The organism is Microbacterium oryzae, assembly GCF_030406385.1.
Taxonomy (GTDB): Bacteria; Actinomycetota; Actinomycetes; order Actinomycetales; family Microbacteriaceae; genus Microbacterium; species Microbacterium oryzae_A.
Map to the genome: position 1 here is coordinate 55,407 of NZ_JAUEPM010000001.1, position 54,511 is coordinate 109,917.

Consider the following 54,511-nt stretch of genomic DNA (forward strand, 5'->3'; position numbering starts at 1 on the left):
CGCTCGCTCGAGCTGCTGTGGCGGCGACTCGAGGCGAAGGACCCGTGGATCGCCGACGAGGAGGTCTTCGCAGCCGCCGTGGCCCGGGTGACGGACGAGGTCATCGACGGTCTCCTCGCGGTGCCGTTCGACGGCTCCATGCTCACCGAGCGCACGCTGTCGCAGTTCACCGCCGCCTGGATCACCCGGCTGCAGCACTCCGTGACCGTCAGCGAGACCCCGCCCATCCGCTCCGGGCACGTCAGCCTCGACCGCGACGCGTGGCACGAGGTCGCGGTGCTGAAGTTCCTGCACCAGCGCTTCATCCTCGAGCGCCCCGACCTCGCCCTGTACCAGCGCGGCCAGGCGAGCGTGCTCGAGCGCCTCGTCGACGGCTTCGCCGCCTGGCTCGACGACCCGCACGACGTGCGGCGGGCGCCGCGGCGCCTCCTCGACCTCGTCGACCTCGCCGCCGAGGACTACGCCCGACTGCGCCGCGACGAGCCCGAGCTCGCCGACGCGTCAGACGGCGTCGAGCTGCGGCGGCGCGCGACGGGCCGCGGCATCATCGACTACGTCGCCTCGCTCACCGACGCGCAGGCCATGCACATCGACGCGCTCATCAACGGCTCGCCCGAGCGTCTCTGGGACGCCGGCCAGGGCCTCTGACAGGTCCGAGCACGGCGTCCGTCGCGGGCGATGCCGGCAGCGCGATGTGCACGGCCGGCCCCGCGGCCGCCGTGCCCGCCGTGCCCGCCGCCGAGACGGCGAGCACGGCGCGGCGGGTCATGCCGCGATCGCCTCGGTGATCGGCGTGCTGCCGTTGCCGAACGGGATCGAGCGCCCGACCGTGCTCGCATCGGCCAGCACGGCGGCGGCCACGGCCGCGACATCGCCACGCGAGACGCGCCCGTCGCCCGGGTCGGCGGTCTCGATGAGACCGGTCGGCTCGTCGAGGGTCAGCCCGCCCGGCTGCAGGATGGTGTACTCCAGGCCGCTGCCGCGCAGGTGCTCGTCGGCGGCCGCCTTCGACTCCGCGTAGGCGTAGAAGGCGTCGTCCTCGGGGACGCCGTGGTTCGGCCCCGCGCCGAGATACGACACCATGACGTACCGCGAGACGCCCGCCGCGCGCGCGGCGTCGATCGAGCGGATGGCCGCATCGCGGTCGACGGCCCAGGTGCGTGCGGGGTTCCCGCCTCCCGCGCCAGCCGACCAGACGATGGCGTCGTGACCGCGGACGAGGTCGGCCAGGCCGTCGACGTCCAGCGTCTCGATGTCGGCGATGACCGGCTCGGCGCCGGCCGCACGGACGTCGGCCTCGTGATCGGAATTGCGGATGACGCCGGTGACGGCGTCGCCGCGCTCGGCGAGCAGCGGCGCGAGGCGCAGCGCCACCTTTCCGTGTCCTCCGAAGATCAGGATGCGTGCCATGGGTATCCCCTTCCGGTTGCGTCCGTCCACCCTATGCGTGCGGCAAACCGCCCAGGCCGTGGGGCCCGGGCGACGCCGTCACGCGCCGCACACCTCGGTCAGCTCGCTCTGTGCGTCGGTGAGCTCGGTCGACGACGTGGTCATCGCCTCGCTCGCCTCCGTGACGGCGTCGACGTCGGTCATGTCGAGACCGGTCATCGCGTCGATCTGTTCGGCGAGGTCGCCGAACGCGCCCGCGAAGCGGTCGAACGCGGGCTTCACCTCGTCGTTCGTGACCTTCTCGCCCAGGGCGCTGATCTCGTCGTTCACGCTGCCGACCTGCTCGGCCAGCGAGCTCGAATCGCCGCTCGTCATCGACGTCGAGATCTCGCTGAGGCTCGCGCTGAGGTCCTCGTTCCCGCTCTGGATGACCTCGCAGGCCTCCTCGACGGTCTGACCGCCCCCGCTGCAGGCCGCGAGGCCGGGAAGCAGCGCGAGTGTGGCGGTCGCTGCGAGTGCGGTCCTGGTGATGCGGCGGATGGCCATCAGTCTCTCCTGTCGTCGGCGGTGGGTGGGCCGCGCACGCGACACCACGCCGACACGATGCCGACGACCCCCTTCTCGACCCTAGCCGGTCAAGACATCTGAACCGAGGCGTCGGGGTTGTTGAGCACGACGACGGGGGTGATGGTGGGATGACCCGCCGCACGCAGGCGGTCGAGGTCGATCCGCAGCAGCGGCGTCCCGGCCGTCACCTCCTGACCGGCGGACACCAGCGTCTCGAACCCCTCTCCCGCCATGTCCACGGTGTCGATCCCGACGTGGATGAGCAGTTCGGTGCCGTCCGCGAGCACCATCGCGACCGCGTGCGCGGTCGGGAAGACGTGTTCGACCCGCCCCTCGGCCGGTGCGACGACGGTGTCGCCGGTCGGCTCGATCGCGACGCCCGGCCCCATGATCCCCTCGGCGAAGGTGGGATCGGGCACCGTCGACAGCGGCACGACCCGCCCCTCGATCGGCTGACGGAGCCGGACGACGGCGGGCGCCGTCGTGAGCACCGGAGTCGGCGCCGCCGCGTCGTCTCGTCGCTCGGCCACGGGGGCGCGACCCGCCATCAGATCCTCCATCGCGTCCTTCACGAACTGGACGTTCAGGCCGTAGACGACCTGCACGGCCCTGCCGCCCGGGCGCATGACCCCAGCCGCTCCCGCACGTCGCAGCGTCGCGTCGTCCACCTTCGCGACGTCGGCCACGACCATCCGCAGCCGCGTCGCGCAGTTGTCGAGCTCGACGATGTTCTCCTGCCCGCCGAGCGCCTCGAGGAATCGCGCGGCGGTGCCCCGGAAGCGATCGTCGCCGTCGACCGGCCGGACGCCGTCGGTCTCGACCTCGTCGTCCTCGCGTCCGGGCGTCTTCAGATCGAACCGCACGATGACGAAGCGGAAGACGAGGAAGTAGACGGCGAACCAGAACACGCCCATGACCGGAATGAGCCACGGGTTCTGCGCCATCGGGTTCGTCCATCCCAGCAGCAGGTCGATCGCGCCGCCGGAGAAGCCGAAGCCCATCCGCACCGGCAGGATGGCGCTGATCGCCAGGGAGATCCCCATGAAGACCGCGTGGATCAGGTAGAGCACCGGGGCGAGGAACATGAAGGCGAATTCCAGCGGCTCGGTCACGCCGACGACGAACGACGACACCGCGCCCGAGAGGAGGAGGCCCGCCGCGACCTTCTTCCGCGTCGTCTTCGCCGTCACGTACATCGCCAGCGCCGCGCCCGGCAGGCCGAACATCATGACCGGGAAGAAGCCCGTCATGTACTGGCCGGTCACGCCGTACTCGCCCTCGCCGCCGAGGAAGTTCACGAGGTCGTTGATGCCCGCCACATCGAACCAGAACACGGAGTTCAGCGCGTGGTGGAGGCCCAGCGGGATGAGGATGCGGTTCATGAAGCCGTAGATGCCCGCGCCGAGCGGACCGAGCGCGGCGATGAACTCGCCGAAGGCCACGAGCGCGCCGTACACGACCGGCCAGGCGAGGAAGAGGATGAGCGCCACGACCAGCGACATCCCCGCCGCGACGATCGCGACCGACCGCTTGCCGGAGAAGAACGCGAGGGCATCGGGCAGGCGCGTGTCCTTGAAGCGGTCGTAGCTGAACGCGCCGATGAGCCCGGCGATGATGCCGACGAACACGTTGTCGATCACGCCGAACGCCGGATCGACGGCGCCCTCCTCGACCCCCTGGAAGAGCGCGACGTTGGCCGGCGACAGCAGCGTCGTGATCGTCAACCACGACACGAGGCCCGCCAGCGCGGACGTGCCGTCGGATTTCGACGCCATGCCCAGCGAGATCCCGATCGCGAACAGGATCGGCATGTTGTCGAGCAGCGCGCCGCCGGCGCCGTTGAGGAACGTGACCGCGACGTTCTCCCCCGCGACGTTGCGGATGAAGAAGGCGACGCCGACGAGGATGGCCGCGATCGGCAGCACCGCGACGGGCAGCATGAACGATCGGCCAAGCCGCTGGAAGAACTTCATCCTGACCTCCGGAGACGAGCGATGCGGCCGACGGTACACGCTGCCGCGGACACCGCCAAGGAGATCGGCGGGCGCCGTCCTATGCTGTGGGGTGGTGGCAGATGCGCGCGGTTACGAGAGCGGCGATGACGAGGTGGACCTCATCATCGACGCCTGGTCGGCGATCCTGCCCGACGTCGACCTCTCGCCGCTCGATGTGATGTCGCGCCTGCGCCGCGTCGCCCGCGACCTGCAGCGCGTGCGCGAGTCGGCGTTCTCGGCCGCAGGACTGCGCGCGTGGGAGTTCGACATCCTGTCGCTGCTGCGCCGCTCGCCCGAGCAGGCGATGACGCCGTCGCAGCTGGCCACGTGGACCACCGCCACCAGCGGCACCATCACCTACCGCATCGAGCGGCTGGAGGAGCGCGGCTATCTCGCGCGCACCGACAACCCCGCCGACCAGCGCAGCCGCATCGTGACGCTGCTGCCGGCGGGCCGCGATCGGGTCGAGTCCGCCATGCGCACGCTCGTCGCGCAGGAGTCGGCCCTGCTCGAGGGCCTCAGCTGGGCGCAGGTGGCCTCGCTCATCGACGCGCTGCGCACGATCGGCGCCACCACGCGTCGAGGCGCGCGCCCGGGGACGGGACCGGAGACCGCGTCGTGACCCTGCGGTACACCCTCATCGCCGAGCTCCTGCGCGGTCGGCGTCACGAGCTGCAGCCCGAGGACGTGGGTCTCGCCCGTGACCACGGCAGGCGCGTGCCCGGTCTGCGCCGCGAGGAGGTGGCCGAGCTCGCCGGCATCAACCGCGACTACTACATCCGCCTCGAGCAGGCCCACGGGCATCTCCCCTCCCCGCAGGTGGTGGCGTCGCTGTCGCGCGCGCTGCGGCTCGACGCGGACACGACGGAGTACTTCCAGCAGCTCGCGCAGACGAGCGCGACACGCGCCATCTCGCGCCGCGACGGACTGCCGAAGGGCGCGTTCGCCATTCTCCGCCTCGTGGAGCCGCACCCGGCCTACATCACCAACGGCATCCACGACGTGCTGGTCGTCAACCGCGCGTGCGCCCAGGTCGCGAACGGCTTCCTCGACGTCGGGCGGAACCTCCTCGTGGAGGTGTTCGAGCACGAGGACGAGGCGCCCTCACCCGGCGAGTGGCGGGAGACCGCCATCCGCCTCGTCGACTCCCTGCGCTTCCAGGCCGCACCCGACGAGGAGCGCTTCCAGGAGCTCGTCGCGACGCTCCACCGGCGCTACCCGTCCTTCCGGGCGCTGTGGGAGCGCCAGCGCGCACGCAAGCTGACGTTCGGGACCAGCCTGTTCTACGACGTCGAGCACGGATGGCAGCGGTCGACCTGGCAGACGCTCGTCGTGCCCGACCATCCGGATTCGCTGCTGACGGTCATCCACCCGTGAGGGCGGCGTCCTCTCCCGCCGCCCGGGAGCGGAGCGTCGTCAGCACCACGTGCATCACGCTGCGGCGCAGCCCGTCCGCGAGCTCGTCGCGGACGACCTCGGGGAGGTTCTCGAGCCGGTAGTAGAGCGTCGTGCGATGGATGTGGAGCCGCCGGCACGCTTCGGAGACCCGGCCGCCCGCGTCGAGATACGCCTCGACGGTCGCGAGCTGCGCGTCGTCGTCCGACCGCCAGAGGGCGAAGGCGCCGGGCGAGGCGCGGCGCAGCAGATCGACGGGGACCTCCACGTCCTCGAGGAGCAGCCGCACTCCCGGAGGCAGCCGCAGGCCGTCGTCCATCGCGGTGCGCGCGTGCAAGGCCTCCCGCACGGCGGGAAGCAGGTCGTCCTCGTCCGGGTGGAGGGTCGCGTCGTGCAGACGCGCGTGCGGATGGCCGTGGCGGCGCACCTCGCGCTCCAGCGCCTGCCGCGCGGGCTCGGGCACGCGCGAGCACGACGTGACGAGCACGGGCAGCCCGAAGGCGTCGCCGATGTGCCACGTCGCTCCGCGCCCGTCCGCCTGCAGCGCCATCGCCAGTCGTCGCAGATCATCGGCGGACGTCGCCGAGTCGACGAGCGCGACCAGAAGCGGGGAGGCCGCGTCGAACCACCGACGCTCGCGCGCCTGCGCGAGCGCGCGCACTCGAACGGCCCGCTCCGCGTCGAGCAGCCGCCGGAAGACGCGGAGACGTCCTCCGGCCGACGCCTGCGCCTCATCGACGGGCGTCTCGGCTCGCCCCCTGAGATCGTCGTCCTGCCATGGCCGCTGCGCGCCGGGCACCGCACTCGTCTCCGACATGTCCTGCTCCACACTCGCGCCGCGCACCACGCACGGAGACACCATCACATCAAGAAAGTAGGGCGATCTCAGGGTGCCGAGGGTGCTCTTTCCACACCCACCCGGCCACATCGCGGCGCGTCCTGGTGCTTTTCCGACGTTCGTCGGAAAAGCGCCACGTTCCGCCACGCCCAGGGAGCAGCACGCGGACGTCGCACATCCCGGCCGTCTAGCGTTGTGCGCATGGGAGTGCTCTACTACGGCGCGAATGCCTCCGCCATCCACATCGACGATCGTGCCCTCGCGCACCTCAAGGTCGTCATCATCAGCAAGCTGCGCCGCGACGAGAGCTTCTCGGTCTCCTGGCGCCATCCGGAAGAGCAGGACGACGGCCGCAGCACCATCTGGGTGCACCCGGCCATCCCGCTGCGCTTCGAGTTCGACGAGCCTCAGGCTCCGCCGCTCAACCGCGAGTGGGTCGAGGAGCTGGCCGTCTCCGCGAACGCCCTCGGCGGCATCCAGCTCGTCGAGGAGCACATCAACAACGCGCCCCGACCCCTCTGACCCTCACGCCGGCGCGTCGCGGACTCCCAGCCAGGACGCGACGCCGCCGGCGGCGAACAGCACCGCGGTCACGACGGCCGCGGAATGGAACCCCGCGAGGTCCAGGCGCCCGCCGACGATCGTCGCCAGCAGCGCGATGACGAGGAGCCCGGCCACCCGCGAGACCGCGTTGTTCACGGCCGAGGCGATGCCCGATCGCTCCGTGTCGATGGCGCCGAGCACCGTCGCGGTGAGCGGCGAGACGGTCAGCGCGAGTCCCGCGCCCAGCACGATCATCGACGGCAGCACCTGCCGGACATAGTCGAAGTCGTGCTTCACGGTCAGGAGCAGGGCGGCGCCGACGGCCATCACCAGTGGCCCCGCCGTCATGAAGCCGCGGGTCCCCCAGCGGCCGGCGAGCGTGCCAGCCCTGGCGCTGAGGAGGATCATGAGGATGGTCACCGGCAGGCTCGCAAGTCCGGCGAGTGTGGCCGGAAGCCCCGCGCCCTGCTGCAGGTAGACGCCCACGACGAAGCCGTTGAGGGCCAGGGCGGCGTAGATGAACAGTGTCGCGAGGTTGCCCGCCGAGAAGTTCCGCACGGTGAAGAGCTCCAGCGGCAGGATCGGATCTCGCACCCGGCGCTGACGGAGGAGGAACGCCGCGAAGAGCACCGCGCCGATGACGAGCGGCACGGCGATCGCGGGAGACGACCAGCCGAGCCTCGGCTGCTCGATGAGCGCGAACACGGCCGCGCCGAGCCCGAGCGCGCAGAGCGCTCCGCCGGCGAGGTCGATCCGCACTCCGGGCCTGCGCGCATTGCGCGCCTCCAGCCGGGTGAGGAGCCACAGCGTGACACCGATCGGCAGGACGTTGATGAGGAAGACCAGGCGCCACGACAGCAGATCGACGAACAGCCCGCCGATCAGCGGGCCCGCGATCATCGCGGCGGTGGTCCACGCCGTCCAGACGCCGATCGCCCGCGCCTGCAGGGGCGGGCGGATGGCCGCGGTGATGAGGGCGAGGGAGCTCGGCACGAGGAAGGCCCCCGCCGCACCCTGCACGGCGCGCGCGGCGACGAGCAGGGCGGGGTCGGGGGCCGCCGCGATGACGAGCGAGGAGAAGCCGAAGCCGACGAGCCCCCACCGCATCACGAGGATGCGGCCGAAGGCGTCGGAGACCGATCCGGCCAGGAGCATCAGCGCGCTCAGGGTGACGAGATAGGCATCCACCACCCACTGCTGCGTCGTGAGGCCCCCGCCGAGCTCCCGGCTGATCGCCGGGAGCGCGACGTTGACGACGCTGCCGTCGAGGAAGCTCACGAACGACGCGAGGATCGCGATCACGACGACGAGTCGCTGCTGCGCCGTCAGGCGCTCTCCGGTCGCGTCGGCCACCGGCCCCTCCTCGGCGTCAGGAGATGTCGCCGCGCCAGGCGCCGGTCTCAGCGCCGCGCGACTCGATGAACTCCTTGAAGTGCGCGAGGTCCTTCTTCACAGCACGATCGTCGAAGCCGAGGACCGCACCCACGTTCTCCGTGAGGCTGGTCGGCTCCCAGTCGAGCTGCACGGTCACGCGGCAGCTCGTGTCCGACAGGCGGTGGAACGTCACGACTCCGGCGTGGTCGGCGTCACCCGAGATGCTGTTCCACGCGACGCGCTCGTCGGGGTGCTGCTCGGTGATCTTCGCCGTGAACTCGCGCTGGACGCCCCCGATCTCGACCTTCCAGGCGGTGGTCTCGTCGTCGATCTGACGGATCGACTCGACGAAGCTGAGGAACTGCGGGAACGTCTCGAACTGCGTCCACTGGTCATACGCCGTGGTCACGTCGACGTCGACATCGATGCTCTCTGTGATGCGAGCCATGAGGTGTCCTTTCCGATCGATTGCGTGGATCTCCATCGTGCGGGGACTGCGGCGGGCAGTGAAGGGGTTGCGGCATGCGCACGCCTCGGGTATCGCGAGCACGGGACAGATCGCGCGCCCGCTCGTAAGCTGGAGTTCGGGACACCACGCGGCGGAAGGCAGACGGCATGACGCATCAGCATCACGCGGACCGGGCGCTCCCCTCGGGCAGCCCCGTGTTCGCGTTCGACCAGGCGGTCGACGGGCTCGCCGAGGAAGGCGCCTTCCTCGCGCTCGGGCCCGACCGTCAGGCGGCCCGTTATCTCGCGGAGGCGCACCGGGTGCTCGACGACGTGCGGACAGCCATGCACCGTCTCGAGGTGCGCGCCGCCGACACGACCTTGCGCAAGCGCGCTCGCAAGCGCCTGCACGGCATGGCCGCCGAGCTCGCCGAAGTCGGCCTGCGCGACGTCGAGCGGGTGCGGGCGACGGCCGAGCGGCTGCGCATGCGCCCGATCGACCCGGCCGCGGGCTGGGGCAGGAACCTCAAGGTGCAGACCACCCGGGGCCTCGCCTGGGGCGTCGAGAAGTGGACCGGTTCGCCACTGGCGGCCGTCGAGCTGCGCAGCACCCGCACCGCGGCGACGGTCGAGCGGAGCGCCGATCTCGTCGTCCAGCGCGGACGGGCGCCGCGCTCGCGGCTGCGCACCGGACTCATCGTCGGCGGCGGTGCCGTGGGCGCGGCGGTGGTCGGCGGCGCCTCGCTCGCCGCCTACGGGGCGTGGAGCCTGATCGGCCTCATCCTCGGCGTCGGCTGAGGCCGGACAGTCCGATGGGCGGGACCCGTCGGGTCCCGCCCATCGACGTGCGCGTGCGGGTCAGCTGCCCTGCACGTTCTCGCGCGCATCCTTGGCGCGGTCGGTGACGTTCTCCGCCGACGACTGGGCCTCGGAGCGCACGGTGCCCGCGGCGTCGGTCGCGGCGTCCTTGACGGATGCGGCGGCCTCCTGCGCGGGCTCCTTGAGGTTGGAGCCGACCTCCTGGGCGACGCTCTTCGCCTCGTCCAGCAGCGGCTGCGCCTGCTCCTTCACGTCCTCGGCCATCCGCTTCTCCTTCTCGGAGGCGGGGATGAGCGAGGAGATGAGCAGACCCGCTCCGAAGGCGATGAGGCCCACGGCCATCGGGTTGCCCTCGGCCTTGGCGGCGGCGCGGTGCGTGGCGTCGGAGACGGCCGAGCCGGCTCCCGAGACGGAGCCGGAGACCGAGCCGCCGACGTTCGAGCCCGCGCGGTGCATGCTCGAGCCGGCGTCGTCGACCGCGCCCATGACGCGCTCGCGGACGGAGCCGAACGCGCCCTTGAGCTTGCTGGTCTGCCGGTCCATGATCTTCGAGGGCGTGACCTTGTCGACGAGGGCGTCGGCGTCGCGGCCGAGCTCGCGGCGGGTGCGCTCGATGTCGGCGCGGATGGCCTCAGGTGAATCAGTCATCGGTTCTCCTCATTTCTCTTCAGAGCGTCGGGGATCTTCTTCAGCGACTCCACGGTCTGCGGAGCGCCCTTCACGGTCTTCATGTCCTTGCGGCCCTTGGCGAACAGGACGGCGGCGATGATGCCCCAGATCACGGCCACGATGACGGCCGACCATCCGAGCCCCGTGAGGAGCCCGATCGCCCACCACAGCGCGACGGACAGGAAGAACACCGCCATGAGGCCGGCGTATGCGGCGCCGCCCATCATCCCCGCACCCTTGCCGGCGCGCGTGGCCGACTGGCGCAGCTCCGCCTTGGCGAGTTCGAGCTCCTGGCGAATGAGCAGCGAGATGTCGCTGGTCACCTCCGACAGGAGATCGCCGAGCGAGGTGGCCGCGGCCTTCTCCTCGGACGGGGTGTTCTCAGATTCCATGCTGGCTCCCCTCATCGCCCGTGAGGTTCTGCGCACGGGACCGGTCGTAGACGGGCGTGCCCTCGTTGCGCGTCGGCGGAACCACCGGCGGCGTCACGGGGGCGCCGGTGGCGGAGCTGCCGACGACGGGGGCCGTGCCCGTGCCGCCGATCGTGCCCGCGCCGCCCACGGTGCCGCCCGGGACCGCCGGCGGCGTCGATGCCGGCGTGGTCGTCACGGGCGGGACAGGCGGGGTCGTGACGGGACGGGGCGCTGCGCCCGCACCGGCGACACCCGATGCGTCGCTCTCGTCGTGCGCGCTCTCGGCGAGAGCGCGGGTGAGGCGGCCGGCGGCGAGACCCGCCACCAGCGCACCGGCGATGAACACCCCGGGCTTGCGGCGGGCGAAGTTCTTCACCTCGTGCAGCAGGTCGCCGGGCTCGCGATCCTCGAGCCACGACGACGCGTCGGTGAGGCGCGTCGACGCCTGGCGCACCAGGTCGCTCGCGATGCCGGGGTTCGACGGCGCCTCGCCCACCGCGAGCGACTGCAGCTCGTGGCCGATCGTGCGGAGGCCGTCGGCCACGCGGCGCTGCTGGCCCGCGGCCTGGTCCTTCAGCTCGCTCTGGGTCTGCGAGTACACGCTCTTGAGCTGCGACTTGGCCTCGTGTGCGACGTGCGAGGCCTCCTCCTTGGCGGTGCCGAGAACGTGCCCGGCCTCCGCCTGGGTCGTGTCCTTGAGACCGGAGGCCTCCTGCCGGGCCGACTCGACCGCGCCGTTGGGGCGGCTGTCCGCCTCGCTCGGCACCTGACCGGGAATCTGAGACATGTGTGACTTCCTTTCCGTTACCGCTCGGATGGACTGATTGAGATGCAACACGGTCTCGCGCCGTTCCGCGCGAGGGTTGACGTGCGACCGGATTCTGTGGCAGAACGCGCCTGCGGTCGTGTTCGAGGCCCTTCTGCACGATCGTGCGCGGCGTCAAGCCCGAGACAGCGAGCGGCCCGGCCCGGAAGACTGCGGGGATGCCGACAGAGCGACTCGTGCAGGTGCGCGACATGACCTTCCGCGTCCACACGACCATCCGACCCGGCGCCGAGCGCGTGTTCGTGCTCGTGCACGGCATCGGCATCTCACACCGCGCGTTCGCGCGGCTCCACGATGTCCTCGCCGCCGAGCACACCGTGCACTCCCTCGACATGCCGGGCTTCGATGACCTTCCGGAGCCCGAGCGCTCTCCCGACGTCGTCGAGATGGCGAGCCTCCTGGGCGAGGTCGTGGCGGGCCTCGCCGAGCAGCCGGTCGTGGTCATCGGCAACTCCATGGGCACGCAGTGGGCGGTGGAGCTCGCTGTGCAGCGCCCGGACCTCGTCTCGCACGTCGTGACGGTCGGCCCCGTCGCCGACGAGCGGCATCGCAGCGCGCTGCGCCAGGGCATGTCCCTCGGGCTGGACTGTCTGCGCGAGACGCCCGCGACCGACCTCATGGTGCTCACGGACTACGCGCGCTGCGGACCGCGCTGGTACGCGCGCCAGCTCCCGCACATGCTGAGCTACCGCATCGAGGAGCGGGTCCGGGTGCTCGAGCGCCCGCTGCTCGTCGTGCGCGGCGGCCGCGACCCCATCGCAGGGCGCCGCTGGTGCCGCCGCCTGCGCGACGCGGCGCCGCGCGCGCGGCTCGTGGAGATGCCGGGCCATCCGCACCTCGTGCAGCACACCGCTCCGCGCGCGGTCGCCGCCGCACTGCAGGACTTCCTCGCGACGGAGACCGCGTGGCTTCCCGCGGCGTGAGCGAGCTGCTGCGGCGGGCTGTGTGGTGGGCGGCCGACTACGCCTACGCGGGGCTCGGGCAGGTACGCGCGATCACCCGACGTCGCTCGGCCCGGGAGTTCCGCGGCGGGCGACTCGCTCCCATCGTCGTGATCCCCGGCGTCTATGAGTCCTGGCGGTTCCTCACGCCGCTCGTGGTCGCGCTGCACGATCGCGGACATCCCGTGCACGTCGTGGAGCCGCTGCGTCACAATCGCCGCCCATTCGACGAGGGCGCGGAGATCGTCGCGCGACTTCTCGACGAGCGCGACCTGCACGACGTCGTCCTCGTCGCGCACAGCAAGGGCGGGTTGATCGGCAAGCGGATGATGTCGGCCACGGCCGCCGCCTGGCGCGTGCGCGGGATGGTGGCGATCGCGGCGCCGTTCGGCGGCTCGCGATACGCGAGATTCCTCGCCCTCCCGACCCTGCACGCGTTCTCCCCGCGCAATGCCGCCATCCTCGCCCTCGCGCGGGAGACGGAGGTCAACCGCCGGATCGTCTCGGTCTACGCCCGCTTCGATCCGCACATCCCGGAGGGCAGCGAGCTCGCCGGAGCGCGGAACGTCGTGATCGAGACGGGCGGCCACTTCCGCGTCCTCGCGCATCCGCGCGTGATCGCCGAAGTGGCCGCCTTCTCGGAGCCCTCGCCGGGCTGACCCGGTCCTACTCCTTGTGGAACATGTCCTGCGCCGCGCCGGCGATCTTCTCGATCCGGTTCGGCACCTCGGTCGTGCCGTAGAAGCGCGCATCGGGGTGCGTCGGGCCCGGGTACGGAGCCGTCGTCGTGGGCCCGTCGTGGTACGTGAACTCGCCCTTGCCGTCGGGCGTCGGGCCCGAAGCCCACGAGCCCTCGCTCGCGGCCGCGCCGTCGCTGAAGTTCAGGTACTGGTACGACACGTCGCGCTCCTCCTTCGAGAGCGGGAAGTTGCTCGGCACCGGCAGCTCCTCGATCTTCTCGGCCTTCAGCTCCTCCGCCGCGGCGAGCCACTGGTTCTGATGCATGGTGTCCCGAGCCAGGAGGAAGCCGAGCAGATCGCGCACACCGTGGTCGTCGGTCATGTGGTAGAGCCGCGCCACCTGGAGGCGGCCCTGCATCTCCGCATTCGCGTTCGCCGTGAAGTCGGCGAGCAGGTTGCCGCTGGCCGTGATGTACGAGCCCGACCACGGGTTGCCCATGCTGTCGGCCGGACGCGCACCGGCACCGGCCACGATCCCCTGCTGGATGTCGGTGCCTCCGACGACGGCCGCGACGGTGGGGTCCTTCTGCACCGCCTCGTCCGTGATGCCGAGGGGCGACTTCTCGAGCAGCTGGGCGATCATGACCGCCAGCATCTCGACGTGGCCCATCTCCTCCGCCCCGATGCCGAACACCAGGTCGCGGTACTTGCCGGGCATGTGCATGTTCCAGCCCTGGAACTGGTACTGCAGAGCGACGGTGATCTCTCCGTACTGACCGCCGAGCACCTCCTGGAGCTTGCGCGCGTAGACCGCGTCGGGGGCGTCGGGCTTGGCCTTGTGCTGGAGTTCCTGTCGATGGAAGAACATGAATCGCCTTTCGAGTCGGATCCTGCGGTGATGCCGTAAGTCTGTGCTCGATATGCCGGTGGGCGCAGGGGGTTCCGGTGCACGGGGGGCACGTGGCACAATCCGCTCTCCGGGCCGGGACTTCTTCTACAACTCCTTCTCCTTCTCCGCAAGCCACTTCCCCCGGGCGCGGGGATGCGGTTCTCTAGGAGCAGTTCCCTCCGGAGCGCAGCTTCGGAGTCACCACGACCGCAGATGCCGCGGGCGACACGCGTGCTGACGCGGCGCTCGTGACCACCTGCGCGACGCTTCGAAAGAGGTGCCCATGCCCGTCACGACCCTCGCTTCCCTCGGAAGCCCCACGCGCCGGGCTGCGGCAGCGGCCCGCCGCGCCGAGCAGGATGATCGGAACGCGCGCTCGGTTGCACTGCTGACCGAGGCGCTCGGCGCTCCCGAGGCCGAACGGCGGCGGATCCAGCAGCGGGTCGTGGTCGACTACCTCGACGTGGCGGACGCGGTGGCGAGCCGCTACCTCGCGCGCTCCCAGGACGCGGGCGACCTGCGGCAGGTGGCGTACCTCGGGCTCACGAAGGCCATCCAGCGCTTCGAGCCGACTCGCGGCGGGGACATCGTCTCCTTCGCCGTGCCGACGATCGCCGGCGAGATCAAGCGCTACCTGCGCGACACGAGCTGGCTGGTGCGCCCGCCCCGGCACCTGCAGGAGCTCCACTCGGAGCTGCGGACCGCCATCCCCCGCATCGCCCAGCGGCTGGGTCATGAGCCGAGCACGGCGGAGATCGCCCAGGAGACCGGCTTCGGCGTCGACGACATCGTGCAGGCGCTGGACTGCGGACAGAGCAGGCAGCCGGCCTCGCTCGACGCGCCGCACGGCATCGCGGCCGACGGCCTGGGCACGCTCACCCTCGGCGACACGCTGCGCGCGACGGGCGGCGAGTTCGCGCGCGCCGAGGTGGCCGCGGCCCTCGCCGACGCCTGCCGCACCCTCAGCCCGCGCGAGCGCCGCATCCTCTATCTCCGCTTCGTGCACGAGCAGACGCAGGCCGAGATCGCGCGCGAGTGCGGCGTCACGCAGATGCAGATCTCGCGACTGCTGACGAAGATCCTCGCCACCCTGCGCGGCCGCCTGACCCCCGACCTCCTGGCGGCATGAGGGCGGCCGGGGTCGGAGCGCCGACGGGATCAGGCCGCGCGGCGCACCCGACGGGCGGCTGCCAGCACGTCGTCCGCTGTGACCGCCAGCAGGGCGGGGTCGGGGGCGTCGGCGAACGCGTCGCCGCGGCGCAGGCTCGCGTCGGTCAGGGCGATGTGCGGACCGGCCGGCGGGCCCCACTCCTCCACGGGCGCCGGGCCGAACACGATGACCGACGGCGTGCCGTACGCGGACGCCACGTGCGCCGCGCCGGTGTCGGCTGTGACGACGACCGCCGCCGCCGCGATCAGCGCGGCCAGCGCGGTGAGGTCGGTGCGCCCGGCCAGCACGTCCTCGTCGGCGATCCCGACTGCCGCCGCGACGGCCTCTGCGCGCTCGCGATCGGCGGCCCCGCCGGTGAGCATCACGCGCATCCCGTCCTCGCGCAGCGCGGCGGCCACGGCGGCGAACCGCTCGACGGGCCACTGGCGGGAGCCGTAGAAGGCGCCGACGTGGATCACCGCCGCCCCGCGCGCGAGCGGCTCCTCGTCGGGCACCGAGATGGCGACGTCGTCCTCGTCGGCCGGCGCGCCGAAGGCCGACACCAGTCGCGCCCAGCGGCGGCGCTCGAGGATGCCGTCGAGCCACGGCAGCGCCTCGGGGTCGGACGGCGAGCGGTGGACGATCTTCACCCGGGGCTCGAGCGCGTCGATGACCGCGCGGCTCTCGGGGCCGTTCCCATGCAGGTTCACTGCGACGTCGACGACGCCCGGCGCCAGCGGCAGCAGATCGTCGAGGCCCGGGGTCGGCAGCAGCGCGTCGATGTCGCCGACGAGCGCGGCCACGGGCGCCAGCCACCCCGGGCCCGCGAAGACGAGCTCGTGGTCCGGGTACGCGCGTCGCAGCCCGTGCAGGGCCGGGACAGCCACCAGGAGGTCGCCGAGCTTCAGCGCGCGCAGCGCCAGGAGGATCGGCCGGTCGGAGGGTTCGGTGAAGATGCGCACCCGTCCATCCTGGGGTCTCCGGGGAAGGCGGCGGTAACCGACCCCCGGTCGAGCACGCGGATGGCGGGGCCGCGCCACGCCCGGAGGGGAAGTTCTCGCGGAGGAGTTTGCTTCCGCGCCGAGGAGGGAAGTGCTTCTTCTATGACCGCCGACGACGCCCTGCGCGCGATCCTCTTCGATCGCGACGACACTCTCATCGTCGACGTGCCCTACAACGGGGATCCGGAGCAGGTGACGCCCATGCCGACGGCGGTCTCGGCGCTGCAGCGCGTCCGCGCGGCGGGCCTCGCCACGGGCGTCGTCAGCAACCAGTCCGGCATCGCGCGCGGCATCCTCACCCACGAGCAGGCGCGCGCGGTGAACGCCCGCGTGGACCAGCTGCTCGGTCCCTTCGACGTCTGGCGGTACTGCCCGCACGGGCCCGAGGACGGCTGCGCATGCCGCAAGCCCCTGCCCGGCATGGTGCTCTCGGCGGCCGCGGCCCTCGGCCTCGCGCCGTCGCAGGTCGCCGTCATCGGCGACATCGGCGCCGACATGGGCGCGGCGGCTGCAGCCGGCGCGCGGGCCGTGCTCGTGCCGACCGCGCGCACCCTTCCGGAGGAGGTCGCCGCCGCACCCGCCGCGGCCACCGACCTCCGCGCGGCCGTCGAGATGCTGCTCGCGCCCGTGGGAGCAGCCTCGTGACCCGGCGCGTGCTCGTCGCGCGCCTGGACAGCATGGGCGACGTGCTGATCACGGGCCCCGCCGTGCGGGCCGTCGCGCGCGAGGCCGAGGTGGTCATGCTGTGCGGTCCGCGCGGTGCGGCCGCGGCGGCCCTCCTCCCTGGCGTCGCCGAGGTGCTGGTTTGGGACGCGCCCTGGATCGCCGACCCTGCGCCGGCCGCCACCGATGAGCACATCGGGCGCCTTCGCGAGCTCATCGCCGCGGCCGACGTGTCCGAGGCGGTCATCCTCACGTCGTTCCACCAGTCGCCGCTCCCCCTCGCGCTCATCCTGCGTCTGGCGGGCGTGCCGCGGATCGCCGGCGCCTCCGTCGACTACGCCGGCCCGCTCCTGGATGTGCGACTGCGGCCCGGCGAGGACCTCCCCGAGGACATCCCCGAGGTCGAGCGCGCGCTCGCCATCGCGGCGGCCGCCGGGTTCGCTCCCGAAGAGGATCGGCGCATGCGCGTGGCGACGCCGCCGGACATGAGCGAGCTCACCGGCGCGGACCCCTACATCGTCCTGCACCCGGGCGCGGCCGTCGACGCGCGCCGTTGGCCGCCCGAGCACTTCGCCCGCACGGCGGCGCTGCTCGTCGAGGTCGGACGCCGCGTCGTGGTGACCGGCTCCGCGGGCGAGCAGGACCTCGTCGACCTCGTCGTCGCCGCGGCACCGGGGGCCGTCGACCTCGCCGGCGACCTCGAGCTGTCGCAGCTGGCCGGGGTGCTCGCCGGCGCGGACGTCGTGATCGTCGGCAACACCGGGCCCGCGCACCTGGCCGCCGCCGTGGGAACACCCGTCGTGAGCCTCTTCTCCCCCGTGGTCCCGGCCATCCGCTGGGCGCCCTACGGGGTGCCCGTCGCGCTCCTCGGCGACCAGGAGGCGGCCTGCCGCGGCTCGCGCGCGCGGAACTGCCCGGTGCCGGGACACCCGTGTCTCGCGGGCGTCGCTCCCGAAGAGGCGGCGGCCGCGGCCATCCGCCTCGCCGACGAGCATGCTCGCATCCCCTCACCCCTCTCCTCGAAGGACGGAGTCACCGCATGAGGATCTTGGCCTGGCACGTGCACGGCGGATGGATGAACGCCTTCCTCTCCGGATCGCACGACTACCTCATCCCGCTCGCGGCGGGCGCGCCCGCCCCGCCGCTCCCGCCCGCCGCGCGCGCGGTCGACGAGACGGCGCTCCGCGACGAGGAGATCGACCTCGTCGTGCTGCAGCGCCTCGAGGAGATCGATCTCGTGGAGCGACTCCTCGGTCGCGTGCCGGGGCGCGACGTGCCGGCGGTCTTCGTCGAGCACAACACGCCCAAGCAGCACCCGATCGATCAGCGGCACCCGCTGGGCGACCAGACGGACATCCCCATCGTCCACGTGACGCACTTCAACCGGCTCGTGTGGGACAGCGGCCAGGCTCCCACGGTGGTCATCGAGCACGGCATCCCCGATCCGGGCCCGCTGTACACCGGCGAGATCCCCGCGCTCGGCGTCGTCGTGAACGAGCCGGTCCGGCGCGCGCGCGTGACGGGTACCGACCTGCTGCCGCGCTTCGCGGAGGCCGCTCCCCTCCACACCTTCGGGATCGACAACCACCTGCTGCCGGCCGCTCTGGGTCTCGGCGAGGATCGCCTGCAGGTGGTCGGCGACCTGCCCACCGGGCGCCTGCACTCGGAGCTGGCGCGACGCCGCGCGTACCTGCACCCGCTGCGGTGGACGTCGCTCGGGCTCTCGCTGCTGGAGGCCATGCACCTCGCCATGCCCGTGCTCGTGCTCGCGACCACCGAAGCCGCGCGCGCGGTGCCGCCGGAGGCCGGCGCCCTGTCGTCCGACCCGGAGGAGCTGGCGCTGGCGGCTCGGCGCCTCATGGACGACCCGGACGACGCCCGGACACGTGGCGCCGCGGCCCGCGCGTTCGCGCTCGAGCACTACGGCCTGGCGGCCTTCCTGCGGGCGTGGGACGGGCTCTTCGAGGACCGCGTCGCGGCGCATGCCGCGGCACGACGTCGGCGGGCGTCCGCCGGCACCGGCGACGCGCGGCGGATGGCGCCGACGCTCGTCACGATCACGGAAGGAACGGACCGATGAAGATCTCGATGGTCTCCGAACACGCGAGCCCGCTGGCCGCACCCGGAAGCGTCGACGCCGGCGGCCAGAACGTCCACGTCGCCGCCCTGTCGCGCGCCCTCGCCCGCCGCGGCCACTCCGTGACCGTCTACACCCGCCGCGACGACGAGGCGGTGCCGCACCGCGTCGCCTTCGACGAGGGCGTGGACGTCGTGCACGTCGACGCCGGCCCCGCCGAGCACGTCGCGAAGGACGACCTCCTGCCCTACATGGGCGAGCTCGCCGCGGGCCTCGCCGCTCACTGGAGCGACGACCGCCCCGACGTCGTGCACAGCCACTTCTGGATGTCGGGTCTCGCCGCCCTCGACGGCGCGGCTGCGCTGCGCGGCGCGAGCACGCCGCCCCCGGTGCTGCACACCTTCCACGCACTCGGAGCCGTCAAGCGCCGGCACCAGGGCGCCGCCGACACGAGCCCGCCCGAGCGCGAATACCTCGAGCCGCGCGTGGGCCGCGAGGCGGACACCGTCGTCGCGACGTGCTCAGACGAGGCATTCGAGCTGCGCGCCCTCGGCGTGCCCTCGCGCCGCATCGCGATCGCGCCCTGCGGGGTCGACCTCGACCTCTTCCAGGCCAAGGGACCCGTCGAGGAGCGCGGTGCTCGCTACCGCGTGCTGAGCGTGGGGCGCATCGTCCCCCGCAAGGGCGTCGACCTCGTCGTGCGGGCGATCGCGCTGCTGCGCGCGGAGGGCATCGACGACGTCGAGCTCATCGTCGCCGGCGCCACCCCCGGCGACCCCGAGGTGCACCGCCTGCAGGAGCTCGCGGACGAGCTGGGCGTGAGCGACCTGGTGCGCTTCCGCGGCCAGGCGAGCCGCGAGGACATGCCGGCCCTGCTGCGCTCGGCCGACGTCGTGGTGTGCGCGCCCTGGTACGAGCCGTTCGGCATCGTGCCGCTGGAGGCCATGGCCTGCGGCACCCCCGTCGTCGCGGCATCGGTCGGCGGCCTCATCGACAGCGTCGTCGACGGCGTCACCGGACTGCACGTGCCCCCGCGCGACCCCGAGGCGATCGCGTCGGCGCTGCAGATGCTCCTCCCCGACGCGGACCGGCTCCGGGCCTTCGGCGCCGCGGGACGCGCGCGCGTCGAGTCGCGCTACTCGTGGGACCGCGTCGGGGCCCAGACCGAGCGGATCTACCGCAACACCCTGTCGCGCTCACGTCGAGCGGGGCACCGTCTGGAAGGAGCGGCGCTGTGACCATCGCCGAGACCGCGCGACCCGACACGGGCGCCGATGTCGATCCCGTCCGCGAGCACCTCCGCGACGCCGCGGCCGCCCTCATCGCCGCCGAGCAGCACGCCGACCGCCTGCGAGCCTGGGGGGTGGAGCTCGCCGCCCGCCTGAGCCGCGGCCAGCGGATCCTCGTCGGCGGCAACGGCGGCTCGGCCGCCGAGGCCCAGCACCTCACCGCCGAGCTCGTCGGCCGCTACCAGCACGACCGGCCCGCGTTCTCCGCCATCGCCCTGAACGCCGAGTCGTCGAGCGTCACCGCGATCGGCAACGACTACGGGTTCGACGAGGTGTTCGCCCGCCAGGTGCGCGCGCACGCGCGCCCGGACGACATCGTGCTGCTGCTGTCGACGAGCGGGGCGAGCCCGAACCTCCTGAGGGCCGCGCAGGCCGCACGCGAGGCCGGGGCGACCACGTGGGCGCTCACCGGTCCGGGCCCGAACCCGCTCGCCGATGCGAGCGACGAGGCGATCTGCCTCGAGGGCGCGTCGCCGCACGTGCAGGAGGCGCAGCTCGCGGCCATCCACGCCGTCTGCCTCGTCTTCGACGCGCAGGTGCAGAACGAGGAGGGGGCTCGGTCATGAAGATCGCGGTGGTGGGAGACACGCTGCTCGACGAGGACATCGACGGGACCTCGACGCGACTCTGCCCGGATGCGCCGGTTCCCGTCATCGAGGTCGGCGATCGCTCGCGACGCGCCGGCGGCGCGGGACTCGTCGCCACGATGCTCGCGCGCGACGGTCACGAGGTCGTGCTCGTCACGGCGCTCTCCGACGACGGCCGCGCGCAGCAGCTGCGGGAGTGCCTCGCCGGCATCGGCGTGGTGGCCGGCCCTTCGCATGCGCCGACGCCCGTGAAGACGCGGCTGCGCACGAACGGGCTCCCCGTCGGGCGCCTCGACGAGGGCTGCGAGGAGCCGCCGGCGCCCGAGGTGACCGCCGACATGCTCGCCGCGATCGCCGTGGCCGACGCGGTCATCGTCGCCGACTACGGTCGTCGGCTCGCCGCCGACGAGACGCTGCGCGCCGCGCTCGCCGAGCGCGCGGCCCAGGTGCCCCTCGTGTGGGACCCGCACCCGCGCGGCGCGACGCCGATCGCCGAGGCGCACCTGGTGACCCCGAACCAGGCCGAGGCGACGGCCGCGGCGGGCGTCCGCGACGCCGACGAGGCGGCGGCGGTCCTTCGGGAGCGCTGGGGCTGCATGGCCGTCGTCGTGACGCTCGGCGACCAGGGCGCCCTGCTCCTCGAGGGCGACGAGGCCGTGCGGCTGCCCGCGCTTCCGGTGGCGACGTCCGACCCGTGCGGTGCGGGCGACCGCTTCGCGGCGACCGCGACCACGGTGCTCGCCGAGGGCGGCAATCGCCGTGCGGCGGTGCGGGCCGCCATCGACGCGGCGGGCTCGTATCTCGCGGCGGGCGGTGTGGCATCGCTCGCCTCGCGCGAGATCGCGCACCTCGGCGACGACCGCGGTGACGCGCGCGCGATCGCGGAGGCCGTCCGCGCGCGCGGCGGCACGGTCGTCGCGACCGGCGGCTGCTTCGACCTCGTCCACGCCGGCCACGTCCGCACGCTGGAGGCCGCGCGCGCGCTGGGCGACTGCCTCATCGTGTGCCTGAACTCCGACGACTCGGTGCGCAGGCTCAAGGGCCCGCAGCGCCCCATCATCGGGCAGCAGGATCGCGTGGAGCTGCTGAGCGCCCTCGCATGCGTCGATGCGGTCGTCGTCTTCGATGAGGACGGACCCGAGTCCGCGATCGAGGCCATTCGCCCCGACCTGTGGATCAAGGGCGGCGACTACAGCGCGGAGAGCCTCCCCGAGGCCCGCATCCTCGAGCAGTGGGGCGGCCGCGCCCTCACGCTCCCCTACCACCTCGGCCGATCCACGACGGCGCTCGCCTCGGCGCTCGCCAAGGTCGGCTGACACCCCATCCAGATCACCGGCCACACGCCGGAGAAGGAGCAAGCACATGCAGGACACCTACCCCCGCCCCGTCGGCCGCGTTCTCATCACCGGCGGAGGATCCGGCCTCGGTCAGGCCGTCGTCCGCGCCGTCGCCGAAGCAGGCGGCACGCCCGCGGTCATCGACCGCGACGTCACCGGAGCCGGAGAGGGCGTGCTCGCACGCCAGGCGGACGTCTCCGACCGCGCCGCCGTCGAGCGCGCGGTCGCCGAGATCGCCGAGGAGCTCGGCGGGATCGACGCCGTGGTGACGGCCGCCGGCATCGACCGCTGCGGCCAGCTGGGCGACGTGGCGGCGGACCAGTGGGAGCTCGTGATCGGCGTCAACCTGCTGGGCACGGTGTCGACGGTCCGCGCGGCGCTGCCGCACATCGAGAAGGTGCACGGCCGCGTCATCACGGTCGCGTCGTCACTCGCGCTGCGGGCCCTTCCCGACGCCACCGCGTACTGCGCGTCCAAGTTCGGCGTGCTCGGGTTCTCTCGCGCTCTGGCCGCGGAGTCGCACGGCCGCATCGGCGTGACCACGCTGATCCCCGCCGGCATGCGCACGCGGTTCTTCGACGACCGCGACGAGCAGTACAAGCCCGGCCCCGACGCGCAGCTGATCGACCCGTCGGAGGTGGCGCGCACCATCCTGTTCGCGCTGCAGCAGCCGCAGGGCGTCGAGGTGCGCGAGCTCGTCGTGGCGCCCGAGGCCGAGCCCTCCTGGCCCTGATCCGCGCTTCACGACAGCGGCCCGCCGGCTTCCGCCGGCGGGCCGTCGTCGTCTTCGGCTCAGCGCGCGGCGGCTCAGCGCGCGGGCGCTCAGAGCGCCGCGCGCTCCGCGATCGCGTCGGCCAGCAGCCGCAGCACGTCGCCCTGCACGTCGGCCGCGGCCACCCCCGCGACGAACGAGTCGTCGTGCTCGCAGCGCTCCGCCGTCCACCCCACCTGCGTGCAGTCGCGGCCGCACACGGGGCAGTGAGTCGTCCAGCCCAGGTGCACGCGGTGGCGCCCGCGCCCGAGCGGACCGGCGTTGACGACGTTGCCGAACCAGAAGATCGAGACCGTGCGGGCGCCGACTGCCTGCGCGAGGTGGCGCGGGCCGCTGTCGTTGCCCAGCATGACGTCTGCGCGGGCGAGCACGCCCGCGAGCGTGCCGAGGCCCAGCCGTCCGGAGGCGTCCACGACGAGGCCATCGCCCGCCGCCCCGACCGCCACGGCGATCTCGCCGCACAGGTGCGCATCCGCACCGTCGCCGACGAGCACCACGCGTGCGCCCTCGGCGACGACGGCGGCGGCGACCTCCGCGAAGCGCTCCACGGGCCAGCGTCGACGCGGGTCGGTGGCGCCGGGGTGGATGACGACCACCGGGCGGTCCTCGCCGCAGACCGCCGCGGCGGCGGCATGCTCGTCGTCGGAGACGCCGAGCCGCGCCTCCAGCGCCACCGGCGCCGCACCGGCGAGCCCCGCGACCTCCAGCCCGCGGAGCATCTCGTGCTGGTAGTACACGTAGTCGATGGTGCGCTCGAGCTCCGCCGCGTCCTCGGTGCGCGTGCCGATGGTGTGCGTCGCGCCGAGCGAGAGCAGGAACGGGTTGGAGAAGCGCCCGCCCCCGTGCAGCTGCACCGCGAGGTCGTACTCCCGCTCGCGCTGCGCGGCGACGAATCGCGCGATCTCGTCGTCATCGGTGACGGCGTCGGGCGCGGCGCCGACCCCGTGGATGGGCGGCAGCACCTCGACGCGGTGCGGAGCGCCTGCGCGGCCAGGGAGCAGGGCCGCCGCGATCGGCGAGCCGAGCAGCGTGACCTCCGCGTCAGGGTAGGCCGCCATGAGCGCCTGCGCGGCGGGCAGCGCGAAGAGGAGGTCGCCCAGGCCGCCGCCGCGCAGCAGCGCGATGCGCCGCACGTCGGCGAATCGCTCGCTCGGCGGCGCCACGACGGCGAGGGCGGGCGCTGCGGTGTCGAGCGCGGCGTCTGGGGTCATGAGTGCTCCCTGTCTCGGCGCCGACGAGACGGCGCGGGCGGTCCTGTCCTCCCACTTCCCCACCGATCGGGAAAGCAAACCTCCGCGTGTGCGTGTGAACGGCGCCGGGTTTGGGTAGGGGTCGGTCAAGAGCCGAGTTCGGGAGGAGCGCATCGATGAGCGCAGGGGCAGCATTCGTCCGCACGGGGGATGAGATCGTGATCGCCGATCCGCGAGACGGGTCGATCGTGGGCGGCGTGCCCGCGGCCGACGCCGAGGAGGTGCGCGCCACGGTCGCGCGCGCCCGGGAGGCCTTCCCCTCATGGCGCGCCACGCCGGCCGCCGCGCGCGGACAGGCGCTGCGCCGTGCGGCGCACGCGCTGGCCGCGCGGGCGAGCGAGGTCGCCGACCTCGAGCAGCGGGAGAACGGGCGCCTCCGCTCCGACGTCGAAGGCGGGATCGGCGCCGCGGTCGACACGCTCCTGCAGTACTCCGAGTACGGGCCCCTCCACCGCGGTCGGAGCCTGCGCGGCGGCGCGGACGCGCTCGACCTCACGCGCGCCGAGCCTCGCGGCGTGGTCGCCGTCGTCACCCCGTGGAACGACCCGGTCGCGGTCGCCATCGGGCTCATCGGGGCCGCCATCGCCACGGGCAACACCGTCGTGCACAAGCCCAGCGAGCGCTGCCCGCACCTCGGCCTCCTCATCGGGGAGATCCTCGCCGCCGAGCTGCCCGATGGCGTGCTGTGCACGGTGAGCGGGCACGCGCAGACCGGCGAGGCCCTCGTGAGCTGCCCCGACGTCGACATGGTCGCCCACGTCGGCTCCACCGCCGCCGGCGAGCGCATCGCCCGCGCGGTCGCCCTCACCGGAGCGCATCTCATCCGTGAGAACGGCGGCAACGACGCGCTCATCGTCGACGCCGGCGTCGACCCGATCTGGGCGGCCGGGCAGGCCGCGCTCGGGTCCTTCGCGAACAGCGGCCAGATCTGCACGTCGGTCGAGCGGATCTTCGTCCACCGCGACATCGCCGACGAGTTCCTCACGGCGCTCGTCGCCGAAGCGGAGTCCCGCAACGCCTCGAACGCGCTCGCGCCGCTCGTCGACGAGCGCATGCGCGCGGAGGTCGACGCCCAGGTGACCGCGTCCGTCGCGCAGGGCGCACGCGCGCTCGTCGGAGGGTCCATCCCCGACGGCCCCGGCTGCCACTACCCGGCGACCGTCCTGGTCGACTGCACACCCGCCGTCCCCGTCTTCCAGAAGGAGACCTTCGGGCCGGTCGCGCCGATCATGATCGTCGACGACTTCGACGAGGCCGTGCGCCTCGCCGCCCATGACGAGCACGGGCTCGCCGCGAGCGTCCTGACCGCCGACATCGGCCACGCCAACCGGGCCATCGACGCCCTGCCGGTGGGGACGGTCAAGGTGAACGCGGTCTTCGGCGGCGCGCCGGGCGGCTCCGCCGAGCCGCGGGGCCGCAGCGGCTCCGGGTTCGGCTACGGCCCCGAGCTCCTCGACGAGATGACCACCGTCAAGGTCGTCCACCTCTCGCCGGCGGTCACGCGGTGAGCGCGCTCGACGACCTCGGAGTCATCCGGGCCCGCGCGCCGCGGGTCGTCGTCATCGGCGACTACCTGCTCGACGGCTGGTGGAGCGGCGACATCTCGCGCCTGGCGCGTGAGGCGCCCGCCCCTGTCGTCGATGTCGTCGAGCGCGTGCACGCGCCCGGCGGTGCGGCCAACACTGCCATGAACCTCGCCGCGCTCGGCGCGCGGGTCGAGGCGGTCGGCGTCGTCGGCGAGGACGAGGCAGGGCGCAGTCTGCGCGCCGCGCTGTCCGAGGCCGGCGTCGACATCACGCGGCTCCGGCCGGTCGCCGAGACACGCACCACGACGAAGGTGCGCGTGATGTCGGGCGACCAGCTGATGCTGCGCATCGACGAGACGCACGAGGGCGGATGGCCGCAGCACGCGATCGAGGGCCTGGTCGCCGACGCGCTGGCCGCGACCGACGGCGCCGACGCGCAGCTCATCTGCGACTACGGATCGACGCTCCTCTCCGACGCGGTCGTCGCCGCGCTCGGCGCCGGAAGCCGCCCGGCGCTGCGCGTCGTCGACGCCCACGATCTGGCTCGCTGGCGCGGGCTCGAGCCCGACCTCGTGACCCCGAACGCGGGCGAGACCGAGCGCGTGCTCGGGGCGCCGCTGGGTGCGGGCGAGGAACGGCCGGAGCGGGTGGCAGCGCACGCCGCGGACATCCTCGCGGCCTCGGGAGCGCACGCGGCCGTCGTCACGCTCGACCGCACCGGGACCGTGCTCCTGCAGCCCGGCCATCCGCCGCTGCGCACGCACGCGCATCCGACGCCGGAGAAGCAGGCATCCGGCGCAGGCGACGTCTTCGTCGCCGCGCTCACCGTGGCCGCGGCGGCGGGGCTGCCGGTGACCTCCGCGTGCGCTCTGGCGCAGCAGGCCGCCGACGTCGCAGTGCGGAAGCCCGGCACCTGCGTGTGCTCGCTCGACGAGCTCGCCGCCTGGGCGGGGCGCCCCTCCGACGCCGCGCTCACGGCCGATCAGCTCGCCGCCGAGATCGAGCGGCACCGCGCGGCGGGCGAGCGCATCGTCTTCACCAACGGCTGCTTCGACGTGCTGCACCGCGGGCACACGAGCTACCTGCGCCAGGCCAAGCGCCTGGGCGACGTGCTCGTCGTGGCGGTGAACGGCGACGACTCCGTGCGGCGGCTGAAGGGCCCGGACCGGCCGGTGAACGGCTCCTCCGACCGCGCGAACGTGCTCGCGGCCCTGGAGTGCGTGGACTACGTCACGGTGTTCGACGAGGACACGCCATCGGCGCTCATCCGCCGGCTGCGCCCCGACGTCTACGCCAAGGGCGGGGACTACACCCCGGAGATGCTGGCGGAGACGGCCGAGGTGCGCGCCGTGGGGGGCGAGGTGGCCATCCTCGACTACGTCTCCGATCACTCGACAACCGAGATCCTCGGCCGCATCCGAGCGGTGCCGGCCGCCACGGAGGGGATGCCGCCGCGATGATCCCGATCAGCCGCCGGGGCGCCGCGCGCTGGGCGCTCCCCGCCGAGCCGGCCCGACCAGCGGTCGACGTGCTCATCCCGAGCGCCGGGCGCGCGTCGGCGCTCGCGGTGACGCTCGCCGGCCTCGCCGCGCAGGACGACCCGACGTTCCGCGTGGTCGTGAGCGACCAGTCCGACGACGGCGCCGCGGCGGTCGACCCCGCCGTGCAGGCCATGGTCCGCGTCCTGCGCGCGCAGGGCCGTCCGGTCGAGGTCGTGGCGCACCTGCCGCGTCGGGGGATGGCCGAGCAGCGGCAGTTCCTCCTCGAGCAGGCCGGGGCCCCGCGCGTGCTGTTCCTCGACGACGACGTGTGGCTGGAGCCGGGCGCGCTCGCGCGACTCGACGCCGCCCTGACGGAGGCCGCCTGCGGCTTCGTCGGGTACGCCGTGCAGGGTCTGTCCTACCTGGCCGACGTGCGCCCGCACGAGCGGACGACGTTCGAGCCGTGGGGCCCCGATGGCGTGCGACCCGAGCGGATCCGCCGCGGCTCCCCCGGCTTCGACCGCTGGCCCCTGCACAACGCCGCGAACCTCGCGCACGAGGCCGCCGAGCGCGGACTGTCCGACGATGACCGCCTCGCGTACCGCATCGCGTGGGTCGGCGGCTGCGTGCTGTTCGACCGGCAGGCGCTCGAGGCGGCGGGCGGCTTCGATTTTTGGCCGCGCCTGCCCGTCGCGCATGCGGGCGAGGACGTGGCCGCGCAGTGGCGCGTCATGGAGACGGCGGGCGGGGCCGGGGTCCTCCCCAGCGGCGCCGTGCATCTCGAGGCGCCCACCACCATCGTCGACCGGCGCGTGGAGGCGACAGACGTCGTCTTCGGCCGATCGCAGGCGGGCCCGGACGGGTCCGACACCGAGAGAGGAGAGAAGGATGAGCGACACCCCGAACCCGATTCAGGTGCAGAAGCACCTGGGCGGCATCGACTATCCCGCGACCAAGGAGGACATCCTCGCCTCGGCGCGCGAGTCGGGAGCCGATGACGACATCATGAAGGCGCTCGAGGCCATCCCCGACGGCGAGTACGACGCGCCGACGGCGGTGAGCTCGGCGATCGCCGACGCGAACTGAGCACGAGGAAGCGGCGGGGACGGCCAGCCGTCCCCGCCGCTTCCTGTCGGTCAGACCGTGCGCCAGTCGTGCGACGTGACCGCCGCCCCGGCCTGCGGGCCCATCTGGAGCATGCCGCCGTCGACCGCGATCGACGTGCCGGTGATGTAGCTCGCCTCGGGCGACGCGAGGAATGCGATGAGGGCGGCGACCTCGCGGGCGTCGCCGGGGCGACCGAGGGGGATGCCAGGGCGGTCCACGGTGTGCGGGTCGACATCCTCGTTGCCGGTCATCGCGGTGGCGATCTCACCGGGCGCGACGCTCACGGCCGTGATGCCGGTGCTCCCCAGCTCCAGCGCGATGCTCTTCATGAGCCCGCCCAGGCCGTGCTTCGCGGCGTCGTAGACGCTGGAGCCCACCATGGGCTGGTGCGCGTGCACACTCGTGACGGCGATGAGGCGTCCGCCCTGACCGGCCGCGACCATCCGCCGCGCCGCGCGCTGCAGGCAGATGAAGGCGCCGGTGAGGTCGATGTCGACCACCTGGCGCCACTGGTCGAGGCGCAGGTCGAGGAACGGCGTCTGCGATCCCGCTCCCGCGTTGTTGACGAAGACGTCCAGGCTGCCGAGCTCGTCGGCCATCCGATCGATGACGTCGCCGCAGGCGGGGATGTCGCTCACGTCGAGGCGCTCGACGACCGCGCGCGAGCCGTGCGCACGCACCTCCTCGGCAGTCGCCGCGGCGCCGTCCTCGTCCTGGAACCAGGTGATGCCCACGTCCATGCCTGCTGCGGCGAGCGCGACCGCGGTGGCGCGACCGATGCCGGAGTCGGCGCCCGTGACGATGGCGCGGCGGACGACGGGCGGATGGGTGCTGGCTGAGATGTCGTTCGTCATGGCGGCAACGTTGCCCGGCACCAGGGCGCGTGGCAAGCCCCTGTTCGCGGCGTCTTCCAGCGTCTAGCGTGCGGAGGAACCGCCAGAGCAGGGAGAGGGATATGACGCGTTTCGGATACACGCTGATGACCGAGCAGAGCGGACCGCGCGAACTCGTGCGATACGCCCAGGCCGCGGAGAACGCGGGCTTCGACTACCTCGCGAGCAGCGACCACTATTCGCCGTGGCTCGTGAGCCAGGGGCACGCGCCGTATGCGTGGACCGTGCTCGGCGCGGTGGCGCAGGCCACGTCGCGTGTGGAGCTCATGACCTACGTCACCTGCCCGACGATGCGCTACCACCCCGCCGTCGTCGCGCAGAAGGCCGCGACGCTGCAGGAGCTCTCCGAAGGGCGCTTCCTCCTCGGGCTCGGCTCGGGCGAGAACCTCAACGAGCACGTCGTGGGCGAAGGATGGCCGGCCGTGCACGCGCGTCAGGACATGCTGGTGGAGGCGATCGAGATCATCCGCGCGCTGCACACCGGGGATCTCATCACCTACGAGGGCGAGTACTTCCGGGTCGACTCCGCGCGCATCTGGGACTGCCCCGTCAGCGGCGTGCCGATCGGCGTCGCGGTGTCGGGACCGAGCTCCATCGCCGAATTCGCCCCGCTGGGCGACCATCTCATCACGACGGAGCCGGACGGCGAGCTCCTGCAGGCGTGGGACGGCGCACGCGAGGGCGAGGAGCCGTCGCGGAAGATCGGGCAGATCCCGATCTCGTGGGACCCCGACCGGGAGCGGGCCGTGGCGCGCGCGCACGACCAGTTCCGCTGGTTCGCTGGCGGATGGTCGGTGAACGCCGATCTGCCGACGCCGGCGGGCTTCCAGGGCGCGAGCGCGTACGTGCGTCCCGAGGACGTCGCGGAGTCCATCGCGTGCGGGCCCGATCTCGACGTCCTCGCCGAGAGCGTGCGCCCCTTCGTCGACGCGGGCTTCACCGATGTCGCGATCGTGCAGGTGGGCGACGAGCAGCAGGAGCGCTTCCTCGCGGAGGTCGCGGAGCCGCTGCTGGAGCGGCTCCGCGACCTCTGACGCGCTCCCGCGCTACTGCGCGGGGCCGAGCTCCTCGACGGCGTCGTCTGCGATGTCGTCGAGGGGCAGGTCGGGCTTCGGCTCCTCCTGGTCGACGGTCTGCTCCGGAATCCCGCCGGGATCGGCGATCCCATGCTCCTTTGCGATCCGGTTGTACTCCTCGGCGTCGGCCATGGCCTTGCCCTCGTCAGGTTGGTCGCTCATCTGCGGGTCCTCTCGCCGGGTCAGCCGGACGGGTTGTCAAGCGGGCGGTCGTGCTCGTCGGTGGTGTCGGGCAGCAGCTCGTCTCGCGCGGCATCAGCATCGGCATCGCTCTGCTCGTCGGTGGCGACGCCGGTCGCCTCGCTGTCGTGCACCCGGTGGGGGATGCCGAGCTCCTCCGCGAGGGCCCTGCCGGCCGCCACCGCCTCGTCCCGGCTCGCGAAGCTCTGCGAGTTCTCGCTCTCCCCCGGGACGCGGCTCACCCACTGCCCGCGCTTCGAGATCGTCTCCACATGTCGTTCCGTCATGCGTCCGCCCTTCTCGTCGGTGTCGTTCCTCCACGCTAGGTCGCGCTGCTGCGGCCACGGAAGGGGTTGCGCGGGAGGCCTCCGACCGGGTCAGCCGCGCAGCCGCGCGATGAGCGCCCGCTCGTCGGCGTCGGAGAGGCCCGCAGCTCCCGCCTCGCCGCCGCCCTCACGCCAAGCGAGCACGTCGCGGAGCGTCTCGACGGGCGGCCGGAGCACGAGGCCGCGCTCCACCGCCCGGGTGGCCGACCGGGCGAGCATCGGCCAGGCGGACCGGTCGGCGATCCACAGCGGCAGCGAGCGCGGTCCCATCCACTCCCTCACCCCCTGCTCCTGCAGCCACGCGGTGGGAGCAGGCAGCAGCCCGGCCGCGCCGCCGGCGACGGCGCGGGCGCTCTCCAGGTGCTCGCCGAGCGGAACGACAGGGCCGACCGCGTCGTACACGCCGGCGAGCTCCCCCTCGAGGGCGTGCACGAGCCAGGCGGCGAGGTCGCGCACGTCGATGATCGATGTCGGCTGCTCGGACGCGTCGGGAACGAGAACGACGCCGTCCGCCGCCGGGTGCGCGAAGCGCCAGGGCCAGTAGCTCGTCCGGCCCGACCCATCGCCCGGCCCCCCGATGAGCCCGGGCCGGACGATGAGCGAGCGTGCGGCGCCGAACCCCGCGAGCACCGCGGCCTCGCAGGCGACCTTGGCCGGTCCGTAGTCCTCCACGCCGCCCATGCGCTCGCCGGCGAGCGCGGGCACCGTGCCCTCGTCGTCAGCGCCCGTGTAGACGCTCACCGTCGAAACCAGGAGGTAGCGGGCGGCGTCGAGATCGCGGACGGCGCGTCGGACGTGCACGGGCTCCCGCCCGACATCGACGACCGCGTCCCAATGCTCGCCGCTCACGATGCGCAGCCCCGCGTCGTCGTCGCGGTCGACCACGACATGACGCACCCCGATCGGCAGTGCGTCGCCGCGGCACGCGCACGTGACGTCGTGGCCGCGCGCGAGCGCGGCGCGAGCGAATTCGCGGCCCAGCCACCCGGTGCCGCCCAGCAGGAGGATCCTCATGCCGCCATCCCACCAGCACCGCCGCCGCACGGGAAGCCCGCAGATCGCCTCTCGACCTGACCCGGTGCACCTGGTTGACTGCCGGGGAGAGCGCCGCAGCCGACGAAAGAGGAACCGTGACCATGCCCTCCCCCTCCCCCGGTCGTCCGCTGCGAGCGGGAGTCGTCGGCATCGGCTGGGCCGGCCAGCAGCACATGGCCGCCTACGCCGCCGCATCCGACGTCGAGCTCGTCGCGATCGCCGGCAAGGAGGAGGCCATCCGCGCGGAGCTCGCCGCCGCCTATGGCGTCTCCCGCACGTACGCGGACTGGGAGGAGATGATCGCGCGCGGCGACCTCGATGTGGTGAGCGTGGCGGTGCCGACATTCCTCCACGCCCCGATCACGATCGCGGCGCTCGGCACGGGCGCGCACGTGCTGTGCGAGAAGCCGATCGCCCGCACCGGCGTCGAGGGCCAGGCCATGGTCGACGCCGCCCGCGCGGCCGGCCGCATCCTCGAGATCACCTTCAACCATCGGCGGCGCGGCGACATCGAGGCCATCCGCGCGGCGGTCGAGGACGGCACCATCGGCCGCCCGTACCACGCGCGGGCGATGTGGCTGCGACGGGCGGGGATTCCCGCGCTCGGCAGCTGGTTCACGAACGCCGAGATGTCCGGCGGCGGCCCGCTCGTCGACCTCGGGGTCCACGTGCTGGACTGGACGCTGCACCTCATGGGCGAGCCGAGGGTCACCGCCGTCTCCGCCGTGACCCACTCCGAGCTCGGCCCGCGCGGGCTCGGCGGGTCGGGGGCGGTCAAGCACGGCACCGGAAGCGCCTACGAGGTCGAGGACCTCGCCACCGCCCTCCTGCGGCTGGAGGGCGGCGGCTCCATCGTGCTGGAGACGAGCTGGGCCTCCCACCGCTCCACGCCCGACCAGTTCGGGATCACGCTGTACGGCACCGACGGCGGCGCTGACCTGTCCGTGGTCGACTACGCGCCCTCGGGAGAGCTCACGATCTTCACCGGCGACGGCGAGACGAGCGTCGACACCCCGGTCGCCGCGCCTCCCGGCCGCGGCCACGCGGCCGTTGTCGAGACATTCCTCTCCCACGTCGCCGACCCCTCATCCTGGCCGACCCACGACGGATCGATCGGCCTCAGCCGCGCCCGCATCGTGGACGCCTGCTATGCATCCGCCGCGGCCGGCCGGGAGGTCGCCCTCGGCCCGGAACTCGAGATCATCGGAGGACGCCCATGACCATCCGCGCACTCGTCTGGAACGAGAACGTCCACGAGACCACGCAGGAGGAGATCCGCGAGATCTATCCCGACGGGATCCACGGGACCATCGCCGCGGGCCTGCGCGACCTGCTCGGCGACGACGTCGGGGTGCGCACCGCCACCCTCGCCGAGCCCGAGCACGGTCTCACCGAGGAGGCGCTGCGGGCGACCGACGTGCTGCTGTGGTGGGGGCACATCGCGCACGATCAGGTGTCCGACGACGTGGTGCGCCGCGTCCAGGAGCACGTCCTCGCCGGGATGGGGCTCATCGTGCTGCACTCCGGGCACTTCTCGAAGATCTTCACCCGTCTGCTCGGCACGACGTGCTCGCTCGCCTGGCGGAACGACGGCGAACGCGAGCTGGTCTGGACGACCGCTCCCGGCCATCCGATCGCCGAGGGTGTCGAGAGCCCGATCGTCATCGACCGGCAGGAGATGTACGGCGAGCACTTCGACATCCCGAACCCCGACGACCAGGTCTTCATCAGCTCCTTCGCGGGCGGCGAGGTGTTCCGCTCGGGAGTCACCTTCACGCGCGGCCGCGGCCGGATCTTCTACTTCAGCCCCGGCGACCAGGAGTACCCGGTGTACTTCCACCCGCAGGTGCGCCGGGTGCTCGCGAACGCGGCGCGCTGGGCGGCTCCTGTGGACGAGCGGAGACTCCCCGAGGTCCGGAATCCGCAGCGTCGGGACTGGAGCTGAGCGCGCATCCTCCGTCAGGATCGCGGATCTGTCAACCCTTTTGAGTCGTCTTGGAGGGACGCGGCCGCGCTCGATAGAAATTCCCTATCGCCGCAGACCGCGGCAGCTCAGAACGGAGGACAGATGTCGCTGATCGCAGAGGCAAGCCCGAAGGTCGCCACCGCCCGCACCACGTCGCCCATGCGGACCGGTCACCCGAGCCTGGGACGTGCGCCGGAGGCCACCATCATCCCCGTGAGCCTCACCTCGTACCAGGTCGCGCTCGCCGACCAGATCAAGGGCTACGTGTGCGTGAAGGGCTCCGGCTGGGAGCTGTTCGCCGGATCGCACATGGCCGACGCCGTCTCGCTCGGCACGCGTCCCACGCTCACCATCGCCATCCGCGACCTGGTGACGGAGATCCCCGACGCCGCCTGAGCACGCCGCACGACGAGAGCGCCGCCCCACCCGGGCGGCGCTCTCGTCGTCTCCGGCGCGGATCAGCCGGGCCGATCGGGGTCCGCCCGGTCGGGCGAGATGACGGGGATGGCCTGGGTGAAGCTGCTCGCGCGCGCTTCGGCCGCGGCGCTGCCGGTGAAGAGGCCGACCTCCCCCGTCGGCGTGGGGTCGTCGGGCTGCCCCTCCGCCGGGTCAGCCAGCACCACCCGCTGCACCGGCAGCGCGTCGGGGGCGTTCCGCTGCACCCACGCCACCATCGCCTCGCGCACGACGCAGCGGAGGTCGAACAGCGTCGGGGCATCCTTGGCGGTGACGAGGATGCGGACGCGCACGAAGCCGCCCGTCGCCTCTGTCACCTGCAGGACGCCGGCACGGCCATCCCACAGCGGCGTCGTGGCGAGCACGGCGTCGAGGTGCGCGCGCATACTCGCCGGTGACACGCGCCAGTCGAGGTCCAGCTCCACCGAGCCGAGGAGCTCCGACCCCTGCCGCGTCCAGTTCTGGAACGGCGTGGTCGTGAAGTACGTGCACGGGAGCACCAGCCGACGGTCGTCCCACAGGTCGAGCACGACGTAGCTGAGGGTGATCTCGCCCACGCGCCCCCACTCGCCCTCGACCACCACGACGTCGTCCACGCGCAGCGCGTCGCTGAAGACGAGCTGGATCCCGGCGAACATGTTCGCCAGCACCGACTGCGCCGCGAGGCCCGCCACGATCGAGGCGATGCCCGCCGACGCCAGCACGCTCGCGCCGACCGCGCGGACGGCGGGGAAGGTCAGCAGCGCCGCGCCGATCGCCACGACCACGATGATGGCGATGGCGAGGCGCCGCACGATGAGAGTCTGCGTGCGCACCTTGCGCGCGAGGCGGTTGTCGGGCACGTCGATGCGATAGCGGCCGAGGGCGAGGTCGCTCGCGAACAGCACGAGGGTCGCCAGCAGCCATCCGGTCGCCGCGATGAGCAGGATCGTCATCACGCGGTCGACGAGGCCGCCCACGTCCATATCGGCAGGCAGGGCGTTCGCGAGCGCGACCCACAGGGCGACGACGAGCATGGTCGCGCGGAACGACGCGCGGGAGCGCTGCACGAGCGCTCGCGGCCACGAGCGACGGCGGGCGGCGAGGCGAATGGCGACGGCCGCCAGGACGGTGACGGCGAGCGCCGCCGCGACGCTGACGCCGAGGACGATGCAGAAGCGGATCCAGGGTTCCGACATGAGCCTCCTTCGATCGGGCGCTGACCACGCTATTGCCGCGCACGGGCCGGCTGCAGGGGCTTGCGGACTAGGCTCGTCCGGTCCCCCTGCTCACCCACCCGAAGGACGACGCGCGCCCGATGACCAGCTCCGCCCCCGCCCTCCCGCGCGTCTCGACCGCCGGCTTCATCCTCAGCGCACTGGCCACGGTCGGCGCGGGCATCGGGATGGCCGTGCAGGGCACCGCGAACGGAGCGCTCGGCGGCGTGCTCGGGCACGGCCTGTTCGCGGCGACGGTGGCGTTCCTCGTCGGGCTGGCCATCCTCGTCGTCATCACGCTGGTGGCCCCCTCCGCGCTCGCGGGCGCGGTGCGCGCGTGGCGGCTGGTGCGCACCGGAGAGTTCCCGTGGTGGATGACACTCGGCGGGCTCGCCGGCGCGACGGTCGTGGTCTCGCAGGCGTTCACCATCCCCCTCATGGGCGTCGCGGTCTTCACGATGGCGTACATCGCCGGTCAGCTCGCCGGCGCGCTCGTCGTGGACAGCACCGCGCTCCCGCCCGGGGGCCGGAAGCCGCCCACACGCTGGCGGGTCATCGGCACGCTCGTCGTCCTCGTCGGCGTCTCGCTGTCGGCCGTCGGCGTGCTGAGCCAGGGCATCCCGCTCTGGGCGCCGGTTCTGCCGGTCGTCGCGGGAGCGCTCACCGCATTCCAGCAGGCGTTCAACGGACGGCTCCGCATGAGGGCCGGGTCGGCCATCGCCGCGAACCTCACGAACTTCCTCACCGGCTCGGCCTTCCTCGTGCTCTGCACGATCGGCCTGCTCGTCGCCGGCGTGCGCGTCGAGGCGCTGCCGGACCTGCCCGCGGACTCCTGGATGCTGCTCGGCGGGGCCCTGGGCGCGGTGTTCATCGGGGTGACGACGGTGACCGTGGCGCGGCTCGGCGTGCTGCTGCTGAGCCTCATGACGCTCTTCGGCAATCTCGTCGGCTCGCTCGTCATCGACCTGGCGTTCCACTCCGCCCACGCCGAGGTGAATGCGATGACGTTCGTCTCCATCGCCGTCGTGCTCGTCGGGGTCGCCATCACCTCGATCCCTGCGCCGGCCCGTCTCAAATGACCACACCCGGTCCCTTTTCGTCGTCGGTAGGGTCGGAGCATGTCCGCAGGCGCGCACCCCCAGGCCCTCCGCCCGAGCATCGCCGTCATCGGGCAGGCAGGCCGCGATCTCGTGCTGCAGGTGGATGACCTCCCCGAGGCCGGTGCGAGCGCGCCCGTCACGCAGCGGATCGAGCGCGTCGGCGGCAAGGGCGCGAGCATGGCGATCGGCATCCGGCAACTGAACCCCGACGTGCGACCGACGCTCCTCGCCGTGCTGGGATCGGACGCCGCGGGCGACCAGCTGCACCACGAGGCCGTGGCAGCCGGTCTCGATGTGGCGCACGTGACGCGTCGTGGGCGGACCGCTCTCATGGTCGACGTCGTGGCAGCGGGCGGGGAGCGACGGCTGCTCGAGGACGCGCCCGAGGAGTCGCTGCTCACCACCGACGACGTGGCGCGAGCATCCGACGCCCTGGAGCGGGCGGACGTCGTCGTGCTCCAGCTGCAGCAGCCGGCGCCCGCGCTGCTCGCTGCGGCGCGGCTGGCGTCGCACGCGTGCATCGTGCTCGACGGCGCGGTCACCGGGCCCGAGCGCGGCGAGCTGCTGGAGCTCGCCGACGTCGTGCGCGCGGACGCCCACGAGGCAGAGCTGCTGACCGGCACGCGCATCCGGACGCGCGAGGACGCCTCCCGCGCCGCCGTCCGGCTTCTCACCGGGCGGACGACGCTGGTCGCGCTGTCGGTGCCGGGCGAGGGCGATCTCATCTCGTGGCGCGGTGGGGAGGAGTTCCACCCGCACGGCGAGGCGGAGATCGTCGATGCGACCGGCGCGGGCGACGCCTTCGTCGCGGGGCTCGTCACCGGCGTGCGGCGCGGTGAGTCGCCGCAGCGCACGGGACAGCTCGCCGCCGACTGCGCGGCGGCGACCGTGCAGCGGCTGGGAGGCCGCCCCGATCTCACGGCCCTAGGCGCGGGCGTGTGAGACGGTGAAAGGGTGACTCGGCCTCTCGCTTTCGACACCGCGCCCTGGAGCATCGGCCTCGCCGGTGTGGACCCCGATCAGCTCGCACACCGGGAGTCGGTGTTCGCGCTGTCGAACGGGCACGTCGGATGGCGCGGCAACCTCGACGAGGGAGAGCCGCATGGCATCTCCGGCAGCTACCTCAACGGCGTGTTCGAGCACCATCCCATGCCCTACGCGGAGGACGGGTACGGATACCCCGACCGCGGTCAGAGCGTGATCAACGTGCCGAACGGCCAGATCATCCAGCTGTTCGTCGACGACGAGCCGTTCGACGTGCGCACCGGCAGGATGGCCGTGCACGAGCAGCGGCTCGACTTCCGCGACGGGACCCTCCGTCGCGACGTCGAGTGGACCTCCCCCGCCGGCCGCACCGTGCGCGTGACGTCGACCCGCCTCGTCTCCCTCGCCCACCGGTCGATCGCGGCGGTGCGGTACGAGGTCGAGGCCGTCGACGCCGCGGTGGTGATCACGCTGCAGTCCGAGCTGGTCGCTAACGAGCCTATGCCGGAGCCGCATCCGGACCCGCGCGTGCAGAAGGCCCTGCACCGGCCGCTCGAGGAGGCCGATCGCTTCGTGCTCGGCACCGGGGCGACCCTCGTGCACCGCACCCGCGAGAGCGAGCTCGGCGTCGCCGTGAGCATGGATCACGTGATCGCCCGGGCCGGCGAGCGTGCGCCGACGACCGACACCGCGACATCCGACGATCTCGCGCGGACGACCATCTCCGCCGAACTCGTCCCGGGCGAGCGTCTCGAGGTCGTCAAGTTCGTCGGGCACGAGTTCCAGCAGGGGCTGTCGGTGTCGGGGCTCCGCGACCGCGCGGAGGCGGCGGTCGGCGAGGCCGTGCGCGACGGATGGCAGGGGCTGGTCTCCGGGCAGCGGTCGCGTCTCGACGAGTACTGGACCTGCGCGGACGTCGAGGTGGAGGGCGCACCGCGCCTGCAGCAGGCGGTGCGGTTCGCGCTGTTCCACGTCTTCCAGTCCGCGGCTCGCCTCGAGGGGCGCTCGGTGCCGGGCAAGGGGCTCACGGGCGCGGGGTACGAGGGACACACGTTCTGGGACTTCGAGGGCTTCGTCCTGCCTGTGCTGACGTCCACCGCACCGGCGGCGGCCGAGCAGGCGCTGCGCTGGCGCCACGCGACCCTCGACCACGCGCGGTCGCGCGCGCAGCAGCTGCACCTCGCCGGGGCAGCGTTCCCCTGGCGCACGATCGACGGGGCGGAGTCGTCGGGGTACTGGCCGGCTAGCACTGTGGCGTTCCATCTCAACGCCGACATCGCCGCCGCCGCGATGCACTACGTGCGGGCGACCGGCGATGAGCGGTTCGAGCGCGAGGCGGGCCTCGAGATCCTCGTCGAGACGGCGCGGCTGTGGGTCTCGCTCGGCCGGTGGGATGCTGACGGCAGCTTCCACCTCGACGGCGTCACCGGGCCGGATGAGTACTCCGCGATCGTCGACGACAACGTCTTCACGAACCTCATGGCGCGGCAGAACCTGGTGGGCGCGGCGGACGCGGCGCGGCGCCAGGCCGATGTCGCGGAGGCGCTCGGCGTGACCGACGAGGAGATCGGCGGATGGTCCGCGGTGGCCGCGGCCATGGCCATCCCCTTCGACGAGCGCCGGAAGGTGCACCCGCATTCAGCGGGCTTCACCGAGCGGGCCCGCTGGGACTTCGAGGCGACCGGCGACGACCAGTACCCGCTGCAGGATCACTTCCCGTACTTCGACCTGTACCGGAAGCAGGTCGTGAAGCAGGCGGATCTCGTGCTGGCGCTGCTCTTCGCGCACGAGGAGTTCACCGCCGACGAGAAGGCGCGCGCGTTCGCCTACTACGAGGCGCTCACGGTGCGCGATTCGTCGCTCTCGGCGGCGGCCCAGTCGGTGATCGCCGCCGAGGTCGGCCATCTCGGCCTCGCCGCGGATTATCTCGCGGAGGTCGCCACGATCGATCTCGACGATCTCCACGGCAACACCGACGAGGGGCTGCACATGGCGTCGCTCGCGGGCATCTGGATGGCCATCACCGCCGGTCTCGGCGGCATGCGCGAGAGCGAGCGGGGACTGCGCTTCGCGCCGCGACTGCCCGAGCAGCTGACCCGGGTGAGCTTCGGGATCCGCGTGCAGGGGCACATGCTGCGGCTCGACATCGGTCGGGAGGCCACGACCTATCGCGCGGTCGACAGCACGCCGCTCGTCGTCCGGCACTTCGGCGAGGAGCTGCTGCTGCAGCCCGGCGCAGCGGTGACCATGCCGACGCCCCCGCTGGGCGACCCCGGTCCTCGTCCGGAGCAGCCGCGCGGATGCGCGCCGCGCGACTTCGAGGCGGCGTTCGGGGAGTAGCGCCGTCAGCCGCGGCGGAGGACATCCGTCAGCGTGGCGGTGCGCGGCTGCTCGAGCTGGGCGAAGGTGCACGAGCGCGGATCGCGGTCGGAGCGCCAGCGGCGGAAGCTCGGGATGTGCCGGAACCGGTCGCCTTCCATGTGGTCGTACGCGACCTCGACGACGAGCTCGGGACGCAGCGGCACGAAGGAGAGGTCCTTCGCCGCGTTCCAGCGGCTGCCCGCGCCGGGCAGCTGGCCGCCGTTGCCGGCGCCGCCGCCCCACGGATGCTCGTCGGACTCGTCCTGACGGTACGGCGCCAGCTCGTCGAGCAGCTCGCGTCGGCGCGCCATGGAGAACGACGCGGTGACGCCGACGTGCTGCAGCCGCCCGGTGTCGTCGTACAGCCCGAGGAGGAGCGAGCCGACCACGTCGCCGGACTTGTGCCAGCGGAATCCCGCGACCACGCAGTCGGCCGTCCGCTCGTGCTTGATCTTGAACATCGCGCGCTTGTTGGGCTGGTAGGGGTCGTCGAGGCGCTTGGCGACGACCCCGTCGAGCCCTGCGCCTTCGAAGGCGTGGAACCACTCGCGTGCCTCTGCCACGTCTCCCGTCGCCGGCGTCAGGAAGACCTGGTCCGAGGCGCTGCCGAGCGCCGCGGTGAGGCGTTCGCGCCGCTCGCGGAAGGGGCGCGGCATGAGATCGACGTCGCCCTCGGCGAGGAGGTCGAACCCGACGAACGATGCGGGTGTCTGTTCGGCGAGGAGGTTCACGCGACTCGCTGCTGGGTGGATCCGCTGCTGCAGCGCCTCGAAGTCGAGCTGTCCGTCGGATGCGACGATGATCTCGCCGTCGACCACGCAGCGGGCCGGGGTGCTCGCCTTGATCGCCTCGATGAGTTCGGGGAAGTAGCGCGTCATCGGGCGCTCGTTGCGGCTGCCCAGCACCACCTCGTCGCCGTCGCGGAAGACGATGGTGCGGAATCCGTCCCACTTCGGCTCGGTGTGCCCGAGGTCGGGAATCTCGGAGACCGCCTTGGCGAGCATCGGGGCGACGGGGGGCATGACGGGCAGCTGCATCGGCTCAGTCTTCCGGTTGCCGAGCCGGATGGCCAGGGCCGCGTCAGGCGACCAGGCGGTAGCGGGTGGGGCCGCCGCGGCGGGGTGCGCGGGCGTGGTCCAGCCAGGGCGGGGGAATGAACCAGGGCACCGCGTTTCTGCCGGCTCCGTCGATGCGGATCTCCCACCCGTCGTCATGGATGCGGTGATGGCAGGCCACGCACAGGAGGATCCCGTTGTCGAGGTCGGTGCTTCCGCCGCGGGACCACCAGTCGATGTGGTGCACGATCGTGTGTCCTGGAGGCGCTCCGCAGAACGCGCATCCGCCGTCTCGTTCGACGAGGGCGAGCTTCTGCTTCTTCGTGAACAGGCGCTCCTCATGTCCGAGGTCGAGCACTTCGCTGTCCCCGCCGAGGACGCACGGGATGATCTGCGCATCCACGGCCATCCGTCTCACGGCTCGGGCGGTGATCGACTGCTCGATCCCGTCGATCCGCGCCGTCCCCGCCGGAGCTGCATTCTCCCTCGCGCCCTGAGCGTCGGCGTTCTCATCGAGGGCAGCCCGGAAAGTGCCGTAGTCCATCCGGACCACCATCGTCGTGATCGGCTTGGTGGGGACCGCTCGGCACCCGAGCGCATGGCGGGCGATGTCGGCGAGGATGTCGGCCTGCATCTGCATGCGGGTTCGGCTGTCCTTCCTCGCCGGGTCGTCCTGGTGCTCGTTTCGACGCATGATGCGGGTGACGATGCCGTCGATCGCGGTCACGATCGGGGCGGCGGTCTCCGGATCGAATCGGCCGGTGAGGGAGATCGATCCGTCACGCTCGGTGCGGAACGCCAGCATCCGGCGGTCCCGCCGCTCGTGCTCGCGCGGTTCCTCTCCATCCGGATCGAGCCGCGCCTCCGCATCGAGCAGCAGCCGGCGCAGCTCGTCGCTGGTCAGACCGGGCGCCCGTTCGGCGAGAAGCGCTTCCATCTCGTCGCACGCGGCGTCTCCCGCGCGAACGACGACCCGGTCGAGCAGACTCACGATCCCCTCCGCCGCGGCTACGCTCAACACCCCCGCCTTCACCGCCTTCGCGACGTGGGGGTGCTTCGCGGGCAGCTCCTCCCCCACGAGGCTCCGCCGCGGCGCAGTCGCCTCTCCGACCTTCATCATCCGGGCTGCGTCCGCGGTGCTCGACCCCCGTGGCAGCGGAGATCAACGCGGCCGGGGAGGTGAACCCGCGCTTGCGGGAGTAGGAGTCCCTCCCCAGCTCCCGCCGCGACTGTCGACTGATCTCGCCCGCGACGGGGGCGAACCCCGCCTCCGAGACCCGGCGGATCGACGCAAGCACATCGGTGAGCTCCGCGAGCTCACCTGGAGCGAGACCCGCGACGTCGAGGTCTGCCACCGCGCTCTTGAGCGCTTGCAGGACCTCGATGAGAGGATCTGTCTCCTTCGACATGCCTCTATCGTACTGCTCTTCGGATGTGCATGCAACAAGTTTCGAAGACAATCCGCCTCGATCGGCCGCGCAGGCCGCTTACTCGCCACCCGCCGTCCAGCCATCTCGGCGCAGTACAGCCGATTGCTAATCTTTCTCCTCTGCTCCACGAGGCCGACGCCGCTCGCTCTCGAAACCAGACGTTCACCATCCGCTCGCCCCGCGTCCGCCGACATCCCACGCCCTCGCGCAGAACATGGACAGACGGCGCCCACGCCATCCGCTCTCGACCCCGTCCTGAAAGGCGCCCGATGACCCTTCGAGTGCTCTCCCTCTACGAGGGCTTCTTCGCCGGCGGCGCTCGCGTCCTGCACACCGACGTCGTCGCGGGCCTCCACGACGGCGTCTCGCAGACCCACACCGTGCTGTCGCTGTCGTCCCGCGCCCGCCGCGAGGGCACCGAGCAGCACCTCGACGAGGACGCGCGTCACCGCCGTCTCGCACGTGCGGGCGTGGAGACCGTGGCGCTGAGCGGCACGGCGGGAAGCGACCCCTTCGACCCGGCGAGCTTCACCGAGCTCGACCTGCGCCGCGCCGCCGACGCCATCGCAGCCGCCGACGTCGTGCTCTCCCTCAAGGAGCAGCCGCTGGGCCTGCTGCTCGCGCTCCGCGACCACGGCCTCCTGCCTGCGGTTCCCGTGGCCGCGTGCCTGCACCGTTCCGACCCCGAACACTCCGGCCCGGCGCTCGGGTGGCTCACCGACGCGGGCCGCGCGGGCATCCTCGGGGCGACCATCGCGTGTGCGGTGTCCACCGACGACGCGTACGCCCGTCACCTGCCGGTCTCGGTGGAGCGCCACATCGTCGCCAACGGCGTCGACGTGGCCCGCTTCACCCCGGGCGGGCTGGAGGAGACCGACCACACCCGCCGCCATCTCGGGATCCCCCTCGACGCGCCGATCGTCCTGCTGGCCGCGCGCTTCGACCCCATGAAGGATCCGCGCCTCTTCCTGCAGGCGGCCGCGCTGCACAGCGCCGTCCGCTCCGATACCCACTTCGTCATGTGCGGAGCCGGCATGACGAAGGAGAACCCCGCATTCGCCGCGCTGCTCGCCGACGCCGGCGTCGATCCCGCTCGCGTGCACGCCCTCGGCATCCGCGATGACATGCCCGCCATCCATCGGCTCGCCGACATCGTCGCACTCACCAGCGCCTTCGGAGAGGCGTCGCCGCTGTGCCTGCTCGAGGGAGCGGCGAGCGGCGCCACCCCCGTGACCACGGACGTGGGTGACTCCGCGCGCGAGGTCGCCGGCTTCGGGGTCGTGACCACCCGCTCCGCGCAGGACATCGCCGCCGCATGGGGCGCGGTGCTGGAGGACCGTGCCTCGCTGCGACATGCCGCCCTCGCGGCGCGACCCGCGCTCTCACGTGAACGGATGCTCACGGAGTACCGCGGAGTCATCGAGCGGCTCGCGCGGCGCGAGAGCATCGCGGCCTGAGCGTCTGGACGGCCGGCGGCAGCGGGTGCGCGGGCCGGAGCGCCCTACAGGGACACGTCGTTCTCGATGTCCTCGGCGAGGTCGTCCACCCGCTCCGGGCGCAGGTCGACGCCCACCTCGTGCAGGCGCTCGTCCAGCACGAGACTGACGTCGTCCGTCACCTGCCCGTGCCGGATCTCGTCCCGCACGTCCTCGACCACGTGCTCGACGATGTCGTCTGCGTCTTCGGGGCCGGTCCCTGGCTGCTGCTCATCGGAGGTCATGGTCTGATCGTGCGACCAGCGGCCACCGCAGCGCGAGCCCTTGACGAACCGGCCTCGGCGATGGTCGGTAGTCGGGAGCGGGCCCCGGGCGGCGCGCTCACTCCTCCCGGGCGGATCGCGACGAATCACCACGCAGGAAGTACGCTCCGAGCGACCCGGCCAGTGTCGCGAACACTGCCACCGAGTACACCGACAGCGCCACGTGCAGCACCCGCGAGAAGGGATCGTCCGTGGTGATCCCACCGCCGGTGATCGTGGCGAGGGCGGCCTCGTAGAGGGCGTCTGAGTACCGCGCGTGTGATCCGAACGCGTACAGCAGCTGGCTGGCGGCGAGCACGACCACCGCGGTGAGCGCGACGACCCAACCGATGCGGTTGGAGAGGAGGCGTGCAGAGGAGCGCGACCCGCGCACGCCGGCAGAGAGGATGCCGCCCAGTCGCGCAACTCTCGCCGCGCGGAGAGCCCGAACGGCCTGCAGCGCACGCAGGAAGCGGAGGAACGGCACGAGGAGGAAGATCACCTGCCACCAGTTGCGCTTCCAGAACGCACGCCCGAAGCCCGCGATGTACGCGCGCAGCAGGAACTCGGCCACGAAGACCACCCAGAAGACCCAGCCGAGGGTGGCGAAGATGATGCTCCATCTGCCCTCCCCGACCACGACCTGCCCGAGCACGACGAAGAGGAACACGACGCCGAGCAGGCTCATCGGCTTGTCGAGTCGACGCGACAGCGCCTCGGCGGCTTCGACTCGGTCGGATGGACGGTGTTCGCTCTGATTCACGAGCGACCGGCTCCCGGCACGTCGTCGAGCGCCGAGCGGTCGCCGCTGCCGCTCACGGCTCGACGGACCCCCGACACCGTGAGCCAGCTCCTGCGCAGCGCTATCCACGCGACGACGGGCGGCAGCAGAGCCATGACGGACGCATACGCCGCGGACCCCACCGCGAGGATCCGGAGGGTGGCGGACCAGGAAGCGAACCGCATGATGATCACCTTTCGTCGCTGACGGGGTCAGGCTCTCTCTGCTCGCTGCTGCTCGCGCCGATGCAGCACATAGCTGAACGGAGCCGAGGTGACGCCGTGCAGGACCACGGAGATCGTGATGGCCATCGTCACATAGCCGAACACGTCGGGGTCACCCGTCTCGTGGTGAGCGAGCGTGGCGTAGAACAGCGCAGACACCCCGATCGGCCCGAACCAGCTCAGGAAGGCCGTCTCCACCCTGCTGTGCTCGGAGCGGAGCAGCGGGCGCAGCGTCCACAGCGCCACCACTCGGCGGAGGACGAGCGCCAGCAGCAGCGCGACAGCCGGCAGCCATCCGAGCTCCACCCAATGCCCGATGGGCAGCGCCAGACCCAGCAGCATGAAGATCGGCAGGATGAAGAAGCGGTTCACCGTGTCGTCCATCCTGTCCTGATGCTCCTCGTCGCCCTGCGGAATGACCTGACCGAAGACCGCCGCGGCCAGGAAGACCGCCAGCAGCGCATCGACGCCGAGCAGCCGCCCGGACCCGAGCACGACGAGCGCCAGCGGGATGATGAATCCCAGATACGAGCTCTCCTCCATCAGGCCGCGCGAGCGGGCGAACCGGTAGAGGTGACCGAGGAGATACCCGGCGCCGACGCCCAGCACCGCGGCTCCGAGCACCTCGCGCAGGAGCACGGTGGTCAGCAGCTCCGACCACGCCGTGTCGGGTTTCGTCATGAGCAGGATGGGCAGGAAGACGAAGAGGTAGCCGAGCCCGTCGTTGATGCCGCTCTCCGAGGAGACGTTGAATCGCACCCGATCGGGGATGTTCTTCTCGGCGAGGGACCCCGTCACGATCGGCGTGGTCACGATCGGGTCTGTGGGCGTGATGATCGCGCCGAGGAGCAGCGCCGTCACGAGGGGCAGGCCGAGCAGAGCCCAGAGCACGCCGGCGGCAACGGCGAGCATGACCAGCATGCCGATGCCGATCATGACAGCCACCCACCGCACGTGCTGTCGCCAGTAGCCGTGCGGCAAGCGCAGCGCCACTCCCGACAGACCGATCGCGAGGGTGAGTCGGGCCGCCTCCTCGAGCAGAGTCATCGTCGGGATCCCGAGCACATCCGCGCTCAGCACCCCGAGCGCGTGCGGCCCCACGAACACGCCGAACGCGAGAGCGAGAAGCGGCCCGGGCAGACCCTTGCGCTGCAGCGCGGAGGAGAAGGCGGAGATGAGCAGGATCGCACCCGCGAACAGCAACAGGGCTAGGTAAATCGGCACCGGCCATCCGATCTCTTCGTCGGGTCTTGCAGTCCTACCAGCGTGGCATCAGATCGAGGCACTCGGCTCAGCGGTGCCGATCGCGGCCCTCGATCCCGGTGTAGCGTCGCAGCTATGCGGGCCATCACCATCAGCCGTCCCGGCGACGAGGACGTCCTCACCCTGACCGAGATGCCGAACCCCGTTCCAGGGCACGGCGAGGTGCTCATCGAAGTGGCGGCCGCCGGTGTCAACAACGCCGATCTCCTGCAGCGGCAGGGTCACTACCCGCCGCCTCCCGGCACCTCGGAGCTGCCCGGCCTGGAGGTCTCGGGCGTCATCAGCGCCCTCGGCGACGACGTCACGGAGTGGAAGGTCGGCGACCGCGTCGCCGCGCTCCTCGCGGGCGGCGGGTACGCCACGCTCGCCGTGGCTCCCGCGTCGCAGCTCCTCCCCGTGCCCGACGACCTCGACCTGGTCTCCGCGGCCGCCCTGCCTGAGGCCGCCTGCACGGTGTACTCGAACCTCGGCCTCATCGCCGGCCTGCGTCCCGGGCAGACGCTTCTCGTCCACGGCGGCACCGGCGGGATGGGCTCCCACGCGGTCCTCTGGGCGAAGGCGCTGGGCGTGCGCGTGATCGCCACCGCAGGCGGCGATCGCAAGACGGCGGCCACGCGCGAGTTCGGCGCCGACGTCGTCATCGACTACCGCACCGAGGACTTCGTCGAACGGGTCCACGAGGAGACCGACGGCGTCGGCGTGGACGCCATCCTCGACGTCGTCGGCGCCGACTACCTCGAGCGCAACCTCACCGCGCTCGCACCCAACGGGCATCTCGCCGTGATCGCGTCGGCGAGCGGCCCCTCCGCGCAGCTCCCCTTCGGACTGCTCATGCGCAAGCGCGCGACGATCAGCGGCACCACGCTCCGCGCGCGCCCCCTCGCCGAGAAGGCCGCGATCGTCGCCGCGGTGCGCGAGGCCGTGTGGCCGTTCGTCCTCGACGGCCGCGTCCGACCGGTCATCGACACGGTGCTCCCCCTCGCAGACGCGCCGGAGGCGCACCGACGGATGGCCTCGGGTGCGGTCATCGGCAAGCTCCTGCTGCGCGCATAGGGAGACGACGAGAAGGCTCCCCGAGAGCCGGGCAGTCTAGAGGCCGACGCCGGCGTGGTCGAGGGATGGCGGACAGCCGCTCCTTCGTCGGAGACTGGGGCCATGCAATCGGAGACCCTCGTGTCGCAGACCCTGGAAGGCCGTGACACCGATCGGCTCCCCTTCGCCGCCCGCGGGCCGCTGAGCGACGCGGTGCTGCGTCGGCTCACCGGCCCCGCCGGAGGCGAGGGCGCCGCGCACGGCGAGCTCGCGCGGCGGGCGGTAGCAGGAGCCGCCGACGTCATCCGCGACGACGACGTGCAGCTCGCGCTGTTCGCCCTGTATGCCTCCTCGTACGGCTCGATCGACGCGTTCGACCCGGACCTCGAGTGGGACCCCGAGCTGATCGCCACGCGCCGGATCCTCGAGGAGCGCTTCGAACACGAGTTGCGGATGGCCGTCCCTGCCCCGGATCTTCCCGATCCGACTGCGGATGCGGTCTCCCGATCGCTGTTCGCGCTCACCGGCGCGGACTCGGGGCCCAGCCTGTCGCGGTACATGGCGAAGAAGGCGACGCTCGACCAGGCGCGCGAGTTCTTCATCCAGCGCACGGTGTACACGCTGCGCGAGGCGGACCCGCACTCCTGGGCCATCCCACGTCTGCAGGGGCGCCCCAAGGCCGCACTCGTCGAGATCCAGGCCGACGAGTACGGCGGCGGTCGCCCCGATCGCGTCCACGCCGAGATCTTCGCCGCGGCCCTGCGCGGCGCCGGGCTCGACGACACCTACGGCACCTACATCGACGACATCCCGGCGATCACCCTCGCCTCGCACAACATGATGTCGATGTTCGGGCTCAATCGCCGCCTCGTCGGCGCGATCGTGGGTCACCTCGCCGCGTTCGAGATGACCTCCTCGATTCCGAGCCGCATGTACGCAGACGGGCTGCGCCGTCTCGGCTTCGGCGACGACGTGACCGACTACTTCGACGAGCACGTGGAAGCGGACGCGGTGCACGAGCAGATCGCCGGCCGCGACCTCGCGGGCGCCCTCGCCGAGGACCGCCCCGATCTGCTGCCCGACGTCATGTTCGGCGCGGCGGCGTGCCTCACCGTCGACGGATGGGTGGGCCGGCACATCCTCGACGCCTGGACGCACGGGCAGTCTTCGCTGCGGAAGGGCGCCGATGATGCCTGAGCCGCGCCCCACACTGACGCCGTACCCGGATGGCCCGCTCCTGCTGCGGGGACGTCGACCTCGTCACCGCGGAGGGGGAGCCGATTCCACGTCATCGCCGCACCGTCGCGCTGTGCCGGTGCGGGCTCTCGACGATCAAGCCCTTCTGCGACGGCACGCACAAGGCCGCCGGCTTCCGCACGGATGACTGACGTCTCGGAGGCAGCGCACGTCGTCCCGATCGCGGCAGAGTACATCCTGCCGCTGCGCTGGAGTTCCGACGAGGGTCTCGAGGAGCTGACCGCCTACCTCCGGCGGTTGCGGGAGTGGGTCGACGTGACCGTCGTCGACGGTTCCGATCCCGACTGCTTCGCCGCGCATGCCCACGCCTGGCGAGGCCTCGTGCGCCATGTCCCGGTCACGGTGGCCGCGGGTGCCAATGGCAAGGTGCGCGGCGTCCTCACCGGCGTCGGGATGGCCCGGCACGAGGCGATCGTGATCGCCGACGATGACGTGCGGTACGACCGCGAGTCGCTGGAGACCGTTGTGGCGGAGCTGGCCGTCGCCGACCTCGTCAAGCCGCAGAATCACTTCGCCCCTCTCCCCTGGCACGCACGCTGGGACACCGCGCGCACGCTGCTGAACCGCGGCCTCGGATCCGACTACCCCGGCACGTACGGCGTGCGCCGCACGACGATCGAGGCGACGGGCGGGTATGACGCCGACGTGCTCTTCGAGAACCTCGAGCTCGAGCGCACCGTGCGGGCAGCGGGCGGGCGCGTCATGTCGCGGCGCGACATCCTCGTGGCTCGGCGCCCGCCATCCGCTCGTCATTTCCTCTCGCAGCGCGTCCGTCAGGCGTACGACAGCTTTGCGCAGCCCTGGCGCCTCGCGCTGGAGGCGGCCATCCTGCCCATCCTCTTCTGCCTGCGGCGCCGGCCTGGCGCGCTGCTCGCGCTGGCCGCGGTGCTGATGGCCGTCGCCGAGCGCGGCCGGCGCCGAGATGGCGGACGAGCGGTCTTCCCCGCGTCCAGCGTCGTGTGGGTTCCGCTGTGGCTCGTCGAGCGCGGCACCGCGAGCTGGATCGCGATCCTGCTGCGCCTCCGCGGCGGGGTGAGGTACGGCGGCCGCCGCCTCGCCGTGGCCGCGCATTCCGTGCGAGGCATCCGCCGGCGTCTCGCCGCGGAAGCACGACCCACTTCACGGCCCGTCGAGGATGGCCACGACAGAGACGACGAACTGCGGTAGGAAGATCACGACGGCCAGCACGAGCAGCGCGCGGCCGAGCACGACGCCATCGCCTGAGGCGCGCGCGGCGCCGACCGTCGGCAGCGCCCGGGGGAAGAGCACCGCGATGACGGCGCCGAGCGCCAGGAGGATGCCGAGCGGGACGTACGCGACGGCGAGCAGGAACGGCACGGCCGTCGCCGGCAGATTCCTCTTCGACATCGGCGGCAGACTGCGGCTGAGCCGCGCGGCGACAGCCGCGACGAACGCACCCTGCAGCACGGCGAGCAGGGCGAACAGCACCAGCCCGAGCCAGTCGGGGTCGAGGATGGCGAAGTCGATGTTCTCCGCGCGCAGCGGGTCGACGGTGGTGCCGACGATGACGAGGCAGACGCCGGCGAGCACCGGCCCCGCCAGCGCGCCACGCGGAATCCAGTGCGCGACGAGCAGATACAGCGCCGTGGACACGAGGGCGGCGGGCAGTGCGCCGAAGAGCAGGTAGCCGAGGGTGCCTTCCACGGTGATCTCGCCGACGGTGGCCTGGGCTTCGGTGATCCTGCCGGACGCCTCGGGCGAGGCGACGGCGAGCAGGCGCATCACGAGTCGTCCGCCGGCGCCGACCACGAGGACGCCGGACGTGATCCCGACGATGGTGAGCATCAGCGCCCACCGCGCGTAGACGCGCAGTCCGTCGGCGCGGCTGCCGACGGGGGCGAGTGGTGGATCGATGAACGGCTCCCGCCACCACACGGCCGTCAGCACCACGGCGACGACGAGCAGCGCGGCGCAGATCAGCACCAGGAGCACGGGCACCCTCGATCGACATCGGTGTCTGGCCGTGACGATACGCCCGCGCCCCTGCCGCGTCCAGCCGGGCCGGAGCGGGCACCCGCCCCTCTTGCGGAGCCGCCTCGCCGGGTGGATCATGAGCGCCATCCGGGCCGCACGTGCGGTTCGGGACGGCCGGCAGGCCCCCTGGGAGACGTGCGAGATGCGCCGACCGGCGGTCCGCAGAGCCGCCTTCGGCGGCTTCCTCCTCTGAACTGCACGCTCCACGTCTTCGGGATGCAGACATGGCCTTGTTCTCGTTGCTCAAGGACTTCGGCGTCCTGGAGGGCGTCGTCATCCCGGCGCCCGTCGCGGCACTGCTGGAGGGCCTCGATCCGACACCCTCCCCCGTCGGGCCCCTGCCGGCGTCCGGCATCGGCACCACCAACGTGGCGCTCCCCATCGCTCTCGGCGCCGCACTGCCCGCGGGCGCCGCGCTGAGGTGGACGCTGACTCAAGAGGGCGTCGATGGCGCGAAGCTCACGCTCGCCCTCGCGGGGGTCGACGCGCTGATGCCCGGCCTCACGGTCGCGGCCGTGACGGATCAGGGCGCGGGAGCGACCTCACGGCAGGTCTTCACGGCGACCGGCGCACCCCTGCTCCTGAGACTGCAGGGCGCGCTCGCCGTTCACCTCTCCCCGACGGGCACCTCGGTCACGCTCGAGCACCTCGCCGTCACCCCGTCAGCGCGAAGTGTCATGCTGCCGGCGGGGTTCGGGCTGACCCTGCCGGTGTCCTTCGCGATCGCGGACGACGTCGTGGACCTCGCCGAGATGGTCCTCGTCCTGCCGGCCACGGTGCCGCTGCTCGGCGGACTCCCGCTGCGCACGGCGATCACGGGTGGCGGCGGCGCGCGCAGCCTCACCGTGTCGGTACCGCCGACGGGTACGGACCCTCGCGTGTCCGGGACGCTGACGTTCCAGCTCCCCGACGACTTCTCGCTGGCAGACCTCGTGCCGCTCATCGCCGACGTGGCGCTGACGCTGCCGGCCGGGTCCCGTCCGCTCGGCCCCTCCGGCCCGGTTGTTCAGGGCGCGGTCACGGTTCGTGCGGTCCTCACGCGACCTCCGGCAGCCCCGTCCGAGGTCACCATCGCGGTGACGGCGCAGTCCGACCAGCCCGACGGGCTGGTGTCGGGCGGGGGAACCGCGCCCGGCGACGTCGCGCTCGGCGTCACGCTCGTGCTCGGCCCGGCGATGGCCGCGCAGCTCGGCGCGATGGGACCTGCCTCGCTCGCCGCCCTATACGCCGCCGCATCCGCGCTCGGCAGCACGGTGGCGACCCGCGGCGACTACGCCTTGAACAGCGTCACCCTGCAGGCGGCGCCCGCGGCCGGGGTGCTCGCGGTCTCCCTCGACGTCTCCGGCGGCATCGGCTTCACGACGATGGACCTCGGGATCGCGAAGATCTCGATGGACGCCGATCGCCCGATGCGCGTCCGCTGGCGGGGCATCGCCGCGACGATCGACCTCGGCGCGCTCACCGGCGGCGCGGAGGCCGCGAGCGCACTGGACATCGACTTCCGCACGGCGCGCTGCGAGGTGGTCGACCCCGGCGGCTGGGAGATCACGACGCCCGCCATCCCGAAGGACGTCCTCCAGATCGTGGGGACGCGCTCCGGCAGCGGATCGACCTGGGTCGAGGTCGACCTGCGCTTCGCCTTGGACCTCGGGCCGGTGAAGATCTCCGGCGCGACCGTGCGCGGCACGTGGGACGGCGGATCGCCGAGCTTCGGCATCCGCGGCTTCGACGCGCGGCTCGACCTCCCCGGCGTCGTGGTCGGCGGCGGGAGGTTCGAGCTCGGCGGCGATGCGGGGAACGACGGGGTCGCGGTCTCCCTCTGGGGGACGCTCGTGCCGCTGAACGTCGGCGGCTTCCTCGTGTTCGCCCTGAGGAAGGCGGGCGGCGTCACGCAGTACGCGTTCGGGATGGGGCTCGACCTCCCCGCCGCGATTCCGCTCGGCCCCACCGGACTCGGCGTCTACTCGATCGCGGCCTCCTTCGGCGCGAACGCCGCGATGACCCCGCTGACTCCTGGGCCCGGTCAGCCCGCAGATCCGCTGAAGAAGCTGCGTGCCTGGAAGCCGTGGACGGGGCTGGATGTCGCCGACGGCCAGGTGACGATCGGCGCCGGCGTCGTGATCGGGACGGTGCCGGACGCCGGGCTCACCTTCAACGCACTCGGCGTGCTCGGCCTCACCGTGCCCGACTTCGCCCTGCGCCTCGGCGTCAACGCGCAGCTCTTCCAGGCCGAGCGGCAGAGCATGGCCGCCCTCGAAGCCGGCGGCGCCGACGTCGAGCCGGGCACCGGGCTGTCGCTCCTCGGCGGGGTGTCGGCCACGAGCAGCGAGCTGCTCGTCGGCGTCGAGGGACGGTACCGGGTCCCGTTCGTCGTGGATGTCCGCATCCCCATCGCCGCCCGGTACGCCTTCGGCGACCCGGGCGCGTGGTACCTCCGGGCGGGAAGCGATGAGGGGATCGGCGTTCATCCCCCGCGCCCGCCCGGCCCGCTGCAGGCGACGGTCTTCCCGGACCTCGCCCCACTCGAGACGACGGGCTGGGCGTTCCTCATGGTCAGCGGCGACGGCATCCCGCAGGTCGCCGGGCAGAGCATCTCGCCACAGGGCTTCGCGGTCGCGCTGGGCGTCGGCTTCTCGAAGACGTTCGGCGTCCGGGGCGTGCTCTGGGCGAGCGTCTCCACGAGCCTCATCGCGGCGATCGGGACGCGGCCGGTCATGGTCTGGGCGGATGGCCGGCTGTCGGGCGAGGTCGGCATCGGCCCCTTCACGCTGGGAGTCGACGCGCTGCTGCAGGTGCAGATCGGGCCGGACAGCCGCCTCGACTTCCACCTCAAGGTCTGCGCGGAGGTCGACCTGTGGTTCACCACCCTCGAGGGCTGCATCGAGCTCGGCGCCCTCGACCCGGCGGCCGCCGCCCCGATCGACCCGCGCGCCGAGGACTGGCCATGGCCGCGCGTCGACCTCGCCGACGGCCTCGGGCACCTGCTTCCCGACGCACGACCGCTCCCGCAGAGCCTCGGCGCAGAAGCACCCGCCGCCGAGCCGGCGCCGGCGGGCCCGTCAGCCCCCGCGAGCTGGTCGACCGCGCCCACCGTCTGGACGGACACCATCCCGCTCCTGACCTTCCCGATCGCGCCGATCCCCGTCGCCGGGGTGCCCGGAGAGAACGGCGCGATCAATGGAGGCAGGAGCGGCGCCGGCACGACGACGTTCGAGTGGCATCTCACCGCCGTGACTCTCGAGCCGGTCGACAAGAACGGTGCGGCGACGGGCGCCGCCGTCGACCTGACGCGGTCGGCGTGGCAGCCCGCCCTCGGCCTCCCCGCCGGCGCCGCCGCGGTCTCGTCAGCGCGCCAGCTCGCCCTGCTCACACGCGCCCGCTGGCTGCCGTTCGTCCACGCAGGCGAGGATGCGGCAACGGACGACGCCCACCGCGGCGCGGTCGGCCTGTGCGGTCTCGCGTTCTCCGCCGGATGGGCCTGGACGTACGGGATCGACGCCCGTCGCGCTTCCGCATCGGGAGCCTGGCACGTCCCGCGCCGGGATGGCCTCGCCGCCTTCTCCCCGTTCTCCACGTTTGCGCGCGGTGTGGGCTTCCGCATCGAGGCGCCCGCGCGCGAGACCAGCTGGGGGCAGTCGAGCGTGGACTGGACGGAGGGTCCAGTCGCCTATGCCGAGGCGCTGACGGTGACGGTGCCCGCGGGCGGAGCGGGCGAGGAGGAGACCTTCGCCGGCGCCTTCCGCACACCCTCGCCGAGACGGGTGGCACTGCCCTACGAGGGCGGCGAGACGACCTACCGGATCCTGCTCGACGAGCCGGCCGACGCCGGCGACCTCATCCTCGCGGTGCACCTCCTCGGCTATTCGGCGCAGACCGGCGTCGACGGACTGCGCCGGAGCCTCCGCGCGTCGGTCCACACGGAGGACGGCGGCACCGAGGCGGTCGCCGACGTCCGCCTGGAGCGCTCCCCCGCCCCCGAGGCGACCGACGCCGATGCCGTCGTCGTCCTGGAGCTGCCGCCCGACCGGCGCGTCATCGCGGTCTCGTGGACCCTGACCTGGGCGGCATCCGTCGATGTCGTCGGCCTGTACGCGTGCAACTCCGCGGATGCCGCCGCGGCGGCCGCGGCCGACGACGAC

The 54,511-nt window shown here is 72.6% G+C and carries 56 protein-coding genes (2 of these 56 only partly in view); 32 read left to right on the forward strand and 24 right to left on the reverse strand.

All coding sequences use genetic code 11. The features are described 5' to 3' along the window. Positions 1-648: the 3' portion of a deoxyguanosinetriphosphate triphosphohydrolase family protein gene (locus QWJ90_RS00300; RefSeq protein WP_290105560.1), read on the forward strand. Its footprint begins 921 nt before the window's first position; the window shows 648 of its 1,569 coding nt (coding positions 922-1,569); the start codon falls outside the window, past its left edge; it ends in the stop codon at positions 646-648. A gap of 117 nt (positions 649-765) precedes the next feature. On the opposite strand, the gene QWJ90_RS00305 is transcribed toward QWJ90_RS00300, so the two are convergent. From QWJ90_RS00305 to nagE, 3 genes are all read right to left on the reverse strand, one after another. Then, positions 766-1,410 (reverse strand): SDR family oxidoreductase, encoded by a 645-nt coding sequence (locus tag QWJ90_RS00305; protein ID WP_290105561.1) that lies wholly within the window; start codon positions 1,408-1,410, stop codon positions 766-768. Between the two features lie 78 nt (positions 1,411-1,488). After that, entirely contained in the window at positions 1,489-1,935 is a 447-nt protein-coding gene (locus tag QWJ90_RS00310) for a hypothetical protein (protein WP_290105562.1), read from the reverse strand. A gap of 89 nt (positions 1,936-2,024) precedes the next feature. Beyond that, positions 2,025-3,929, reverse strand: coding sequence for an N-acetylglucosamine-specific PTS transporter subunit IIBC (nagE, locus tag QWJ90_RS00315; protein ID WP_290105564.1), 1,905 nt, complete (start codon positions 3,927-3,929; stop codon positions 2,025-2,027). Between the two features lie 94 nt (positions 3,930-4,023). On the opposite strand from nagE, the gene QWJ90_RS00320 reads away from it, so the two are divergent. Both QWJ90_RS00320 and QWJ90_RS00325 read left to right on the forward strand, forming a co-directional pair. Then, complete coding sequence (locus QWJ90_RS00320) at positions 4,024-4,572, forward strand: MarR family winged helix-turn-helix transcriptional regulator (protein WP_290105566.1); 549 nt, start codon at positions 4,024-4,026, stop codon at positions 4,570-4,572. After that, positions 4,569-5,327: a helix-turn-helix domain-containing protein gene (locus QWJ90_RS00325; RefSeq protein ID WP_290105567.1), complete on the forward strand. Its 759-nt coding sequence runs from the start codon at positions 4,569-4,571 to the stop codon at positions 5,325-5,327. Before QWJ90_RS00320 ends, QWJ90_RS00325 begins: the two co-directional genes overlap by 4 nt. Here the strand turns inward: QWJ90_RS00325 and QWJ90_RS00330 are convergent. After that, a complete protein-coding gene (locus QWJ90_RS00330) occupies positions 5,314-6,162 on the reverse strand; it encodes a helix-turn-helix domain-containing protein (RefSeq protein ID WP_290105569.1) in 849 nt (282 codons plus the stop codon). The two genes, QWJ90_RS00325 and QWJ90_RS00330, sit on opposite strands and share 14 nt — an antisense overlap. Before the next feature lie 222 nt (positions 6,163-6,384). Here QWJ90_RS00330 and QWJ90_RS00335 point away from each other — a divergent pair, with 222 nt between their 5' ends. Beyond that, positions 6,385-6,705, forward strand: coding sequence for a DUF7882 family protein (locus QWJ90_RS00335; protein WP_290105570.1), 321 nt, complete (start codon positions 6,385-6,387; stop codon positions 6,703-6,705). A 3-nt stretch (positions 6,706-6,708) separates the two neighbouring features. On the opposite strand, the gene QWJ90_RS00340 is transcribed toward QWJ90_RS00335, so the two are convergent. Continuing rightward, positions 6,709-8,079 carry an MFS transporter gene (locus QWJ90_RS00340; protein WP_290105572.1) on the reverse strand — a complete coding sequence of 457 codons (1,371 nt, stop codon included), beginning with the start codon at positions 8,077-8,079 and terminating at the stop codon, positions 6,709-6,711. A gap of 16 nt (positions 8,080-8,095) precedes the next feature. Continuing rightward, on the reverse strand, positions 8,096-8,548 hold the full coding sequence (locus tag QWJ90_RS00345) for an SRPBCC family protein (protein WP_290105573.1): 453 nt from the start codon (positions 8,546-8,548) through the stop codon (positions 8,096-8,098). Between the two features lie 167 nt (positions 8,549-8,715). Between QWJ90_RS00345 and QWJ90_RS00350 the strand changes: the two genes are divergently transcribed. Continuing rightward, positions 8,716-9,345: a hypothetical protein gene (locus QWJ90_RS00350; RefSeq protein ID WP_290105575.1), complete on the forward strand. Its 630-nt coding sequence runs from the start codon at positions 8,716-8,718 to the stop codon at positions 9,343-9,345. Between the two features lie 60 nt (positions 9,346-9,405). Here QWJ90_RS00350 and QWJ90_RS00355 read toward each other — a convergent pair whose 3' ends face one another. Genes QWJ90_RS00355 through QWJ90_RS00365 form a run of 3 tightly spaced genes read right to left on the reverse strand, consistent with a single transcriptional unit; the run spans position 9,406 to position 11,235 of the window. Next, on the reverse strand, positions 9,406-10,014 hold the full coding sequence (locus tag QWJ90_RS00355) for a DUF3618 domain-containing protein (protein ID WP_290105576.1): 609 nt from the start codon (positions 10,012-10,014) through the stop codon (positions 9,406-9,408). Further along, entirely contained in the window at positions 10,011-10,427 is a 417-nt protein-coding gene (locus QWJ90_RS00360; RefSeq protein WP_290105578.1) for a phage holin family protein, read from the reverse strand. The genes QWJ90_RS00355 and QWJ90_RS00360 overlap by 4 nt, the downstream gene beginning before the upstream one ends. After that, positions 10,417-11,235, reverse strand: coding sequence for a hypothetical protein (locus QWJ90_RS00365; RefSeq protein ID WP_290105579.1), 819 nt, complete (start codon positions 11,233-11,235; stop codon positions 10,417-10,419). Before QWJ90_RS00365 ends, QWJ90_RS00360 begins: the two co-directional genes overlap by 11 nt. Before the next feature lie 197 nt (positions 11,236-11,432). Between QWJ90_RS00365 and QWJ90_RS00370 the strand changes: the two genes are divergently transcribed. Further along, positions 11,433-12,197 carry an alpha/beta fold hydrolase gene (locus tag QWJ90_RS00370; protein WP_290105581.1) on the forward strand — a complete coding sequence of 255 codons (765 nt, stop codon included), beginning with the start codon at positions 11,433-11,435 and terminating at the stop codon, positions 12,195-12,197. Next, the gene (locus tag QWJ90_RS00375) at positions 12,179-12,874 is read left to right on the forward strand and encodes an esterase/lipase family protein (protein ID WP_290105582.1); all 696 of its coding nucleotides are present in this window, start codon (positions 12,179-12,181) and stop codon (positions 12,872-12,874) included. The genes QWJ90_RS00370 and QWJ90_RS00375 overlap by 19 nt, the downstream gene beginning before the upstream one ends. 7 nt (positions 12,875-12,881) lie before the next feature. Here QWJ90_RS00375 and QWJ90_RS00380 read toward each other — a convergent pair whose 3' ends face one another. Beyond that, positions 12,882-13,763 (reverse strand): manganese catalase family protein, encoded by an 882-nt coding sequence (locus QWJ90_RS00380; RefSeq protein WP_290105583.1) that lies wholly within the window; start codon positions 13,761-13,763, stop codon positions 12,882-12,884. A 304-nt stretch (positions 13,764-14,067) separates the two neighbouring features. Between QWJ90_RS00380 and QWJ90_RS00385 the strand changes: the two genes are divergently transcribed. Then, positions 14,068-14,913 (forward strand): sigma-70 family RNA polymerase sigma factor, encoded by an 846-nt coding sequence (locus QWJ90_RS00385; protein WP_290105585.1) that lies wholly within the window; start codon positions 14,068-14,070, stop codon positions 14,911-14,913. Between the two features lie 29 nt (positions 14,914-14,942). Here QWJ90_RS00385 and QWJ90_RS00390 read toward each other — a convergent pair whose 3' ends face one another. Further along, positions 14,943-15,896: a glycosyltransferase family 9 protein gene (locus tag QWJ90_RS00390; protein ID WP_290105587.1), complete on the reverse strand. Its 954-nt coding sequence runs from the start codon at positions 15,894-15,896 to the stop codon at positions 14,943-14,945. A 141-nt stretch (positions 15,897-16,037) separates the two neighbouring features. On the opposite strand from QWJ90_RS00390, the gene QWJ90_RS00395 reads away from it, so the two are divergent. Genes QWJ90_RS00395 through QWJ90_RS00425 form a run of 7 tightly spaced genes read left to right on the forward strand, consistent with a single transcriptional unit; the run spans position 16,038 to position 22,621 of the window. Next, positions 16,038-16,580, forward strand: coding sequence for a D-glycero-alpha-D-manno-heptose-1,7-bisphosphate 7-phosphatase (locus tag QWJ90_RS00395; RefSeq protein WP_290105588.1), 543 nt, complete (start codon positions 16,038-16,040; stop codon positions 16,578-16,580). A gap of 32 nt (positions 16,581-16,612) precedes the next feature. Then, the gene (locus tag QWJ90_RS00400) at positions 16,613-17,641 is read left to right on the forward strand and encodes a glycosyltransferase family 9 protein (protein ID WP_290106319.1); all 1,029 of its coding nucleotides are present in this window, start codon (positions 16,613-16,615) and stop codon (positions 17,639-17,641) included. Beyond that, positions 17,638-18,678: a glycosyltransferase gene (locus QWJ90_RS00405; protein WP_290105589.1), complete on the forward strand. Its 1,041-nt coding sequence runs from the start codon at positions 17,638-17,640 to the stop codon at positions 18,676-18,678. Before QWJ90_RS00400 ends, QWJ90_RS00405 begins: the two co-directional genes overlap by 4 nt. Further along, on the forward strand, positions 18,675-19,913 hold the full coding sequence (locus QWJ90_RS00410) for a glycosyltransferase (protein WP_290105591.1): 1,239 nt from the start codon (positions 18,675-18,677) through the stop codon (positions 19,911-19,913). The genes QWJ90_RS00405 and QWJ90_RS00410 overlap by 4 nt, the downstream gene beginning before the upstream one ends. After that, entirely contained in the window at positions 19,910-20,530 is a 621-nt protein-coding gene (locus QWJ90_RS00415; protein WP_290105593.1) for a D-sedoheptulose-7-phosphate isomerase, read from the forward strand. Before QWJ90_RS00410 ends, QWJ90_RS00415 begins: the two co-directional genes overlap by 4 nt. Then, entirely contained in the window at positions 20,527-21,867 is a 1,341-nt protein-coding gene (gene rfaE2 / locus QWJ90_RS00420) for a D-glycero-beta-D-manno-heptose 1-phosphate adenylyltransferase (protein WP_290105594.1), read from the forward strand. Before QWJ90_RS00415 ends, rfaE2 (QWJ90_RS00420) begins: the two co-directional genes overlap by 4 nt. A gap of 46 nt (positions 21,868-21,913) precedes the next feature. Beyond that, positions 21,914-22,621, forward strand: a complete 708-nt coding sequence (locus tag QWJ90_RS00425; protein ID WP_290105596.1) for an SDR family oxidoreductase — start codon at positions 21,914-21,916, stop codon at positions 22,619-22,621. Between the two features lie 89 nt (positions 22,622-22,710). Here the strand turns inward: QWJ90_RS00425 and QWJ90_RS00430 are convergent, their stop codons facing one another. Further along, positions 22,711-23,871 carry a glycosyltransferase family 9 protein gene (locus tag QWJ90_RS00430; protein ID WP_290105598.1) on the reverse strand — a complete coding sequence of 387 codons (1,161 nt, stop codon included), beginning with the start codon at positions 23,869-23,871 and terminating at the stop codon, positions 22,711-22,713. 155 nt (positions 23,872-24,026) lie between these two features. Here QWJ90_RS00430 and QWJ90_RS00435 point away from each other — a divergent pair, with 155 nt between their 5' ends. Genes QWJ90_RS00435 through QWJ90_RS00450 form a run of 4 tightly spaced genes read left to right on the forward strand, consistent with a single transcriptional unit; the run spans position 24,027 to position 28,003 of the window. Then, positions 24,027-25,418 carry an aldehyde dehydrogenase family protein gene (locus QWJ90_RS00435; RefSeq protein ID WP_290105599.1) on the forward strand — a complete coding sequence of 464 codons (1,392 nt, stop codon included), beginning with the start codon at positions 24,027-24,029 and terminating at the stop codon, positions 25,416-25,418. Beyond that, the gene (gene rfaE2, locus QWJ90_RS00440; protein WP_290105601.1) at positions 25,415-26,896 is read left to right on the forward strand and encodes a D-glycero-beta-D-manno-heptose 1-phosphate adenylyltransferase; all 1,482 of its coding nucleotides are present in this window, start codon (positions 25,415-25,417) and stop codon (positions 26,894-26,896) included. Before QWJ90_RS00435 ends, rfaE2 (QWJ90_RS00440) begins: the two co-directional genes overlap by 4 nt. Beyond that, entirely contained in the window at positions 26,893-27,915 is a 1,023-nt protein-coding gene (locus QWJ90_RS00445; protein WP_290105602.1) for a glycosyltransferase family A protein, read from the forward strand. The genes rfaE2 (QWJ90_RS00440) and QWJ90_RS00445 overlap by 4 nt, the downstream gene beginning before the upstream one ends. Continuing rightward, positions 27,833-28,003 carry a DUF2795 domain-containing protein gene (locus QWJ90_RS00450; RefSeq protein ID WP_290106321.1) on the forward strand — a complete coding sequence of 57 codons (171 nt, stop codon included), beginning with the start codon at positions 27,833-27,835 and terminating at the stop codon, positions 28,001-28,003. The genes QWJ90_RS00445 and QWJ90_RS00450 overlap by 83 nt, the downstream gene beginning before the upstream one ends. A 50-nt stretch (positions 28,004-28,053) precedes the next feature. Here the strand turns inward: QWJ90_RS00450 and QWJ90_RS00455 are convergent, their stop codons facing one another. Beyond that, the gene (locus QWJ90_RS00455; protein ID WP_290105604.1) at positions 28,054-28,878 is read right to left on the reverse strand and encodes an SDR family oxidoreductase; all 825 of its coding nucleotides are present in this window, start codon (positions 28,876-28,878) and stop codon (positions 28,054-28,056) included. 101 nt (positions 28,879-28,979) lie between these two features. Between QWJ90_RS00455 and QWJ90_RS00460 the strand changes: the two genes are divergently transcribed. After that, complete coding sequence (locus QWJ90_RS00460) at positions 28,980-29,951, forward strand: TIGR03557 family F420-dependent LLM class oxidoreductase (protein WP_290105605.1); 972 nt, start codon at positions 28,980-28,982, stop codon at positions 29,949-29,951. Positions 29,952-29,963: 12 nt separating this feature from the next. Here the strand turns inward: QWJ90_RS00460 and QWJ90_RS00465 are convergent, their stop codons facing one another. The 3 genes from QWJ90_RS00465 to QWJ90_RS00475 form a co-directional block, all read right to left on the reverse strand. Continuing rightward, positions 29,964-30,155: a hypothetical protein gene (locus QWJ90_RS00465; RefSeq protein WP_290105607.1), complete on the reverse strand. Its 192-nt coding sequence runs from the start codon at positions 30,153-30,155 to the stop codon at positions 29,964-29,966. A 20-nt stretch (positions 30,156-30,175) separates the two neighbouring features. Next, positions 30,176-30,460 carry a DUF2188 domain-containing protein gene (locus tag QWJ90_RS00470; protein WP_290105609.1) on the reverse strand — a complete coding sequence of 95 codons (285 nt, stop codon included), beginning with the start codon at positions 30,458-30,460 and terminating at the stop codon, positions 30,176-30,178. 90 nt (positions 30,461-30,550) lie between these two features. Further along, positions 30,551-31,513 (reverse strand): NAD-dependent epimerase/dehydratase family protein, encoded by a 963-nt coding sequence (locus QWJ90_RS00475; RefSeq protein ID WP_290105611.1) that lies wholly within the window; start codon positions 31,511-31,513, stop codon positions 30,551-30,553. A gap of 122 nt (positions 31,514-31,635) precedes the next feature. Here QWJ90_RS00475 and QWJ90_RS00480 point away from each other — a divergent pair, with 122 nt between their 5' ends. From QWJ90_RS00480 to QWJ90_RS00490, 3 genes are all read left to right on the forward strand, one after another. Then, positions 31,636-32,754 carry a Gfo/Idh/MocA family protein gene (locus QWJ90_RS00480; protein ID WP_290105612.1) on the forward strand — a complete coding sequence of 373 codons (1,119 nt, stop codon included), beginning with the start codon at positions 31,636-31,638 and terminating at the stop codon, positions 32,752-32,754. Next, a complete protein-coding gene (locus tag QWJ90_RS00485; protein ID WP_290105614.1) occupies positions 32,751-33,479 on the forward strand; it encodes a ThuA domain-containing protein in 729 nt (242 codons plus the stop codon). The genes QWJ90_RS00480 and QWJ90_RS00485 overlap by 4 nt, the downstream gene beginning before the upstream one ends. Positions 33,480-33,602: 123 nt before the next feature. Further along, entirely contained in the window at positions 33,603-33,896 is a 294-nt protein-coding gene (locus tag QWJ90_RS00490) for a hypothetical protein (RefSeq protein WP_290105615.1), read from the forward strand. A 62-nt stretch (positions 33,897-33,958) separates the two neighbouring features. On the opposite strand, the gene QWJ90_RS00495 is transcribed toward QWJ90_RS00490, so the two are convergent. Further along, positions 33,959-35,134, reverse strand: coding sequence for a mechanosensitive ion channel family protein (locus tag QWJ90_RS00495; RefSeq protein WP_290105617.1), 1,176 nt, complete (start codon positions 35,132-35,134; stop codon positions 33,959-33,961). 119 nt (positions 35,135-35,253) lie between these two features. On the opposite strand from QWJ90_RS00495, the gene QWJ90_RS00500 reads away from it, so the two are divergent. From QWJ90_RS00500 to QWJ90_RS00510, 3 genes are read left to right on the forward strand one after another with little or no spacing between them, the layout of a single operon-like run. Further along, the gene (locus QWJ90_RS00500; RefSeq protein WP_290105619.1) at positions 35,254-36,231 is read left to right on the forward strand and encodes a DMT family transporter; all 978 of its coding nucleotides are present in this window, start codon (positions 35,254-35,256) and stop codon (positions 36,229-36,231) included. A 39-nt stretch (positions 36,232-36,270) separates the two neighbouring features. Next, on the forward strand, positions 36,271-37,194 hold the full coding sequence (locus QWJ90_RS00505; protein WP_290105620.1) for a PfkB family carbohydrate kinase: 924 nt from the start codon (positions 36,271-36,273) through the stop codon (positions 37,192-37,194). Positions 37,195-37,206: 12 nt separating this feature from the next. Next, entirely contained in the window at positions 37,207-39,576 is a 2,370-nt protein-coding gene (locus tag QWJ90_RS00510) for a glycoside hydrolase family 65 protein (protein ID WP_290105622.1), read from the forward strand. A gap of 5 nt (positions 39,577-39,581) precedes the next feature. On the opposite strand, the gene QWJ90_RS00515 is transcribed toward QWJ90_RS00510, so the two are convergent. Both QWJ90_RS00515 and QWJ90_RS00520 read right to left on the reverse strand, forming a co-directional pair. Beyond that, positions 39,582-40,634 (reverse strand): ATP-dependent DNA ligase, encoded by a 1,053-nt coding sequence (locus tag QWJ90_RS00515; RefSeq protein WP_290105623.1) that lies wholly within the window; start codon positions 40,632-40,634, stop codon positions 39,582-39,584. Positions 40,635-40,677: 43 nt separating this feature from the next. Next, positions 40,678-41,772: an HNH endonuclease gene (locus QWJ90_RS00520; protein WP_290105625.1), complete on the reverse strand. Its 1,095-nt coding sequence runs from the start codon at positions 41,770-41,772 to the stop codon at positions 40,678-40,680. Positions 41,773-42,351: 579 nt separating this feature from the next. Between QWJ90_RS00520 and QWJ90_RS00525 the strand changes: the two genes are divergently transcribed. Then, positions 42,352-43,539, forward strand: a complete 1,188-nt coding sequence (locus QWJ90_RS00525) for a glycosyltransferase (protein WP_290105627.1) — start codon at positions 42,352-42,354, stop codon at positions 43,537-43,539. 44 nt (positions 43,540-43,583) lie between these two features. Here QWJ90_RS00525 and QWJ90_RS00530 read toward each other — a convergent pair whose 3' ends face one another. From QWJ90_RS00530 to QWJ90_RS00545, 4 genes are all read right to left on the reverse strand, one after another. Continuing rightward, on the reverse strand, positions 43,584-43,802 hold the full coding sequence (locus tag QWJ90_RS00530; protein WP_290105628.1) for a hypothetical protein: 219 nt from the start codon (positions 43,800-43,802) through the stop codon (positions 43,584-43,586). A 97-nt stretch (positions 43,803-43,899) separates the two neighbouring features. Beyond that, on the reverse strand, positions 43,900-44,583 hold the full coding sequence (locus tag QWJ90_RS00535) for a hypothetical protein (protein ID WP_290105629.1): 684 nt from the start codon (positions 44,581-44,583) through the stop codon (positions 43,900-43,902). Continuing rightward, entirely contained in the window at positions 44,580-44,786 is a 207-nt protein-coding gene (locus QWJ90_RS00540) for a hypothetical protein (protein ID WP_290105630.1), read from the reverse strand. Before QWJ90_RS00540 ends, QWJ90_RS00535 begins: the two co-directional genes overlap by 4 nt. 27 nt (positions 44,787-44,813) lie before the next feature. Then, on the reverse strand, positions 44,814-46,049 hold the full coding sequence (locus tag QWJ90_RS00545; RefSeq protein ID WP_290105632.1) for a cation:proton antiporter domain-containing protein: 1,236 nt from the start codon (positions 46,047-46,049) through the stop codon (positions 44,814-44,816). 114 nt (positions 46,050-46,163) lie between these two features. Here QWJ90_RS00545 and QWJ90_RS00550 point away from each other — a divergent pair, with 114 nt between their 5' ends. From QWJ90_RS00550 to QWJ90_RS00565, 4 genes are all read left to right on the forward strand, one after another. Beyond that, positions 46,164-47,141, forward strand: a complete 978-nt coding sequence (locus QWJ90_RS00550; RefSeq protein ID WP_290105634.1) for an NAD(P)H-quinone oxidoreductase — start codon at positions 46,164-46,166, stop codon at positions 47,139-47,141. Between the two features lie 102 nt (positions 47,142-47,243). Beyond that, a complete protein-coding gene (locus QWJ90_RS00555) occupies positions 47,244-48,317 on the forward strand; it encodes an iron-containing redox enzyme family protein (protein WP_290105635.1) in 1,074 nt (357 codons plus the stop codon). Between the two features lie 29 nt (positions 48,318-48,346). After that, a complete protein-coding gene (locus QWJ90_RS00560; RefSeq protein ID WP_290105637.1) occupies positions 48,347-48,508 on the forward strand; it encodes a CDGSH iron-sulfur domain-containing protein in 162 nt (53 codons plus the stop codon). Continuing rightward, positions 48,501-49,544 (forward strand): glycosyltransferase, encoded by a 1,044-nt coding sequence (locus QWJ90_RS00565; protein ID WP_290105639.1) that lies wholly within the window; start codon positions 48,501-48,503, stop codon positions 49,542-49,544. The genes QWJ90_RS00560 and QWJ90_RS00565 overlap by 8 nt, the downstream gene beginning before the upstream one ends. Here QWJ90_RS00565 and QWJ90_RS00570 read toward each other — a convergent pair. Then, entirely contained in the window at positions 49,497-50,330 is an 834-nt protein-coding gene (locus tag QWJ90_RS00570; protein ID WP_290105640.1) for a hypothetical protein, read from the reverse strand. The genes QWJ90_RS00565 and QWJ90_RS00570 overlap by 48 nt on opposite strands. 266 nt (positions 50,331-50,596) lie before the next feature. On the opposite strand from QWJ90_RS00570, the gene QWJ90_RS00575 reads away from it, so the two are divergent. After that, positions 50,597-54,511, forward strand: the 5' portion of a protein-coding gene (locus tag QWJ90_RS00575; protein WP_290105642.1) for a hypothetical protein. 1,290 nt of this gene lie beyond the right edge of the window; the window shows 3,915 of its 5,205 coding nt (coding positions 1-3,915); it begins with the start codon at positions 50,597-50,599; its stop codon lies beyond the right edge, outside the window.

Excerpts from the sequence above, each read along its gene's own strand:
- QWJ90_RS00460 (WP_290105605.1), top strand. The coding sequence starts at position 28,980 with ATGACGCGTTTCGGATACACGCTGATGACCGAGCAGAGCGGACCGCGC.
- QWJ90_RS00385 (WP_290105585.1), top strand. The coding sequence starts at position 14,068 with ATGCCCGTCACGACCCTCGCTTCCCTCGGAAGCCCCACGCGCCGGGCT.
- QWJ90_RS00455 (WP_290105604.1), bottom strand. The coding sequence starts at position 28,878 with ATGACGAACGACATCTCAGCCAGCACCCATCCGCCCGTCGTCCGCCGC.
- QWJ90_RS00360 (WP_290105578.1), bottom strand. The coding sequence starts at position 10,427 with ATGGAATCTGAGAACACCCCGTCCGAGGAGAAGGCCGCGGCCACCTCG.
- QWJ90_RS00485 (WP_290105614.1), top strand. The coding sequence starts at position 32,751 with ATGACCATCCGCGCACTCGTCTGGAACGAGAACGTCCACGAGACCACG.
- QWJ90_RS00550 (WP_290105634.1), top strand. The coding sequence starts at position 46,164 with ATGCGGGCCATCACCATCAGCCGTCCCGGCGACGAGGACGTCCTCACC.
- QWJ90_RS00515 (WP_290105623.1), bottom strand. The coding sequence starts at position 40,634 with ATGCAGCTGCCCGTCATGCCCCCCGTCGCCCCGATGCTCGCCAAGGCG.
- QWJ90_RS00470 (WP_290105609.1), bottom strand. The coding sequence starts at position 30,460 with ATGACGGAACGACATGTGGAGACGATCTCGAAGCGCGGGCAGTGGGTG.
- QWJ90_RS00540 (WP_290105630.1), bottom strand. The coding sequence starts at position 44,786 with ATGCGGTTCGCTTCCTGGTCCGCCACCCTCCGGATCCTCGCGGTGGGG.
- QWJ90_RS00400 (WP_290106319.1), top strand. The coding sequence starts at position 16,613 with ATGGGCGACGTGCTGATCACGGGCCCCGCCGTGCGGGCCGTCGCGCGC.
- QWJ90_RS00435 (WP_290105599.1), top strand. The coding sequence starts at position 24,027 with ATGAGCGCAGGGGCAGCATTCGTCCGCACGGGGGATGAGATCGTGATC.
- QWJ90_RS00345 (WP_290105573.1), bottom strand. The coding sequence starts at position 8,548 with ATGGCTCGCATCACAGAGAGCATCGATGTCGACGTCGACGTGACCACG.
- QWJ90_RS00495 (WP_290105617.1), bottom strand. The coding sequence starts at position 35,134 with ATGTCGGAACCCTGGATCCGCTTCTGCATCGTCCTCGGCGTCAGCGTC.
- QWJ90_RS00405 (WP_290105589.1), top strand. The coding sequence starts at position 17,638 with ATGAGGATCTTGGCCTGGCACGTGCACGGCGGATGGATGAACGCCTTC.
- QWJ90_RS00395 (WP_290105588.1), top strand. The coding sequence starts at position 16,038 with ATGACCGCCGACGACGCCCTGCGCGCGATCCTCTTCGATCGCGACGAC.
- QWJ90_RS00525 (WP_290105627.1), top strand. The coding sequence starts at position 42,352 with ATGACCCTTCGAGTGCTCTCCCTCTACGAGGGCTTCTTCGCCGGCGGC.
- QWJ90_RS00505 (WP_290105620.1), top strand. The coding sequence starts at position 36,271 with ATGTCCGCAGGCGCGCACCCCCAGGCCCTCCGCCCGAGCATCGCCGTC.
- QWJ90_RS00380 (WP_290105583.1), bottom strand. The coding sequence starts at position 13,763 with ATGTTCTTCCATCGACAGGAACTCCAGCACAAGGCCAAGCCCGACGCC.
- QWJ90_RS00305 (WP_290105561.1), bottom strand. The coding sequence starts at position 1,410 with ATGGCACGCATCCTGATCTTCGGAGGACACGGAAAGGTGGCGCTGCGC.
- nagE (WP_290105564.1), bottom strand. The coding sequence starts at position 3,929 with ATGAAGTTCTTCCAGCGGCTTGGCCGATCGTTCATGCTGCCCGTCGCG.
- QWJ90_RS00335 (WP_290105570.1), top strand. The coding sequence starts at position 6,385 with ATGGGAGTGCTCTACTACGGCGCGAATGCCTCCGCCATCCACATCGAC.
- QWJ90_RS00350 (WP_290105575.1), top strand. The coding sequence starts at position 8,716 with ATGACGCATCAGCATCACGCGGACCGGGCGCTCCCCTCGGGCAGCCCC.
- QWJ90_RS00530 (WP_290105628.1), bottom strand. The coding sequence starts at position 43,802 with ATGACCTCCGATGAGCAGCAGCCAGGGACCGGCCCCGAAGACGCAGAC.
- QWJ90_RS00475 (WP_290105611.1), bottom strand. The coding sequence starts at position 31,513 with ATGAGGATCCTCCTGCTGGGCGGCACCGGGTGGCTGGGCCGCGAATTC.
- QWJ90_RS00445 (WP_290105602.1), top strand. The coding sequence starts at position 26,893 with ATGATCCCGATCAGCCGCCGGGGCGCCGCGCGCTGGGCGCTCCCCGCC.
- QWJ90_RS00330 (WP_290105569.1), bottom strand. The coding sequence starts at position 6,162 with ATGTCGGAGACGAGTGCGGTGCCCGGCGCGCAGCGGCCATGGCAGGAC.
- QWJ90_RS00520 (WP_290105625.1), bottom strand. The coding sequence starts at position 41,772 with ATGATGAAGGTCGGAGAGGCGACTGCGCCGCGGCGGAGCCTCGTGGGG.
- QWJ90_RS00370 (WP_290105581.1), top strand. The coding sequence starts at position 11,433 with ATGCCGACAGAGCGACTCGTGCAGGTGCGCGACATGACCTTCCGCGTC.
- QWJ90_RS00480 (WP_290105612.1), top strand. The coding sequence starts at position 31,636 with ATGCCCTCCCCCTCCCCCGGTCGTCCGCTGCGAGCGGGAGTCGTCGGC.
- QWJ90_RS00465 (WP_290105607.1), bottom strand. The coding sequence starts at position 30,155 with ATGAGCGACCAACCTGACGAGGGCAAGGCCATGGCCGACGCCGAGGAG.
- rfaE2 (WP_290105594.1), top strand. The coding sequence starts at position 20,527 with ATGAAGATCGCGGTGGTGGGAGACACGCTGCTCGACGAGGACATCGAC.
- QWJ90_RS00410 (WP_290105591.1), top strand. The coding sequence starts at position 18,675 with ATGAAGATCTCGATGGTCTCCGAACACGCGAGCCCGCTGGCCGCACCC.
- QWJ90_RS00490 (WP_290105615.1), top strand. The coding sequence starts at position 33,603 with ATGTCGCTGATCGCAGAGGCAAGCCCGAAGGTCGCCACCGCCCGCACC.
- QWJ90_RS00365 (WP_290105579.1), bottom strand. The coding sequence starts at position 11,235 with ATGTCTCAGATTCCCGGTCAGGTGCCGAGCGAGGCGGACAGCCGCCCC.
- QWJ90_RS00430 (WP_290105598.1), bottom strand. The coding sequence starts at position 23,871 with ATGACCCCAGACGCCGCGCTCGACACCGCAGCGCCCGCCCTCGCCGTC.
- QWJ90_RS00310 (WP_290105562.1), bottom strand. The coding sequence starts at position 1,935 with ATGGCCATCCGCCGCATCACCAGGACCGCACTCGCAGCGACCGCCACA.
- QWJ90_RS00425 (WP_290105596.1), top strand. The coding sequence starts at position 21,914 with ATGCAGGACACCTACCCCCGCCCCGTCGGCCGCGTTCTCATCACCGGC.
- QWJ90_RS00500 (WP_290105619.1), top strand. The coding sequence starts at position 35,254 with ATGACCAGCTCCGCCCCCGCCCTCCCGCGCGTCTCGACCGCCGGCTTC.
- QWJ90_RS00555 (WP_290105635.1), top strand. The coding sequence starts at position 47,244 with ATGCAATCGGAGACCCTCGTGTCGCAGACCCTGGAAGGCCGTGACACC.
- QWJ90_RS00565 (WP_290105639.1), top strand. The coding sequence starts at position 48,501 with ATGACTGACGTCTCGGAGGCAGCGCACGTCGTCCCGATCGCGGCAGAG.
- QWJ90_RS00355 (WP_290105576.1), bottom strand. The coding sequence starts at position 10,014 with ATGACTGATTCACCTGAGGCCATCCGCGCCGACATCGAGCGCACCCGC.
- QWJ90_RS00560 (WP_290105637.1), top strand. The coding sequence starts at position 48,347 with ATGGCCCGCTCCTGCTGCGGGGACGTCGACCTCGTCACCGCGGAGGGG.